This is a genomic window from Mixta sp. BE291 (assembly GCF_031457955.1).
Taxonomy (GTDB): Bacteria; Pseudomonadota; Gammaproteobacteria; order Enterobacterales; family Enterobacteriaceae; genus Mixta.
In genome coordinates this window covers 227,905-285,072 of sequence record NZ_JAVDXN010000006.1, presented here as the reverse complement: position 1 = coordinate 285,072, position 57,168 = coordinate 227,905, and the positions used below count along the sequence as shown (strand labels likewise).

The 57,168-nt window shown below is 55.0% G+C and carries 53 protein-coding genes and 1 tRNA gene (2 of these 54 cut by a window edge); 27 read left to right on the top strand and 27 right to left on the bottom strand.

Annotated features, from left to right (window positions below; all coding sequences use genetic code 11):
- From J2X14_RS15860 to tolC, 3 genes are all read right to left on the bottom strand, one after another.
- Positions 1–303 carry the 5' portion of a glutathionylspermidine synthase family protein gene (locus J2X14_RS15860; protein ID WP_352412136.1) on the bottom strand. 858 nt of this gene lie to the left of the window's left edge, so the window shows 303 of its 1,161 coding nt (coding positions 1–303); the start codon lies at positions 301–303; its stop codon lies beyond the left edge, outside the window.
- A gap of 8 nt (positions 304–311) precedes the next feature.
- Positions 312–971 (bottom strand): DUF1190 family protein, encoded by a 660-nt coding sequence (locus J2X14_RS15855; RefSeq protein WP_352412135.1) that lies wholly within the window; start codon positions 969–971, stop codon positions 312–314.
- 195 nt (positions 972–1,166) lie between these two features.
- The gene (tolC, locus tag J2X14_RS15850; RefSeq protein ID WP_352412134.1) at positions 1,167–2,645 is read right to left on the bottom strand and encodes an outer membrane channel protein TolC; all 1,479 of its coding nucleotides are present in this window, start codon (positions 2,643–2,645) and stop codon (positions 1,167–1,169) included.
- 215 nt (positions 2,646–2,860) lie between these two features.
- Here tolC and nudF point away from each other — a divergent pair, with 215 nt between their 5' ends.
- From nudF to parE, 5 genes are read left to right on the top strand one after another with little or no spacing between them, the layout of a single operon-like run.
- The gene (gene nudF, locus J2X14_RS15845; RefSeq protein ID WP_352412133.1) at positions 2,861–3,496 is read left to right on the top strand and encodes an ADP-ribose diphosphatase; all 636 of its coding nucleotides are present in this window, start codon (positions 2,861–2,863) and stop codon (positions 3,494–3,496) included.
- Positions 3,493–3,918: a DUF1249 family protein gene (locus tag J2X14_RS15840; RefSeq protein WP_352412132.1), complete on the top strand. Its 426-nt coding sequence runs from the start codon at positions 3,493–3,495 to the stop codon at positions 3,916–3,918. The genes nudF and J2X14_RS15840 overlap by 4 nt, the downstream gene beginning before the upstream one ends.
- Before the next feature lie 42 nt (positions 3,919–3,960).
- Positions 3,961–4,788: a 3',5'-cyclic-AMP phosphodiesterase gene (gene cpdA / locus J2X14_RS15835; protein WP_352412131.1), complete on the top strand. Its 828-nt coding sequence runs from the start codon at positions 3,961–3,963 to the stop codon at positions 4,786–4,788.
- Between the two features lie 3 nt (positions 4,789–4,791).
- A complete protein-coding gene (gene yqiA, locus J2X14_RS15830) occupies positions 4,792–5,373 on the top strand; it encodes an esterase YqiA (protein WP_352412130.1) in 582 nt (193 codons plus the stop codon).
- 50 nt (positions 5,374–5,423) lie between these two features.
- Positions 5,424–7,319 (top strand): DNA topoisomerase IV subunit B, encoded by a 1,896-nt coding sequence (gene parE / locus J2X14_RS15825; protein ID WP_352412129.1) that lies wholly within the window; start codon positions 5,424–5,426, stop codon positions 7,317–7,319.
- Between the two features lie 91 nt (positions 7,320–7,410).
- Here the strand turns inward: parE and J2X14_RS15820 are convergent, their stop codons facing one another.
- From J2X14_RS15820 to J2X14_RS15805, 4 genes are all read right to left on the bottom strand, one after another.
- Complete coding sequence (locus tag J2X14_RS15820; RefSeq protein WP_352412128.1) at positions 7,411–7,746, bottom strand: putative quinol monooxygenase; 336 nt, start codon at positions 7,744–7,746, stop codon at positions 7,411–7,413.
- 34 nt (positions 7,747–7,780) lie between these two features.
- On the bottom strand, positions 7,781–8,362 hold the full coding sequence (locus tag J2X14_RS15815; protein WP_352412127.1) for an NAD(P)H-dependent oxidoreductase: 582 nt from the start codon (positions 8,360–8,362) through the stop codon (positions 7,781–7,783).
- Positions 8,363–8,618: 256 nt separating this feature from the next.
- Positions 8,619–8,897, bottom strand: coding sequence for a helix-turn-helix domain-containing protein (locus tag J2X14_RS15810; RefSeq protein ID WP_352412126.1), 279 nt, complete (start codon positions 8,895–8,897; stop codon positions 8,619–8,621).
- Positions 8,878–9,207, bottom strand: coding sequence for a type II toxin-antitoxin system RelE/ParE family toxin (locus J2X14_RS15805; protein WP_352412125.1), 330 nt, complete (start codon positions 9,205–9,207; stop codon positions 8,878–8,880). Before J2X14_RS15805 ends, J2X14_RS15810 begins: the two co-directional genes overlap by 20 nt.
- 335 nt (positions 9,208–9,542) lie before the next feature.
- On the opposite strand from J2X14_RS15805, the gene parC reads away from it, so the two are divergent.
- The 3 genes from parC (at position 9,543) to ftsP (ending at position 14,179) form a co-directional block, all read left to right on the top strand.
- Positions 9,543–11,816, top strand: a complete 2,274-nt coding sequence (gene parC, locus J2X14_RS15800; protein WP_352412124.1) for a DNA topoisomerase IV subunit A — start codon at positions 9,543–9,545, stop codon at positions 11,814–11,816.
- Positions 11,817–11,918: 102 nt separating this feature from the next.
- Positions 11,919–12,656 (top strand): 1-acylglycerol-3-phosphate O-acyltransferase, encoded by a 738-nt coding sequence (locus J2X14_RS15795; protein ID WP_352412123.1) that lies wholly within the window; start codon positions 11,919–11,921, stop codon positions 12,654–12,656.
- A 98-nt stretch (positions 12,657–12,754) separates the two neighbouring features.
- Complete coding sequence (gene ftsP, locus J2X14_RS15790) at positions 12,755–14,179, top strand: cell division protein FtsP (protein WP_352412122.1); 1,425 nt, start codon at positions 12,755–12,757, stop codon at positions 14,177–14,179.
- 199 nt (positions 14,180–14,378) lie between these two features.
- Here the strand turns inward: ftsP and J2X14_RS15785 are convergent, their stop codons facing one another.
- Positions 14,379–15,077: an ArsR/SmtB family transcription factor gene (locus J2X14_RS15785; protein WP_352412121.1), complete on the bottom strand. Its 699-nt coding sequence runs from the start codon at positions 15,075–15,077 to the stop codon at positions 14,379–14,381.
- A gap of 474 nt (positions 15,078–15,551) precedes the next feature.
- Between J2X14_RS15785 and J2X14_RS15780 the strand changes: the two genes are divergently transcribed.
- Positions 15,552–16,724 (top strand): MFS transporter, encoded by a 1,173-nt coding sequence (locus J2X14_RS15780; protein ID WP_352412120.1) that lies wholly within the window; start codon positions 15,552–15,554, stop codon positions 16,722–16,724.
- Between the two features lie 611 nt (positions 16,725–17,335).
- On the opposite strand, the gene dkgA is transcribed toward J2X14_RS15780, so the two are convergent.
- Positions 17,336–18,160 carry a 2,5-didehydrogluconate reductase DkgA gene (dkgA, locus tag J2X14_RS15775; RefSeq protein WP_352412119.1) on the bottom strand — a complete coding sequence of 275 codons (825 nt, stop codon included), beginning with the start codon at positions 18,158–18,160 and terminating at the stop codon, positions 17,336–17,338.
- Between the two features lie 198 nt (positions 18,161–18,358).
- Here dkgA and J2X14_RS15770 point away from each other — a divergent pair, with 198 nt between their 5' ends.
- A complete protein-coding gene (locus tag J2X14_RS15770; RefSeq protein ID WP_352412118.1) occupies positions 18,359–19,252 on the top strand; it encodes an AraC family transcriptional regulator in 894 nt (297 codons plus the stop codon).
- A gap of 18 nt (positions 19,253–19,270) precedes the next feature.
- Here the strand turns inward: J2X14_RS15770 and J2X14_RS15765 are convergent, their stop codons facing one another.
- The 5 genes from J2X14_RS15765 to J2X14_RS15745 all read right to left on the bottom strand — a co-directional run bounded on the left by J2X14_RS15765 (position 19,271) and on the right by J2X14_RS15745 (position 24,291).
- Positions 19,271–19,930 carry a DedA family protein gene (locus tag J2X14_RS15765; RefSeq protein ID WP_352412117.1) on the bottom strand — a complete coding sequence of 220 codons (660 nt, stop codon included), beginning with the start codon at positions 19,928–19,930 and terminating at the stop codon, positions 19,271–19,273.
- Positions 19,931–20,054: 124 nt separating this feature from the next.
- On the bottom strand, positions 20,055–21,248 hold the full coding sequence (gene metC, locus J2X14_RS15760) for a cystathionine beta-lyase (RefSeq protein ID WP_352412116.1): 1,194 nt from the start codon (positions 21,246–21,248) through the stop codon (positions 20,055–20,057).
- A gap of 208 nt (positions 21,249–21,456) precedes the next feature.
- Positions 21,457–22,743 (bottom strand): TRAP transporter large permease, encoded by a 1,287-nt coding sequence (locus J2X14_RS15755; RefSeq protein WP_352412115.1) that lies wholly within the window; start codon positions 22,741–22,743, stop codon positions 21,457–21,459.
- 13 nt (positions 22,744–22,756) lie between these two features.
- Positions 22,757–23,263, bottom strand: a complete 507-nt coding sequence (locus tag J2X14_RS15750; protein WP_352412114.1) for a TRAP transporter small permease — start codon at positions 23,261–23,263, stop codon at positions 22,757–22,759.
- A 50-nt stretch (positions 23,264–23,313) separates the two neighbouring features.
- Complete coding sequence (locus J2X14_RS15745) at positions 23,314–24,291, bottom strand: TRAP transporter substrate-binding protein (protein ID WP_352412113.1); 978 nt, start codon at positions 24,289–24,291, stop codon at positions 23,314–23,316.
- A 352-nt stretch (positions 24,292–24,643) separates the two neighbouring features.
- On the opposite strand from J2X14_RS15745, the gene exbB reads away from it, so the two are divergent.
- Positions 24,644–25,381 (top strand): tol-pal system-associated acyl-CoA thioesterase, encoded by a 738-nt coding sequence (gene exbB / locus J2X14_RS15740; RefSeq protein WP_352412189.1) that lies wholly within the window; start codon positions 24,644–24,646, stop codon positions 25,379–25,381.
- Between the two features lie 5 nt (positions 25,382–25,386).
- Positions 25,387–25,809, top strand: coding sequence for a TonB system transport protein ExbD (gene exbD / locus J2X14_RS15735; protein WP_352412112.1), 423 nt, complete (start codon positions 25,387–25,389; stop codon positions 25,807–25,809).
- A gap of 134 nt (positions 25,810–25,943) precedes the next feature.
- Here exbD and J2X14_RS15730 read toward each other — a convergent pair whose 3' ends face one another.
- From J2X14_RS15730 to J2X14_RS15705, 6 genes are all read right to left on the bottom strand, one after another.
- Positions 25,944–26,837 carry an SDR family oxidoreductase gene (locus tag J2X14_RS15730; protein WP_352412111.1) on the bottom strand — a complete coding sequence of 298 codons (894 nt, stop codon included), beginning with the start codon at positions 26,835–26,837 and terminating at the stop codon, positions 25,944–25,946.
- 247 nt (positions 26,838–27,084) lie between these two features.
- Positions 27,085–28,071 (bottom strand): Csu type fimbrial protein, encoded by a 987-nt coding sequence (locus J2X14_RS15725; RefSeq protein ID WP_352412110.1) that lies wholly within the window; start codon positions 28,069–28,071, stop codon positions 27,085–27,087.
- On the bottom strand, positions 28,068–30,518 hold the full coding sequence (locus tag J2X14_RS15720; RefSeq protein ID WP_352412109.1) for a fimbria/pilus outer membrane usher protein: 2,451 nt from the start codon (positions 30,516–30,518) through the stop codon (positions 28,068–28,070). Before J2X14_RS15720 ends, J2X14_RS15725 begins: the two co-directional genes overlap by 4 nt.
- A gap of 3 nt (positions 30,519–30,521) precedes the next feature.
- On the bottom strand, positions 30,522–31,229 hold the full coding sequence (locus J2X14_RS15715) for a fimbrial biogenesis chaperone (protein ID WP_352412108.1): 708 nt from the start codon (positions 31,227–31,229) through the stop codon (positions 30,522–30,524).
- A gap of 18 nt (positions 31,230–31,247) precedes the next feature.
- Positions 31,248–31,700 (bottom strand): Csu type fimbrial protein, encoded by a 453-nt coding sequence (locus J2X14_RS15710; RefSeq protein WP_352412188.1) that lies wholly within the window; start codon positions 31,698–31,700, stop codon positions 31,248–31,250.
- 100 nt (positions 31,701–31,800) lie between these two features.
- The gene (locus tag J2X14_RS15705; protein ID WP_352412107.1) at positions 31,801–32,370 is read right to left on the bottom strand and encodes a Csu type fimbrial protein; all 570 of its coding nucleotides are present in this window, start codon (positions 32,368–32,370) and stop codon (positions 31,801–31,803) included.
- A 721-nt stretch (positions 32,371–33,091) separates the two neighbouring features.
- Between J2X14_RS15705 and J2X14_RS15700 the strand changes: the two genes are divergently transcribed.
- From J2X14_RS15700 to J2X14_RS15690, 3 genes are all read left to right on the top strand, one after another.
- Positions 33,092–35,176 (top strand): putative bifunctional diguanylate cyclase/phosphodiesterase, encoded by a 2,085-nt coding sequence (locus tag J2X14_RS15700; RefSeq protein ID WP_352412106.1) that lies wholly within the window; start codon positions 33,092–33,094, stop codon positions 35,174–35,176.
- A gap of 100 nt (positions 35,177–35,276) precedes the next feature.
- Entirely contained in the window at positions 35,277–36,686 is a 1,410-nt protein-coding gene (locus J2X14_RS15695; protein WP_352412105.1) for an aminotransferase-like domain-containing protein, read from the top strand.
- Positions 36,687–36,843: 157 nt separating this feature from the next.
- Entirely contained in the window at positions 36,844–37,449 is a 606-nt protein-coding gene (locus J2X14_RS15690) for a hypothetical protein (RefSeq protein ID WP_352412104.1), read from the top strand.
- A gap of 109 nt (positions 37,450–37,558) precedes the next feature.
- Here the strand turns inward: J2X14_RS15690 and J2X14_RS15685 are convergent, their stop codons facing one another.
- Entirely contained in the window at positions 37,559–38,179 is a 621-nt protein-coding gene (locus tag J2X14_RS15685; protein WP_352412103.1) for a response regulator, read from the bottom strand.
- A gap of 851 nt (positions 38,180–39,030) precedes the next feature.
- On the opposite strand from J2X14_RS15685, the gene mdcA reads away from it, so the two are divergent.
- The 8 genes from mdcA to mdcH all read left to right on the top strand — a co-directional run bounded on the left by mdcA (position 39,031) and on the right by mdcH (position 46,094).
- Positions 39,031–40,686 carry a malonate decarboxylase subunit alpha gene (mdcA, locus tag J2X14_RS15680; RefSeq protein ID WP_352412102.1) on the top strand — a complete coding sequence of 552 codons (1,656 nt, stop codon included), beginning with the start codon at positions 39,031–39,033 and terminating at the stop codon, positions 40,684–40,686.
- Positions 40,686–41,546, top strand: coding sequence for a triphosphoribosyl-dephospho-CoA synthase (locus tag J2X14_RS15675; protein WP_352412101.1), 861 nt, complete (start codon positions 40,686–40,688; stop codon positions 41,544–41,546). Before mdcA ends, J2X14_RS15675 begins: the two co-directional genes overlap by 1 nt.
- A gap of 7 nt (positions 41,547–41,553) precedes the next feature.
- Positions 41,554–41,853: a malonate decarboxylase acyl carrier protein gene (mdcC, locus tag J2X14_RS15670; RefSeq protein WP_352412100.1), complete on the top strand. Its 300-nt coding sequence runs from the start codon at positions 41,554–41,556 to the stop codon at positions 41,851–41,853.
- Complete coding sequence (locus J2X14_RS15665) at positions 41,846–42,679, top strand: biotin-independent malonate decarboxylase subunit beta (protein ID WP_352412099.1); 834 nt, start codon at positions 41,846–41,848, stop codon at positions 42,677–42,679. The genes mdcC and J2X14_RS15665 overlap by 8 nt, the downstream gene beginning before the upstream one ends.
- Entirely contained in the window at positions 42,676–43,476 is an 801-nt protein-coding gene (gene mdcE / locus J2X14_RS15660) for a biotin-independent malonate decarboxylase subunit gamma (protein WP_352412098.1), read from the top strand. Before J2X14_RS15665 ends, mdcE begins: the two co-directional genes overlap by 4 nt.
- A 129-nt stretch (positions 43,477–43,605) precedes the next feature.
- Complete coding sequence (locus J2X14_RS15655; RefSeq protein ID WP_352412097.1) at positions 43,606–44,565, top strand: AEC family transporter; 960 nt, start codon at positions 43,606–43,608, stop codon at positions 44,563–44,565.
- Between the two features lie 3 nt (positions 44,566–44,568).
- A complete protein-coding gene (locus J2X14_RS15650) occupies positions 44,569–45,195 on the top strand; it encodes a malonate decarboxylase holo-ACP synthase (protein WP_352412096.1) in 627 nt (208 codons plus the stop codon).
- The gene (gene mdcH / locus J2X14_RS15645; RefSeq protein ID WP_352412095.1) at positions 45,192–46,094 is read left to right on the top strand and encodes a malonate decarboxylase subunit epsilon; all 903 of its coding nucleotides are present in this window, start codon (positions 45,192–45,194) and stop codon (positions 46,092–46,094) included. The genes J2X14_RS15650 and mdcH overlap by 4 nt, the downstream gene beginning before the upstream one ends.
- Here the strand turns inward: mdcH and J2X14_RS15640 are convergent.
- Complete coding sequence (locus J2X14_RS15640; protein WP_352412094.1) at positions 46,060–47,010, bottom strand: LysR family transcriptional regulator; 951 nt, start codon at positions 47,008–47,010, stop codon at positions 46,060–46,062. The two genes, mdcH and J2X14_RS15640, sit on opposite strands and share 35 nt — an antisense overlap.
- Positions 47,011–47,369: 359 nt before the next feature.
- Here J2X14_RS15640 and J2X14_RS15635 point away from each other — a divergent pair, with 359 nt between their 5' ends.
- Positions 47,370–50,216, top strand: coding sequence for an EAL domain-containing protein (locus J2X14_RS15635; RefSeq protein WP_352412187.1), 2,847 nt, complete (start codon positions 47,370–47,372; stop codon positions 50,214–50,216).
- A gap of 42 nt (positions 50,217–50,258) precedes the next feature.
- Here J2X14_RS15635 and ftnA read toward each other — a convergent pair whose 3' ends face one another.
- Entirely contained in the window at positions 50,259–50,771 is a 513-nt protein-coding gene (ftnA, locus tag J2X14_RS15630) for a non-heme ferritin (RefSeq protein WP_352412093.1), read from the bottom strand.
- A gap of 330 nt (positions 50,772–51,101) precedes the next feature.
- Between ftnA and mrdA2 the strand changes: the two genes are divergently transcribed.
- Complete coding sequence (gene mrdA2 / locus J2X14_RS15625; RefSeq protein WP_352412092.1) at positions 51,102–52,952, top strand: peptidoglycan DD-transpeptidase MrdA2; 1,851 nt, start codon at positions 51,102–51,104, stop codon at positions 52,950–52,952.
- Between the two features lie 9 nt (positions 52,953–52,961).
- On the opposite strand, the gene J2X14_RS15620 is transcribed toward mrdA2, so the two are convergent.
- A complete protein-coding gene (locus tag J2X14_RS15620) occupies positions 52,962–54,278 on the bottom strand; it encodes a methyl-accepting chemotaxis protein (protein WP_352412091.1) in 1,317 nt (438 codons plus the stop codon).
- A gap of 192 nt (positions 54,279–54,470) precedes the next feature.
- Here J2X14_RS15620 and J2X14_RS15615 point away from each other — a divergent pair.
- Positions 54,471–54,546, top strand: a tRNA-Phe gene (locus tag J2X14_RS15615).
- A gap of 149 nt (positions 54,547–54,695) precedes the next feature.
- Here J2X14_RS15615 and J2X14_RS15610 read toward each other — a convergent pair.
- The 3 genes from J2X14_RS15610 to J2X14_RS15600 are packed head-to-tail and all read right to left on the bottom strand — an operon-like array spanning position 54,696 to position 55,706.
- The gene (locus tag J2X14_RS15610) at positions 54,696–55,184 is read right to left on the bottom strand and encodes a GNAT family N-acetyltransferase (protein ID WP_352412090.1); all 489 of its coding nucleotides are present in this window, start codon (positions 55,182–55,184) and stop codon (positions 54,696–54,698) included.
- Positions 55,185–55,210: 26 nt separating this feature from the next.
- Positions 55,211–55,474, bottom strand: coding sequence for a type II toxin-antitoxin system TacA family antitoxin (locus J2X14_RS15605; RefSeq protein WP_352412089.1), 264 nt, complete (start codon positions 55,472–55,474; stop codon positions 55,211–55,213).
- A gap of 58 nt (positions 55,475–55,532) precedes the next feature.
- Complete coding sequence (locus J2X14_RS15600; RefSeq protein WP_352412088.1) at positions 55,533–55,706, bottom strand: hypothetical protein; 174 nt, start codon at positions 55,704–55,706, stop codon at positions 55,533–55,535.
- A 182-nt stretch (positions 55,707–55,888) separates the two neighbouring features.
- On the opposite strand from J2X14_RS15600, the gene J2X14_RS15595 reads away from it, so the two are divergent.
- Positions 55,889–57,168: the 5' portion of an aminotransferase-like domain-containing protein gene (locus tag J2X14_RS15595; protein WP_352412087.1), read on the top strand. It continues 199 nt past the right edge of the window; the window shows 1,280 of its 1,479 coding nt (coding positions 1–1,280); its start codon is at positions 55,889–55,891; its stop codon lies off the right edge, out of view.

Sequence of the window (57,168 nt, the reverse complement as noted above, 5' to 3'; positions counted from 1 at the left end):
AAGCCGTGAATAGAGCGACGGCTGTGAGGTTTTCCAGGAAGTACGCACAAAATCCCAGGTATGTTTGGGAATACGGAATTTAGCCAGCAGCTCTTCGCTGTTAACCACCTTATCCACCACTTGTAGGCACATCTGATGCAGCTCGGCGGTGGTTTCTTCCAGATAATCAATTTGCGCCAGGGTAAACTGATAATAAGCCTCTTCGCACCAGTACGGCTCGTCATACATGGTATGAAAACCAAAGCCGTACTCGGTCGCACGGGCGCGCCAGTCAGGACGTTCTGCAATAGCAATACGTTTCATAAGGCTGGTTAGCCCCCCAGCGAGCGGCTGCTGGTGCCGGTAGCGCTGCTGCGCTGCATGCTGGTTTGCTTCGCCACGCTTTCACCAAAGCCGCCGCGCGTTACGGTGCTGGTGGTTGCGGGTTTAGGTGCCAGCGCCGTTTTCGGCACCGTCATGGTTTTGCCCGGCGTTGCGGTGCCGTAGTTGCGACCGCTGGCGTCAACGAACTTACCGTTCATCGGGCTGGCCGGATTTTTCGAGCTAAACAGCGGCTGCGCGGCAAAACCTGCTCCGCCGCCCATCATGCGTCCCATCATATAGCCGGCCATCAACGGCATCCAGAAACTGCCGCTCTGATGCGCTTCCGCATTCGTACCAGCCTGGGCTGGAGCCTGCTGGCACTGCGCTTCGCCAAATTCGGCAACGCAGTCTTCACGCGACGCATATTTAGGCGCGGTTTTTTCCGCCTCTTTCAGCGCATTATTGTAAGCGGTGGTGCATTGTTGGCTCTGATCGGGATTAGCTTTGGTACAGTCATCCGCGTTTTGATAAAGCGAAACCGTTTCGTCTGTTTTTTCGCAGCCGGCCAGCATAAAAACAGCGGTAACAGCTAATGCCACCGGCGTCAGGTGACGAGCGCGCCAGCTCTTACGGAAGGCGTCGCGATTAATATTTTTTGTCCGTTTCATGGGGTCATCCTCTGCCCAAAGGTAGCCAAAGGATAGGGGAAACCGGCTCAAAAATGAAGCAACAGCGCGCGCTGTGCCTGTATCTTTACGTAGCTATACGTTCAAATGCGAGAAGGGATAGAAACAGAAATGAAATGGCGGCAAAAGAAGGGGAACGGCCACGAAATTAACCGGCTTCGTGGCCGTTATTCATGCTTAGTGGCTAAACGGATTACCGCTCTGGCGTGGTGCTGCCGGACGCGTCGCTGCCGCTGCGCCGGTATCGTTCTGGCCCGCTGCCGCCTGCAGCTGCGTACCGCGATCGGCCGCCGCATCCTGTTGTGGATTTTCTGGCGCGACCGTTTCCGGCGAGGTTGGGATTTCTTTACCCAGGCTGGCGTTCAGCGCGGTCAGGTCCTCTTCGTTCAACGTACCCAGCGCTGATTTAATGTTCAGCTGATTGATCAGGTAGTCGTAACGGGCATCGGAAAGCTGCTGCTTAGCGTTGTACAGCGTGGTAGTGGCATCCAACACGTCAACGATAGTACGTGTGCCCACCTGATAACCCGCTTCCATCGCATCCAGCGAGCTCTGCGCGGAAACCACCGCCTGCTCGTAAGCTTCGATGCTGCTGATCGAGGCGTTAACGTTGTTGAAAGAGGAACGCACGGTCTGCACCGCAGAGCGATGCGCGCTTTCCAGCTGCTCGCTGGCGCTAACAAAAGCGTACTGCGCCTGTTTCACCTGAGAGTTTACTGAACCGCCGGTATAAAGCGGCAGGTTGAAGCTCAGGCCCACCTGATTGCTGCCGGTGATGCTGTCGTTTTGTACTGCACGGCTGCCGCCATATTTATTGTTGGACAGGCCGGTAGAGGCTTTCAAATCCAGCGTCGGCATATGGCCTGACTCATAATAGCGGATCTGCTCGCGCGCTAAATCCTGTGACAGACGCGCAGATAACAGGTTAAGGTTGCGGCTCTCCGCCTCTTTCAGCAGCGCGCTAACCGGCTGCGGCTTATCGGTGCGGAAACGATCGATATTGAGCGAAGCCAGGGTTGGATAGTAGTTGCCGGTAACCTGACGCAGCGTTTCCACCGCATTGTCGAGTGCGTTGCGCGCCGACACTTCGTTTGCCAGCACGTTATCATATTGCGCACGGGCGTTTTGTACGTCAGTGATCGCCACCAGGCCTACGTTAAAGCGCTGCGTGGTTTGATCAAGCTGACGATAGATAGATTGTTTCTGCGCTTCAATAAAGGAAAGCGAATCAATGGCGCGCAGCACATTGAAGTAGGCTGTGGCGGCATTCAGCATCAGGTTCTGCTGAGCCGTCTGATAAGTGACGTCCTGAATCCCGGCGTTCTTTTCCTGCAGCGTCAGAGCACGCCATTTGCTCATATCGAAGATCGTTTGCGTCAGCTGCAAAGAGCCGCTGGTGGTATTCGAATGGGTATCACGCGCATCGCGGTAGCCGCTGTTATAGGTATAATCGGCGCCAAGGCCCAGCTGAGGCAGTAACGGACTACGCGCTTCGTTAATCTTTTCAAATGCCGCGTCACGATCCGCCGCTGAGCTGCGCAAATCAGGGTTAGTCAATCGGGCCTGTTGATAAATCTGCAGCAGGTTTTCCGCCTGACTCGCCATGCTGAAGCCGCCCAGGCTCAGGCCAATAATTAGAGGGAGCAGTTTCTTCATTTGCATTCCTTGTAGTGCAGCAACGTTGCTATGGTAGCGCTGACATAAGCTAAAAAAATATGCGCCGATTCTAGCAGAGTGTGCCAGAGTGATAAGTTGGCTGAACGTGCCATCTTCCGTTAATTTACGTAAATAATTCAGAAAGAACCACCCTTCCGGGCGGCGTCTGGTTGAAACGCTTCACCGCGCTCCCCACTGTAAAGGACACCGGCTTTATGGTTAAAAATACAGAATACCCTGTGACTTTCAGCAAAAACGATGTAGAAATTATTGCACGCGAGCCATTATATGAAGGATTTTTTTCTTTGGTTCGCTATCGTTTTCGCCATCGCCTGTTTAATGGTGAAATGAGCAAAGAAGTGGTACGCGAAGTTTTTGAGCGCGGACATGCCGCAGTCCTGCTACCCTATGATCCCCAGCGTGATGAAGTGGTGCTGATCGAACAGATCCGCATTCCCGCTTATGATACCAGCTCAACGCCCTGGCTACTGGAATTAGTGGCCGGCATTATTGAGCCTGGCGAAAACGTAGAGCAGGTGGTGCGGCGCGAGGCGATGGAAGAAGCGGGTCTGACGGTTAAACGCGTAGCGCCGGTCATTAACTACCTGGCAAGTCCGGGTGGCACCAGCGAGCGCCTGTCGGTGCTGGTGGGAGAAGTGGATGCCAGCGTGGCGCAAGGATGCCACGGCCTGGAGGAAGAGAATGAGGATATTCTTGTTCATGTGGTGAGTCGCGAACAGGCTTACCGCTGGGTGGAAGAGGGGAAAATTGACAACGCGGCCTCCGTCATCGCTTTGCAATGGCTGATGCTGCACTATGAGAAATTGCGAAAAGAGTGGAATCCAACATGATCAAGCGCTACATCCCTGATTTTCCCGAAATGATGCGGTTGAGCGAAACCAATTTCGCCCAGCTGCGTCGCCTGCTGCCGCGCAATGATGAAGCGGGGGCTTCGGTGACCTATCAGGTAAACGGCGCCAGCTACAGCATTACCATTACTGAATCTACGCGTTACACCACCCTGGTTGAAATTCGTCAGACCGCGCCTGCCGTGAGTTACTGGAGTCTGCCTTCAATGTCTGTCAGGCTATATCATGATGCGATGGTTGCTGAAGTGTGTTCAACACAGCAGATCTATCGCTTCAAAGCGCGTTATGATTACCCGAATAAAAAATTGCACCAGCGTGATGAAAAGCATCAAATCAACCAGTTTCTTGCGGACTGGCTGCGTTATTGTCTGTCGCACGGCGCCATGGCGGTCCCTGCCTGGTAAGCCGCAATAACCTTGATATGGCGTAGAGATTAAGGACATTTTTTGGATAGCCTGCTAAAACTTCCTGTGGTGAGTGGGGCCAATATCAGGATATTACAGATCACGGATACCCACCTTTTTTCAGGCAAACACGAAACGCTGCTGGGCGTAAATACCTGGGCCAGTTTTAATGCGGTACTGGAAGCTATTGAGGCTGAGCAGCAGCCGATCGACCTGATTATTGCTACCGGCGATCTGGCGCAGGATCACTCGCCTGAAGCCTATCAGCACTTTGCTGAGGGTATTGCGCGGCTGCCTGCGCCCTGCGTCTGGCTGCCGGGCAACCACGATTTTCAGCCTACCATGTACGATACGCTGGCGCATTCAGGCATTGCGGAAGCCAAACAGGTGTTATTGGGCGAACAGTGGCAGCTGGTGCTGCTCGACAGCCAGGTCGCCGGCGTGCCGCACGGCATGCTTAGTGACTATCAGCTTGAATGGCTGGATAACACGCTGGCGCAAACCGCCGATCGTCATACGCTGGTGCTGCTGCATCACCATCCGCTGCCGTCGGGCTGTACCTGGCTGGATCAGCATAGCCTGCGCAACGCCCATGCGCTTGATGCCGTACTGCAATCCTGGCCGCTGGCGAAAACGCTGATTTGCGGTCATATTCATCAGGAGATGGATGTGGAGTGGCACGGACGGCGTTTATTAGCCACCCCCTCGACCTGCGTGCAGTTCAAACCGCACTGTACCAATTTTACCATTGATGCCGTCGCGCCGGGCTGGCGTTGGCTGGAGCTGGATAGCAGCGGCGCGGTGCAAACGCAGGTTGCGCGCCTGTCAACGCGCGCTTTTACGCCCGATCTTGATTCCGAAGGTTACTAAAGTATGGCGACGCTGCTCTATCTGCACGGTTTTAACAGCTCTCCCGCTTCGGCGAAGGCGACGCAGTTCCAGCGCTGGCTGGCGGCGCAGCATCCGGAGATAACCATGCTGGTGCCGCAGCTGCCGGTATTTCCGGGCGAAGCGGCGCAGATGCTGGAAGAGATGGTGCTGGCGCGCGCCGGTGAGCCGCTGGGCATTGTCGGCTCTTCGCTTGGCGGTTATTACGCGACCTGGCTGTCGCAGTGCTTTACTTTACCGGCGGTGGTGATCAACCCGGCGGTGCGTCCTTTCGACCTGTTGCTCAATTATCTTGGCACTAACGAGAATCCATACACCGGCCAAAAATATGTGTTAGAGTCACGCCACATTTACGATCTGAAGGTCATGCAGATTGACCCGCTTGAGTCGCCGGATTTGCTTTGGCTACTGCAGCAGACGGGGGATGAGGTGCTCGATTATCGTCAGGCACTGGATTACTACCAAGCCTGTCGCCAGACGGTCGAGGAGGGCGGCAACCACGCCTTTACCGGATTCGAACGCTTTTTCCCTTTGATTCTTGACTTTATCGGTCTGAATCGCGCCTGATGCCGCAGATCGTATAACTCTTTTTTCACCTACCAATTCAGAACGATACGATGACTCAATCCAGCTATAACGCTAAAGACATTGAGGTACTCAGCGGCCTCGAACCCGTTCGTCGTCGTCCGGGAATGTACACCGATACCTCGCGCCCTAACCACCTGGGACAGGAGGTTATCGATAACAGTGTTGATGAAGCGTTGGCCGGCCATGCAAAACGCGTGGAGGTGATTCTACACGCCGATCAGTCACTGGAAGTGATCGATGACGGGCGCGGTATGCCGGTCGATATTCACCCGGAAGAGGGCGTTCCGGCGGTTGAGCTGATCTTCTGCCGCCTGCACGCCGGTGGCAAATTCTCTAATAAAAACTATCAGTTCTCCGGCGGTCTGCACGGCGTCGGCATCTCCGTGGTTAACGCCTTGTCAACGCGCGTGGAAGTCACGGTGCGCCGTAATGGCGAAGTGTACGAAATGGCGTTTGAAAACGGCGATAAAGTGCAGGATCTGGCGGTTATCGGCACGGTTGCGAAACGCAACACCGGAACGCGCGTGCGTTTCTGGCCGGACGGCAGCTTTTTCGACAGTCCGCGCTTCTCGGTTTCGCGCCTGTCGCATCTGTTGAAGGCGAAAGCGGTACTCTGTCCGGGCGTTGAAATTGTTTTCAAAGATAAGGTCAATAACACCGAGCAGAGCTGGTGTTATCAGGATGGCCTGACTGACTATCTGAGCGAGGCGGTAAACGGCCTGATTACGCTGCCGGAAACGCCGTTCGTCGGCAGTTTCGCCGGTGACGTCGAAGCGGTGGACTGGGCGCTGCTGTGGCTGCCGGAAGGCGGTGAGCTGCTGACGGAAAGCTACGTCAACCTGATCCCAACCATGCAGGGCGGCACGCACGTTAACGGTCTGCGTCAGGGGCTGCTTGATGCGATGCGCGATTTTTGCGAATACCGCAATATTCTGCCGCGCGGCGTGAAGCTGTCGGCAGAAGATATCTGGGATCGCTGTGCTTACGTGCTGTCGGTAAAAATGCAGGATCCGCAGTTTGCCGGTCAGACCAAAGAGCGCCTCTCTTCACGTCAGTGCGCGGCGTTTGTCTCCGGCGTGGTGAAAGACGCCTTTAGCCTGTGGCTTAACCAGAACGTGCAGGCGGCGGAGCAGCTGGCGGAGCTGGCGATCTCCAGCGCGCAGCGGCGTATGCGCGCCGCCAAAAAAGTGGTGCGTAAAAAACTCACCAGCGGCCCAGCGCTGCCCGGTAAGCTGGCCGACTGTACCGCGCAGGATTTAAGCAAAACCGAACTGTTTCTGGTGGAAGGGGATTCCGCAGGCGGATCCGCCAAGCAGGCGCGCGATCGTGAATATCAGGCGATCATGCCGCTGAAAGGTAAGATCCTGAATACCTGGGAAGTCTCCTCGGATGAAGTGCTCGCCTCGCAGGAAGTGCATGATATCTCTGTCGCCATCGGCATTGACCCGGACAGCGAAGATCTCAGCCAGCTGCGCTACGGCAAAATCTGTATCCTTGCGGATGCGGATTCAGACGGCCTGCATATCGCCACGCTGCTGTGCGCGCTGTTTGTTAAACACTTCCGCTCGCTGGTCAAAGAGGGGCACGTTTACGTAGCGATGCCGCCGCTGTACCGCATCGATTTAGGCAAAGAGGTGTGGTACGCGCTGGACGAGGAAGAGAAAGATGGCGTGCTGGAGCAGCTGAAGCGTAAAAAAGGCAAGCCGAACGTACAGCGCTTTAAAGGGCTGGGCGAGATGAACCCAATGCAGCTGCGTGAAACCACGCTCGATCCCAATACGCGTCGCCTGGTTCAGCTGACCATCAGTGAAGAGGACGTGGAGCAAACGCTGGCGATGATGGATATGCTGCTGGCGAAAAAGCGTTCGGAAGATCGCCGTAACTGGCTACAGGAAAAAGGCGATAAGGCGGAGATCGAAGTATAAACCGCGCTTTCGCATCGTCCGGCATGAAAAAAACCGCCCGGCCATCGTGAGATAGCCGGGCGGTTATGTTTTAGGTCAGCTATTTATCTGCTTACAGTACGGCGGAATCGGGCACCGCGCCCGCCGGGGTTTCCATCACGAAGATCTTCACATCCAGCACATCATCTTTAATGCGTTCGCGATGGGCTTCCATATGCGGCTGCTGCTGATGCTGTTCCAGATGACGCAGCGACTGCCAGTATTCCAGCATAAAAATGGAATCGGGCAGATTTTGTTTCCACGGCACCTGTGCCTGATGATCGACCAGCGCCTGATATTTATGACAGCCTTCTTCTTCTAAAACCACGGACGTTAAATCCTGGATGGCCGCCAGCACTGCCTCACGGCGACCGGGCTTGACGCAAATCTCAGCTACAACTGTCAGCATAATAGTTCCCTGGTAAAGGTATCAGAGCGTTAAGTTAAGCAAAGATTTGCGCCAGATGCTCACGGTAGCGCGCAATATCACGCGGCACATCAGGTTGTTTAATCACGTCGTTACAGATAAAGGTAGGCAGGCCTTCCATTCCCAGGAACTGGTTCGCCTTATGGAAATGCAGATAAAGCCCGTCAACGCCCACGCCTTCAAAGAACTGCTGCGGATCGGTAAAGGCTTCCAGCGGCGCATTCCAGGTCAGCGACAGCATATATTTCTTGCCCTGCAGCAAACCGCCGGAGCCATATTTTTTGCTGGCGTCAGAGCGGGTACGGCCATCGCTGGCGTACAGCGAACCGTGACCTTCGGTAAACACTTCATCGATATACTTTTTCAGGATCCACGGCTCGCCCATCCACCAGCCCGGCATCTGATAAATCACCACGTCGTTATCGAGATACTTCTGCACTTCCTGCTGAATATCGTAGCCGTCATCGATATGCGTAACCTGCACGTCGTGGCCCTGATCGCGTAAAAAGGTTTCTGCCACTTCGGTCATGGTGTGGTTCAGTTCGCCTTTCGAGTGGGCGAATTGTTTACCCGCATCCAGAATTAAAATCTTAGTCATTGTCTTTGTCGCTCCGTTGCAAACTTTGGCCTCAGTCTACGCAGGGTACAGGCAAAGAAAAATGTGCGTTTGATCATAACACTTTTGCGTATAGCGCAATAATCGATAAGGAAAAGTGAAAAAAATTGCGGAATGTCGGCGGCGCTAATGCTCAACTTTAAAAGCAATAACCAGGGCGGTTGCTGCAAAAAAACCTCCATAACGTACTGAATAAAAAGTATTTTAAGGAGGCGGAATGTTATCGCTTAACGGTTATTTAAAAGAATAAGGTGGCGGAACGAATGCCGCATGCTTTCGCATAACGCGCGATGGTTTCAATACTCGCCGACGTTATATTTTTTTCCATGCGGGAAACGGTCGGCGGCTTGATACCCATGCGTTCGGCAACCTGTGCGCTGGTTAGGCCTGCGTGTTTCCGCCATTCCAGTAAGAGCGCCTGTAAGCGCTCTTTACGTTCTTCAGCTTCATAGGCGGCGCGATATTCATCGTCGCGCATCATTTCATCATGAATCTGTTTATGTGTTTTGTATTTCACGTTTCATTTCCTCCAGCCGACGCCAGGCGGTTTCAATTTCAAATTTCGGCGTTTTCTGCGATTTCTTGATGAAGATTCTCAACATATAGATTTTTTGCCCGGCCTGATAAACCCACAGCCCCCGCGATATGTCTGTTCCCATCGTTCTGACTTCGTACATGCCGCCGCCTATAGGCTTTGCGTACGGCTCTCGTAACGTCCTCGGGTCGGCTTCCAGCTTTTCGACAAGCCTGTCGAATTTTACCCTTACCGTTAGCGGGAGACTTTTTAGCTCGGCTTCAGCCTTATCATGATAGATAACTTCAAACACAGCTTTCCTCCCTGAAAAAAAACATTAGCTTAAATGCTAACTTAGCTCAAGAGCTAAGTTAGGTAATATGTTAAGGCGCATCGGGAAACATGCCTGAATGCTGAACTGCTGTTGTTAATCAAAAAGTATGACGGAGGTTCTGCAGGCGTAGAATGCCTGCAAACGGATCAAACTTTTTTCCCTTTGCTGCCCGCCAGATTGACGTTGTACGCCGGCAATTTGATCAATGTCGTCCGTGCTTCTGCGGTTTTACCTGCGCTGCCTTTAAGGTACTATCCTCGCCAAATAGATCGCTACGCGGCGCGCTGATGCCCGCTGCAACGTGAGGAATCATAATGAGTGACTTGACGCAGGATGGTGCAGAGCGCCTTGCCCTGCATAAATTTACTGAGAACGCCTACCTGAACTATTCCATGTACGTGATCATGGACAGGGCGCTTCCCTACATTGGCGATGGCCTGAAACCGGTGCAGCGCCGTATCGTTTATGCGATGTCGGAGCTGGGCCTGAACGCCAGCGCAAAATTCAAAAAATCGGCGCGTACCGTGGGTGACGTGCTGGGTAAATATCATCCGCACGGCGACAGCGCCTGTTATGAAGCGATGGTGTTAATGGCGCAGCCGTTCTCTTACCGCTATCCACTGGTGGATGGCCAGGGGAACTGGGGGGCGCCGGACGATCCGAAATCCTTCGCCGCGATGCGTTACACCGAATCGCGCCTTTCGCGCTACGCCGAAGTTTTGCTGGGCGAGCTGGGGCAGGGCACAGTGGATTTCGTCCCTAACTTTGACGGCACCTTAAACGAGCCGAAAATGTTACCGGCGCGCCTGCCGAATATCCTGCTGAACGGCACCACCGGCATCGCGGTAGGGATGGCCACCGATATTCCGCCGCACAACCTGCGCGAAGTGACTCAGGCGACGATGGCGCTGATTGATAATCCGAAAACCAGCCTGGACGAGCTGCTGGATATCGTGCAGGGGCCTGATTTCCCGACCGAGGCGGAGATCATCACGCCGCGTGCCGAGATCCGTAAGATCTACCAGAACGGTCGCGGATCGGTGCGTCAGCGTGCGGTATGGAAAAAAGAAGAGGGCGAGGTGGTGATCACGGCGCTGCCGCATCAGGTTTCCGGTGCGCGCGTGCTGGAACAGATCGCCGCGCAGATGCGCAATAAAAAGCTGCCGATGGTGGAGGATCTGCGTGACGAGTCCGATCACGAGAACCCTACGCGTCTGGTGCTGGTGCCGCGCTCTAACCGCGTCGATCTCGATCAGGTTATGAACCATCTGTTCGCCACCACCGATCTGGAAAAAAGCTACCGCATCAACCTGAACATGATCGGGCTGGATAACCGTCCGGCGGTGAAAAACCTGCTGGAAATCCTTAGCGAGTGGCTGGTGTTCCGTCGCGATACGGTACGTCGCCGTTTGCAGCATCGTCTCGATAAAGTATTAAAGCGTCTGCATATCCTTGAAGGTTTGCTGGTTGCATTTCTTAATATTGATGACGTGATCGAAATTATCCGCAGCGAAGATCAGCCGAAGCCAGCGCTGATGTCGCGTTTCGGCATCAGTGAAACCCAGGCGGAAGCGATCCTTGAATTAAAGCTGCGCCATCTGGCGAAGCTGGAAGAGATGAAAATTCGCGGCGAGCAGAGCGAGCTGGAAAAAGAGCGCGATCAGCTGCAGGCGACGCTGGCTTCTGAGCGCCGCATGAATACGCTGCTGAAGAAAGAGCTGCAGGCGGATAGCGAAGCCTACGGCGACGAGCGTCGTTCACCGCTGCACGAGCGCGAAGAAGCGAAAGCGATCAGTGAAAACGAGCTGGTGCCTTCCGAGCCGGTAACGGTGGTGCTGTCGCAAATGGGCTGGGTACGCAGCGCGAAAGGGCACGATATCGATCCGGCCGGGTTGAGCTACAAGGCGGGCGACAGCTATCTGGCGGCCGCACGCGGCAAAAGCAATCAGCCGGTCGCCTTTATCGATTCCACCGGCCGCAGCTATACGCTGGATCCTTCCACGCTGCCTTCGGCGCGTAGCCAGGGCGAGCCGCTAACCGGCAAGCTGACGCCGCCGCCGGGTGCGCTGATGGAACAGGTACTGATGGAAGCAGATGAGCAGCGGCTGCTGATGGCCTCTGATGCGGGCTACGGTTTTGTCTGTACCTTTGCCGATCTGGTGTCACGCAACCGCGCGGGTAAAGCGCTGCTGACGCTGCCGGAGAATGCCAAAGTCATGACGCCGATGGCGATTCATAGCGATGACGACATGCTGCTGGCGATTACCGCGGCGGGCCGCATGCTGATGTTCCCGGTAGGCGATCTGCCGCAGCTGTCGAAAGGCAAAGGGAACAAGATCATCTCTATTCCGTCGGCGCAGGCCAGCAGCGGCGAAGATCGCCTCGCCTGGCTCTATCTGCTACCGCCGGGCAGCGCCATCACGCTCTACGTGGGCAAACGTAAGCTGACGCTGCGAGCGGAAGAGCTGCAGAAATTCCGTGCCGAGCGCGGACGTCGTGGCACGCTGCTGCCGCGTGGCCTGCAGCGTATCGATCGCGTTGAGGTTGATGCGCCAGCGCGCGCCGTTTCTGACGATAGCGAAGCCTGATAGCACAGGGAAACCGGCGCGCGATCGCTGCGCTCCGGTGCAATACCGGTGTGTTTTCATATAAAGCCGGTATACTTAGGCGGACGTTACCATGAGGTCTTTATGCTGCTAATTTTACGTGTCTTTTTGGTTGTAATTTATTCAATTCTGGTTTGTGTATTTGGCTGCATCTGGTGCCTGTTTTCTCCGCGTAATCCGCGCCATGTCGCTACGTTTGGCCACCTGTTTGGCTCGCTGGCGCCGCTGTTTGGCGTGAAGGTTGAGATGCGTAAGCCGGCAGGGGCGGAAAATTATGGCAATGCGATCTACATCGCCAACCATCAAAACAACTACGACATGATTACTGCGGCGAATATCGTGCAGCCGTCAACGGTCACGGTAGGCAAAAAAAGCCTGCTTTGGATCCCTTTTTTCGGCCTGCTCTACTGGCTGACGGGCAATCTGTTAATCGATCGCGATAATCGCGCCAAAGCGCATACCACCATTGGTAAAGTGGTGGATGAGTTCAAAAGAAAGCGCATCTCTTTTTGGATGTTCCCGGAAGGAACCCGCAGCCGGGGTCGTGGGCTGCTGCCGTTTAAAACCGGCGCTTTCCATGCTGCGGTTGCCGCTGGCGTACCGATTATCCCGATTGTGGTCTCAACAACGCACGATAAAATTAAGCTGAATCGCTGGAAAAACGGCCTGGTGATTATCGAAATGCTGCCGCCGGTTGACGTGGCCGAGTTTGAAAATACATCGGTACGTAAGCTGGCAACGCACTGCCGTGAACTGATGCAGGCCAAACTGAATGAACTGGATGCGGAAGTCGCCGAGCGGGAAGCCAACGGCAAGGTATAATTCATATGGGCCACAGCCGTGGCCCCACAGCAATCCCTGAACAACAATAAAAACGGACTGCGTCAGCCAGACGCCGCGCGCACCGCTATGGAGTCGTTATGTCTTTCAGTCGACGTCAATTTATACAGGCTTCGGGCATAGCCCTGGGCGCCAGCGCGCTGCCGTTTAGCGCCCGCGCCGCAGGCAATGAAACGCCATTACCGATTCCGCCGCTGCTGGAGTCGCGCCGTGGACAGCCGCTGTTCCTTACCGCACAGCGCAGCCACTGGTCTTTTTCCGGCGACAATAACAAGGTGCCGGTCTGGGGGATTAACGGTCTCTATCTGGGGCCGACGGTGCGCGTCTGGAGCGGTGATGACGTTAAGCTGATTTACAATAACCGGCTGAATGAGCCGGTGGCGATGAGCGTCGGCGGCTTGCAGGTGCCGGGCGCACTGTGCGGCGGTGCGCCACGCATGATGTCGCCGGGCGTGGACTGGGCGCCGGTGCTGCCGGTGCGCCAGCGCGCCGCAACCTGCTGGTATCACGCCAGCACGCCGAACCGTATGGCGCAGCATATCTATAACGGACTGGCGGGCATGTGGCTGATTGAGGATGAGGTAAGTAAATCGCTGCCTATTCCCAGGCACTATGGCGTTGATGACTTCCCGTTGATTATTCAGGATAAACGCCTCGATAACTTTGGCGTGCCGGTCTACAACCCGCCGGAAAACGGCGGCCTGGTAGGCGATACGTTGTTGGTGAACGGCGTGCAAAGCCCATTCGTTGAGGTCTCACGCGGCTGGGTGCGTCTGCGATTACTGAACGCCTCCAACGCCCGACGTTATGAAATGATCCTCAGCGACAATCGCCCGTTTCATGTTATCGCCAGCGATCAGGGCTTTTTACCTGCGCCGGTGGCGGTACAACAGCTTTCCCTCGCGCCCGGCGAGCGGCGCGAAGTGCTGCTGGATATGTCGCAGGGCGAAGAAGTCTCAATTAGCGCAGGCGTGGCGGCGGGCGTGATGGATCGCCTGCGCGGCCTGTTTGAACCTTCCAGTATTTTAACCTCCACGCAGATTCTGACCTTGCGGCCTACCGGCCTGCTGCCGTTAGTCACCGATAATCTGCCGATGCGTCTGCTGGCCGATCAGCTTCTCGACGGTACGCCGATCCGCACGCGTGAGCTGCGTCTGGGTGACGCGCAACCGGGGATTAACGGCGCGCTGTGGGATACCTCGCGTATTGATATTCAGGCGCAACAGGGCAGCTACGAGCGTTGGATCATTCATGCCGATACGCCGCAGGCCTTCCATATTCAGGGCGTCACCTTTTTAATAAAAAGCGTGAACGGCGCACAGCCGTTTGGCGAAGATCGTGGCTGGAAAGATACCGTTTGGGTTGATGGCGACGTGGAGCTGCTGGTGGCCTTTAATCAGCCCTCCTCAGAACATTTTCCGTTTGTTTATTACAGCCAAACGCTGGAGATGGCGGATCGCGGCACAGCGGGGCAGCTGCTGGTGCAACCAACCCAGGCAGGTTGAAAGGAATACAACCTGAGCGCAGGGATGCGCAACCTGGCCCGACATTAAACCATCATTTTATAAAGGCTCTTTCCTTAAAGCAGAATATTATTCTCCTCTGGCATGCCCTGCTGATGATGCATTTCACACTGATGGACAATATGCGCTACGCTAATCCTGTCGTTGGCAACATTATTTCAAAGAGGACAACATACATTTCTTACTCCTGGTTATTTTTCATATGGATATTAAATAGCCTGCTGATATTTTCATAACCTTCCTCGGTGATGATTACCGCCCGGCTGTTTTTTTTTCGTCTAATCCATCCTGAATTCATAAAATTAACGGCAATGATGCTGCCAAGTTTGCCACCGAGATGAGGGATGCGCTCGCTCCAGTCCATACACTGAATCGCCTGTTTAGTTTCTGATTGAAAAAGTGCACTACAATTGAAATGATTACGGCGCAACCAATTTTTACCTTCTCCTGTTACGCGCAATATTTTTGAATCATTATCCGAAGTAATAAATTTCATCTCATCCATGAATCGGTAAATGTTAATACCTAGTCTTCCAGCAAGGTGATTGAAACATAACCTGGCGTGGCACATCGCGGCATCGGGTTTACTACGTCGAATCTCTTTGGTGGCGGCAAGACAGATCACGGATTCAATAACGGAGGCGACATCGGCAGAATAAAGCGTGAAATATTTAAATTTGCCCTGGCTGAAGCTTTTAACCATTTTGCTTGCCACCAGGGTTTTCAAATGCCCTGTCGCTGCGGATGGCTGTATTCCAGCACCATAAGCCAGTTCTTTAGCCGTAAAATAACGTCCCTCCATCATCAGCACCAGCATAGCCAGCCTGTGTTGATTTCCCATGGCGATAGCAATTTGATTTAATTGAGTAATTTCACACATTGTTCATTCATCCCTGAACTGTAAAGCATTGCAAAACAAATATCACAGTTTTAGTGTGGTTTCCACATCAATGTTAATGAGGTTTTATATTAACGTTAGGTGTAGACGACTGTTTTTTTTTAACGAAAAGGATGGCTAAATATGAAATTCACTAAATTTGCTGCCTCAAATGCAACGCTGGCCGCTGTAGGTTAATCCAGTCCGTAATAAAAAGGGCCTACATGGTTGTTTATTAATGCAGATGATGAAAGCGGTCATGATTATTCCGTTGCGGCCCCGGCGCTTTCAGCTTTGGTCTCCGTTGCCGCAGGGGTAATGGTTTGCGAAGCGATAAAGATTTTAACCGACATCCAGCCTCCTGTGCTGATAAATAACCTTAAATGTTTTTCCTTTGATGATTTAATGATAACCAAAAATGAAACTTGGGAACGTTCGTTAACCTGCGACTGTTGCGGCAATAAGTAATAGAGAATTATGAACAAACTAATTATTTCATATATTAATACATCCGTTGGATTCTGGCTGGTTTCTTTTCTTGTTCCGCTTATTATTCTTGATATGAGTAATTCTGCCTTCATGGTGACTTTATCCTATGCAATGAATATTATACCTTATATATTAATTACACCTTTTGCCGGAGTATTATGTGACATCTATAACCGTAAGCATATGATTATGGCAGGGGAATTATTGTGTAGCGCAACCAGTTTCTTGCTTTATATAATGCTTTTTTATTCGCCTTCTGTACATGTGGTGCTTTTGTTAGGTGTAGTGATTTCTTCTTTATCTGCTATTCACCATCCGGTTTTTCAATCTATCATTCCTGATGTTACGGAAAAAGATAAAATAAAATATTTGAATGCGCAAGTTGGTATGGTTGATAGCCTCGTCAGCATTATCGCGCCTGCGATATTAGGCGTTTTTCTGCTTGGTTTATCAAGACAAAACATTTTACTGGTTGTGGTGTTCTGTTATTTTTTCTCGTTTATAACCATGTTAACCGTTGAGTATGTAAAAACCACGCAGACGATAGCGCTAAGCGTTAAAAACATAATGCGTTCTTTGTGGGAAGGTTTCGTTTACGTTTATAATAAAAAGCAACTTCTTAGCATTGCCTGCCTTTTCTTTTTTATTAATATCGGCATTAGAGTTATTTTCCCCAATCTGCTGTGGATTTATAGCAAAGTGTTTTACCTGACTGCCGATGAGATTGCGTTGCTTTTTGTTGTCATTGGTACTGGCTCGATAATCGGTGCCAGGATAGGTGCCAGGGTGATTGGACGGTATTCCGATCTAAAAATAATAATGGTTTCGTCTTTTATTATCGGCCTGTGCAGCCTGATGCTTATCTTTGCCACGAATGCCTTAATACACGCCAGCTTTTGGGCGATCTCATCGCTGGTACAGTCGGTTATTATCGTTACGTTTTTCACCTACCGGCAAAAGGTGACAGAATCTTTTATCATTGGACGGGTCGTTTCGGTCACACGGCTTATCGCTTATATGGCCATACCCCTTGCTTCGGTTACAAGTGGATGGATACTAAATCATTATGCCTCTGTTAATTACATTTATATTATCAGCGGTGTGTGCATTTTTATTGCGCTGACATTTTTTGCCATTGTGTCACGTCCATACAGTAAATAGGTCACGATATTGTACTGGCTCAGGCATAAAAATGGGCAACAAACGCCTCTGAAAGCAATACCAGAAGCGTAAAGCACAGGGAGAGCGGGCAGCAAACCCATCTAAAAGCAACACCAGAGGCTGAAAGCGCAGGGAGAGCATGCAGACAACGCCTCCAAAAGCGCCACCAGAGGCTGAAAGCGCAGGGAGAGCGGGCAGCAAACACGTCTGAAGCAACATCAAAAGCATAAAGCGCAGGGAGAGCGGGCAGCAAACACGTCTGAAGCAACATCAAAAGCATAAAGCGCAGGGAGAGCGAGCAGGCAACGCCTCCAAAAGCGCCACCAGAGGCTGAAAGCGCGGGGAGAGCGGGCAGAAGAGTAAAGCGTCCCGCGCCAGGGATGGCGCGGGTCGAGCTGTCAGGGATGATGCTGTTTGCGTCTTTACGATCGGCCCGCTCTCCCTGCGGAGACACCAGACCCCGCCGCGACTTGCCAGTACACCCCGCCGCGACTTGCCAGCAGATCCCGCTGCGACTTCCCTCCAGGCCCCGCCGCGGCTTACTACCGAGGTCACCGCGACTGAGGCCCGATCCCGCAGCGACTTAAGCTCTGCCGCGAAATTATCAATCTTTAATTCAGCTCATCCGGGTGCGGCCCCAAACGCGTACCGCTATCCATCTTCGCGATCTCGCTGATCTCCGTCTTCTCCAGACGAAAATCAAACACGTGGAAATTCTCCTCAATACGCGATGGCGTCACCGATTTAGGAATCACCACCAAACCGCAATCCAGATGCCAGCGAATCACCACCTGCGCAGGCGTCTTACCATACTTCTTCGCCAGCTTCTTAATGACTTCCTGATCGAAAACGCCCTTGCCGCCCTGCGCCAGCGGGCTCCAGGACTCCGTCTGGATCTGATGCATCGCATTCCAGGCATGCAGCTCGCGCTGTTGCAACATCGGATGCAGCTCAACCTGATTAACCACCGGCGTCACGCCCGTCTCATCAATCAGCCGCTTCAAATGCTTCTCCTGAAAATTACAGACGCCGATACTTTTCGTCAGCCCCTGCTGCTGTAACGCAATCATCCCTTTCCAGGCCTCAACATAATTGTCCTTTTCTGGACAAGGCCAGTGCATCAGATAAAGATCCACCGATTCCAGCTGCAATTTCTGCAGGCTACTCTCCATTGCCTGTTGCGCGTTCAGCTGATCTTCATTCCACAGCTTGGTGGTGACAAAAATGTCCTCACGCGCCACGTCCGTTTGCTGCAGCGCCTGACCGATACCTTCCTCATTTTTATAAATAGCGGCGGTATCGATAGAGCGATAACCCACTTCCAGCGCCTTCAGCGCCGCGTCGCGTGCTTCCTCAATAGTGGCCTGCCACACACCCAGCCCCAGCTGTGGCATCATATTGCCGTCACGCAGCTTAATAATCGGTTGGTCTGTCATAACTTCTCCTTACTGGTTAGTTGGACCCGATAACCCTTAAGTCTAGTCGAGATATGCAGCGGTGGCTGAAGCGTCTGCCATCAGGGAAAAAAGACCAATGCTTATTTCTGCCGATAACTTGCCTGTTTCTCCAGGCCGCTGGAGAATTTCGTCTGCTACAGGCAAACTGCCGGTGGGTTAATCAACGCGAGCAGAGAAATGGATCGTGAAGCGATCTGCGCCACGCTGGCGCAAAAAGTGATTCAGCTACGTATAGCCGGACGCGCCGCCTTGCCTGAACTGCCGGAAGTGCAGCTACTGTATGCGGATAAAACCTGGGCGCGCACGCCGGTGATGTACCGGCCCGGCATCGTTATCCTGTTTCAGGGGAAAAAAGTGGGCTATATCGGCACCACCACTTTTAACTACGATGCCAGCAAATACCTGATGCTAACCGTGCCGCTGCCGTTTGAATGCGAAACCTTCGCCACGCAGGAAAACCCGCTGGCGGGCATGATGCTGCATGTCGATATGCCCAAACTGCAGGATTTGCTGATCGAACTGAACAACGACGAAAGCTTCCAGCCGAGGCCGTTAAACCAGGGCATTCACTCCGCTTTCCTTTCTGAAGAGCTGCTCTGCGCCACCGAGCGCCTGCTGGACGTGATGCACAAAAATCGCGATGCGCGCGTGCTGGGGCCGCAAATCGTGCGGGAAATTCTCTACTATGTCCTGACCGGCCCCTGCGGCGGCGCGCTGTTATCGCTGGTCAGCCGACATACCCAGTTCAGCCAAATCGCGCGGGCGCTGCGGCGCATCGAAAGCTGCTACACCGATAGCCTGAGCGTAGAATTGCTGGCGGCAGAAGTGAACATGAGCGTCTCGGCGTTTCATCATAATTTCAAGGCGGTAACCAGCACCTCACCGCTGCAATACCTGAAAACCTACCGGCTGCATCAGGCGCGCAATATGATGTTGCAGGAAGGGTTAAAAGCCAGCACGGCGGCGATGAAAGTGGGTTATGAAAGCGCCTCGCAGTTTTCGCGCGAGTTTAAGCGTTACTTTGGCGTGACGCCGGGTGAAGAGATGACCCGAATGCGGCTGGCGGGTTAATCAGCCAGCCGCAACCGGTCAGGCGCGCTGACGGCGCTTTTTCCAGAGCAGCGCAACGCTGCCCGCCAGGCCTAAAAACAGCAGGGCGACCGGCAGAATAATCAAAATCGCCATTACCTGATCTTCGTGGCGCTTGATAAAAGGCACCTGGCTGATGCCGTAGCCAAAGGCGGTGACAATCGTTACCCACAGCAGCCCGCTCAGCCAGTTAAACAGCTGAAAACGTCCGTTTTGCAGGCCGGAAATGCCCGCCATGGTTGGCAGCAGCGTACGCACAAATGCCAGAAAACGGCCTACCAACAGCGCCATCAAACCGTGACGGTTAAACAGATGCCACGCGCGCTGATGGTACTGCGCGGGCAGATGCATCAGCCAGCTTTTCACCAGCCGGGTATTGCCCAGCCAGCGCCCCTGCAAATAGCTCAGCCAACAGCCGAGGCTGGCGGCCGTGGTCAGGATCACCAGCGTTGGGACAAAGTCCATCACCCCTTTGGCAATCATTGCGCCTGCCAGCAGCAACAGGCTATCGCCCGGCAAAAACGAGGCAGGCAGCAGGCCATTCTCCAGAAACAGCGTCAGAAACATGATGCCGTAAACGATCCAAACCACATCTGGATTGGCCAGCGCGGCAAAATCCTGATGCCATAGCGCCTGAACAATCTCATGTATCACACCCATGTGCTTCCTCGTTGACTGTGGTAATCGCTTAAGTGTAACTGCAAAGAGCCGCCCTTATCCTGTCTGAAAATCACAGAGGGCGACCCGTTAAGTGTTTGTTTAAGGTTAGCGTGCTTTTTACCGCTTATGGCTGGGCGATACGCGCAAAACCGGCGGCTAAATCCTCAAGCAGATCGTCAACATGCTCCAGGCCAATATGCAGCCGCACCAGCGTGCCGCTAAAATCCACGCCGTTAGCCGGGCGAATGGCCGCCAGCTCTTCCGGCTGATTCGCCAGAATCAACGATTCAAATCCGCCCCAGGAGTAAGCCATGCTGAAGTGGTGAAAACCATCAAGAAATTGTGCCAGCTTTTCATCGCTCAGTTTTTGCGCCAGCACAAAGGAAAACAGACCGCTGCTGCCGCTGAAATCGCGCTTCCAGGCCTGATGTCCCGGGCACTGCGGCAGCGCCGGATGATTAACGCGTGCCACTTCCGGGCGCGCCGCCAGCCAGTTAGCCACCGCCAGCGCGCTCTCCTCATGCTGACGCAGGCGCACCGCCAGCGTACGCAGGCCGCGGCTAGTGACATAAGCGGTATCCGCATCCACCATCTGTCCCATCAGATAGGAGTTCTCGCGCAGGCGATCCCAGCAGCGCGCATTGCTGACGGCGGTGCCGATCATCGCATCGGAATGGCCCACCAGATATTTGGTGCCCGCCTGAATTGAGATATCCACGCCGTGCTCCAGCGGACGAAACAGCAAACCGGCGGCCCAGGTATTATCCAGCATAATAATTGCGTCGGGCGCTTTACTGCGCACCGCCTGCACGATCGCCGGTACATCCTGCACTTCCATAGTGATCGACGCGGGGGATTCAAGAAAAACCACTTTGGTATTCGGCTGCACCAGCTCGGCGATCGCCGGGCCGATAAGGTGATCGAAATAGCGCGTGGTCACGCCGAGTTTAGCGAGGATCTTATTGCAGAAATCCTGCGTGGGTTCATAGACCGAACCGGCCATCAGCACCTCGTCGCCCGCCTCAACAAACGCCAGAATCGCATTTGAGACCGCCGCCGCGCCGCAAGGGTAGAGCGCGCAGCCCGCGCCGCCTTCCAGCTCGCACATCGCCTCCTGCAACGAAAAATGGGTCAGCGTGCCACGGCGACCATAAAACAGTTCGCCCTGCGCCCGTCCGGCGGTAGCGCGTTTTTTATCGGCCACGGTAGCGAATACCAGTGAAGAGGCGCGCTGAATAACGCTGTTAACGGCGCCCTGTGTGTAACGGGGTTGTCTGCCAGCGCTAATCAGAGTGGTTTCAATCTTTTTTTTCGACATGCTGCAAGCGGTCCTGCCTAACCTGTAGTGAAGCGTTAACTTATCACGTTTAGCGGGCTGGGGTTGAGCGTGATTTGCCACTATCAGACAGTGGCCGTTAAGGGAGAAAAAAGCGGGCGGCAGCGGAAAATGGCTCCGTTGACGCCCGCTTTGCCATGTTAGCTGTTATCACCGCAGCAGAAGGGGCGCTGCGGCAAAACATACAGGGTTACATCACGCCCATCACGTGCGGCAGCCACAGCGAAATTGCCGGGACATAGGTAATCAGCATCAGCACCACAAACAGCGCGCAGTAAAACGGCAGCATTGCCCTTACCACCTGCTCGATCTTCTGCTTACCCACCGCGCTGGCGACAAACAGCACCGTGCCGACCGGCGGGGTGATCAGGCCGATGCCGAGGTTAGTCATCATGATCATGCCGAAATGCACCGGATCGATACCCAGCGCGGTGGCCACCGGCAGCAGCACCGGCGTCAGGATCAGAATAAGCGGCGCCATATCCATCAGCGTGCCGAGTACCAGCAGCAGTAGATTAATGCACATCAGAATCACATATTTATTGTCCGACAGAGCGGTAAAAGCGTCAGTGATAAGGGTCGGCAACTGCATAAAGGTCATCACCGCGCCAAAGCCGGAGGCGAAGGCGATTAACACCATCACGATGGTGACGGTTTTAATGGTGCGAAACAGCAGGATATGCAGCTGGCTCCACTTAAAGTCGCGGTAGATAAACATGGTGACAAAAAAGGCCCACAAACAGGCGATCGCCGCCGACTCCGAGGCGGTGAAGATGCCGGAGAGAATGCCGCCGAGAATGATCACAATAGTAAACAGACCCCAGAAGGCATCCAGAAAGATTTTTAGCGCCTGGCGAAAAGGGATGCGTTCGCCTTTTGGGTAACCGCGCTTGCGCGCGAAGCCGAGGCACATCACCATCAGACACAGCCCCAGCAGCAGGCCGGGAAAGATACCGGCGACAAACAGCGAGGAGATGGTCACCACGCCGCCGGTGGCCAGCGAATAGATCACTGAGTTATGGCTGGGCGGCGTCAGCACCGCCTGCACCGATCCGCTGGCGGTCACTGCTGCGGCAAAATCGCGCGGATAGCCTTTCTCTTCCATTTGCGGAATCATCACCGAGCCGATCGACGCGGTATCCGCCACCGACGAGCCGGAAATCGCGCCAAAGAAGGTCGAGGCGACAATATTCACCAGCGACAGCCCGCCGCGGATAAAGCCGACAAAAATATAGGCGAAGTTAACCAGCCGTCGGGCGATGCCGCCTTCAGCCATAATTGCGCCCGCCAGAATAAAGAACGGAATGGTTAATAATGAGAACTTATTTACGCCATTGGTAATCTGGATAACCACCGCCTCCAGCGGCAGGTCGATCCACCAGGCGCCGATAAAAGCGCTGAGGCCGACGGCAAAAGCGACCGGAAAGCCTATCAGCAACAGGATTACCATACTGCCAATCAAGATCAGTGCGTCCATCTTAAGCTCCGAATCAGTGGGTGCCGCCAAGGCTGACCAGCGGGCGTTCGGACTGCTCGCCGCACAGCAGGCGTTCAATCACAAACAGAATGGTCAGCAGCGCGCCAACCGGAATAGGCAGATACATCACCCCAAAGGTGACGGAGGGCAACGAGGCTTGCGGCTGATACCACATCGCTTCACACAGCGCGTAGCTCGCCTGAAAAATAACCAGACAGGCAGCCAGCATCAGCAAATTGCTTAACAGCGCCGCAATTTTTTGCCCGCGCGGCGAGAGGCGATCGGTCACCATCGATACAGAGATATGGGTCCCCGCGCGGAAGCCCACCGGCGCGCCGATAAAGGTAAAAATAATCATGCAGACAATCGCGACCGGCTCCGGCCAGGAGAGCGCATCATTCATGACATAGCGGGCGAAGATGCCAACGGGGATCACCGTCACCATTAACAGCAACGCAACCGCAGCGATGAGCATGCACAGCAGATAGACCGCATCCATTAAACGTGAATAGGCAGACATAGTGTGTTACCTGATTAGCGGCGCCACGAGGCATCGTGGCGCAGGGAGGGTTATTTCACCGCAGCGATTTGCTGCATCATATCCTGATACGCTTTACCGTACTGGTCACGTACCGGCTGTGTGGCTTTCACGAAGATCTCGCGATCGATCTGTTGGAACGTCACGCCGCCTGCTTTCATCTTATCCAGCGACTGCTGGTTATATTCCGCCCACAGCTTGCGTTCATCTTCCTGCGCTTCTTTGCCCAGCTTACGCAGCAGCGCCTGATCTTCGGCTGAAAGTTTGTCCCAGGTGCGTTTAGAGAACAGGATCATTTCCGGCTGGATAAAGTGCCCGGTCAGCGTGTAATACTTCGCTACCGGCAGATAGTTGTGGGCAACAAAGGTGGGCGGATTGTTTTCCGTGCCATCTACCACGCCGGTCTGCATCGCACTGAACACTTCACTCACGCCCATCGCCACCGGATTGGCGCCCATCGCCTTTAACGTCGCCAGCGAAATGGCGCTGTTCTGGACGCGAATTTTCATTCCTTTCAGATCTTCTGGTTTGGTGACCGGATCTTTGGTGATCATGTTACGCACACCGGCGTCACTCCAGCCGAGAAACACCATGCGCGCCCTGGGATCCTGATCAAACTTGTCGGTAATCGCTTTCCCTATCTCGCCGTCCAGGACGCGATGCATATGCGCTTCATCACGAAACACATAGGGTAGCGTCAGCACGCCGGTTTCCGGTGCGATAGTGGAAACCGGTGCCAGCGAAACGCGAATCATATCCACGGCGCCAATCTGTACCTGTTGTAGCGTTTGCTCTTCATCACCGAGCGTGCCGCCTGCATAAACCCGCATTTCCAGCCGACCATCGGTCGCCTGCTTCAGCTTTTCGCCCATATGTTCAAGTGCAACGACGGTGGGATAACCGGCAGGCTGAACTTCTGCCACCTTCAGCACTTTTGCCGAAGCGGCTGAAGAGGCAAACAGCGCGGTGGATGCCAGCGATAATGCCAGCAACAGTTTTTTCATTTTCATATGATGATCTCCTGCGCTTAAAGGGAGCCCGATTTCTGGTCTGAAAGAGGGGAGGGCAAGGGTCAGATGCCAGCAGGGCTGATTCACTATAGATAAATTGCGCAGGCGGAAAATTGGCGCTGCTGAATTGAATGAATCGCATCACACAATTAAAACGATGTTTTAATAAATTTATACGCAGCGTCACAGTTTAAAAACTAACCGGTTACATTAGCGCGCACTTCCGCCCGGCAGAAGGGAAAGCAGGAGAAATCTTTGTAAATACTAATGAGAACTAGTATCAATTCGCTCTTGTTTTGGTATGATCCGGAACTGTTTGAATGACTCTTCTTAAGGTTGGAGAAAAAGCGTGGTGACCAATGAACTGATGCAGGCGGATCTCTCCGTCTGGGGCATGTATGAACATGCGGACATCGTAGTAAAAACGGTAATGATCGGGCTGCTGCTGGCGTCCGTAGTCACCTGGACCATCTTCTTCGGCAAGTTTACTGAACTGACCTCGGCGCGGCGGCGCCTGAAACAAGAGCAGCAAACCCTGACGGAAGCGCGTTCGCTGCGTCAGGCCGCCGAACTCAGCGACGCATTTCATGCGCGCAGCCAGAGCGCAGTACTGCTGCAAGAAGCGCAGAACGAACTGGAACTTTCTGCCGGTTCAGACGACAACGAAGGGATTAAAGAGCGTACCGGCTTCCGTCTGGAACGCCGCGTTGCGGCCATCAGCCGCCATGCCGGTCGCGGTAACGGCTTCCTGGCGACCATCGGTTCCGTTGCGCCCTTTATCGGCCTGTTCGGCACCGTGTGGGGCATCATGAACAGCTTCATCGGCATCGCCCAAACCCAAACTACCAACCTCGCAGTGGTTGCGCCGGGGATCGCAGAAGCGCTGCTGGCCACCGCTATCGGCCTGATTGCCGCGATTCCGGCGGTGGTCACCTACAACATTTTCGCCCGTATGATTGCCAGCTATAAAGCGGGCCTGGGCGATGTAGCGGCGCAGGTGTTGCTGCTGCAAAGTCGCGATCTTGATCTGGCGCGCAGTAAAGGCGACGCGCATCCGGTACAGAGCGCGCATAAACTGCGGGTAGGTTAAGCGTTATGGCGATGCGGTTAAATGATGATTTAGACAGTAACGGTGAAATGCATGAGATCAACGTGACGCCGTTTATCGACGTGATGTTGGTGCTGCTGATTATTTTTATGGTCGCCGCGCCGCTGGCCACGGTAGATGTCAGGGTTAACCTGCCTGCCTCAACCAGCGCGCCGCAGCCGCGCCCGGAAAAGCCGGTTTATCTTTCCATTAAAGAAGATAAGCAGATGTATATCGGCAATGAAGCGGTAAGCAAAGAGCAGCTGATCGAGGTGCTGAATGCGCAGACGGAAGGCAATAAAGATACCACTATCTTTTTCCAGGCGGATAAATCAGTAGATTATGAAACGCTGATGAGCGCCATGGATGCCCTGCGCGGTGCAGGCTATCTTAAGATTGGCCTGATGGGCATGGAAACCGTGCAGAAGTAACGGATAACCCGCTATTGAGTCGGCCTGCTTTGGATTGACCAATCTTCCGGCAAAAAAATACCGCAGCGACCGCTGCGGTATTTTTTATTGTCGGCCCGGTGAGCCGAAGCGCACGTATTTTACGCTAACCGCGTTTAGCTGAGATGCTCACCGCCGGTTACGCCATGCACTTCCGCCGTGACGTAGCTTGATTCCTGCGACGCCAGATAAACATAAACGCCTGCCAGTTCCGCTGGCTGACCCGCACGCTTCATCGGCGTTTGCTTACCGAACTCCGGCAGTTTCTCCTGCGGCTGGCCGCCTGCAATCTGCAACGCCGTCCAGATAGGGCCTGGCGCCACGCTGTTTACGCGAATGCCTTTCTCTGCCACCTGTTTTGCCAGCGCACGCGTATAGGCAAGGATTGCCGCCTTGGTAGAGGCATAATCCAGCAGATGCGGGCTGGGCTGATAGGCCTGAATCGACGACGTGGTGATGATCGATGCGCCTTCCGGCAGCAGCGGGATCGCCGCCTGCGTAATCCAGAACAGCGAGAACACGTTGGTCTCATAGGTTTTACGGAACTGCTCGGTTGTCAGCTCAGCGATCTGCTCTACCGCAACCTGCTTACCGGCCACCAGCGCCAGAATATCCAGTCCGCCCAGCTCTTCTTTTGCCTGGGTGACCAGCTGCTTACAAAAAGCTTCTTCACTGATATCGCCGGGAATCAGCACCACTTTGCGGCCCGCCTCGCGGATATAGTTAGCCACTTCTTCCGCATCACGTTGCTCAGCAGGCAGATAGTTAATTGCCACATCAGCGCCTTCACGTGCATAAGCGATAGCGGCCGCGCGGCCAATACCGGAATCAGCGCCGGTTACCAGCGCCTTGCGTCCTTCCAGACGCTGGCTGCCACGGTAGCTTTTTTCGCCGCAATCCGGCACCGGCTGCATATCCTGCTGGATGCCTGGGGCGGGCTGACGCTGTTTCGGGTATTCACCGGTGTAATACTGGGTGAGAGGATTCTGCATTTTGTATTGGTCTGCCATTTTTCCTCCTGATGTATTCAATGAAATTCACTGTTAAGGCTAGGAGAAACGGGCAGGTTGTCGAGTTCTGTAACTGTTCCTACCAGTCAAGTCACTGCTTTTACTGCAAAAAATCGCAGCGCAGAATTGCGAGTAAATATTAATAAATATGAATAACAGACAGTTTGTTTCGCAGAAGCCATCAGGCGGCACGGCATGCGGTTAAACCCGTTGGCTTTAAACGGCAATCGCGATAAGCGCGCCCGAATCAGAACGCCAAATCCACTACCACGTTGTCGGTATAATTACCTGCCGGTGGCGTGCTCTGGGTGGTTAAAACGCGCGCCGTGTACGGAAACGTACGGGTTAACCCATCGCTGCTGACGCTGGTGGCGTTGGCGCTTGACTGGCGCTCAGTACCGGCTGGTCCCCAACGGTTGCTGCCGGTGCCTTTATAGATCTCATAGCTCAGTCGGTTGGTGCCGTTCGCCATATTGCGTACGTTGCCGTTGGCGTAATTGCCATTGCTTAAGCCTACCGTATAGGTGCTGCCCTTGGTACAAATCACGCTGATTGACTGCGAGACGGCGGAAAAGCTACTCACTAACGGCGCGCTGCCAAAGCTGATATTCGGCGCGGTAATGGTGGTGCAATCGTTGGTAATGGTCAGGTTGACCGTAATTGGAATGGTGCCGGAGCCATTTTGATCCTGACCCAGCAGGCAGAGGCCCAGCGCTCCAAGACCGGTACAAATACGGTAGGTGACCGCCACGTTCAGCGTGCCGCTGTAGGTGCCAGCGGCAACCACCTGCCCAGGCACCGTGCGCAAATAGAGCGGAACCGCGAAGTTTAGTCCGCCAAGCGGGCCGACCAGACCGGCCAGCTGCGTTTCGTTATAGGTGACCGCCGCGCCGCCGATGGTCAATTCTGTGGCGCAGGTTGAGGCGGTACAGAGCTGTACCGGAATACTGTCACTGCTGGAGCCCGCAGGCCGCAGGCTGCCGCGCGTGCCGCTGGGGCCTGAGGCGCTGGCGAGGCGCAGCGTAATATTATTGCCCGACAGCAACGATAACGTGCTGCCAGCGCCGCAGTTAATGTTGGCCGAGGTGGTAACGGTGCTGGCGCTGCTGTTAGCGGCAAAAGAGGTGACGGAGCCGAAACTGGCGGTAGAGGCAGGCAGGGTACAGGCGGCGTGCAGCGTTCCGCTAAAGCCGCCCAGCAGCAGGGCTAAAAACAACGCTGACCGTATCGTCATGGCAGAATTCCTGCGGTTGAGTTAGTAGATACGCTGTCCGGCGCGCCGCGCGGCCGTTCCGGCAGCGGACAAATCACCGGGCCGTAAACTTTCAGCGCCTGCGGGCGTCCCTGCGCCAGCGAAAGATGAGTAACGCAGCGGCGTCCGTCGGGCGTTACCACCGCCATCGCGTTTTCGGCCTGCAAATTATCCAGCCAGGCCAGTCCGTCCCAGCCGACATATTCCGTAGGCTCACCGTCACGCATGACCTGGCTAGAGACCGGCAGCGGATCGCCATGCTGATCGTGCAGGATCACGCTGGCGGCACGCAGCGCCTCAACGGGGAAGCGCAGCAGGAATCCGCTCTGACGTTTTACCGCAAAGCGCTGCTCGACGCGCGGCACCGTCATATCCGGCGGTAAATCGAGCGCGTCAATATCATACTTGGCCGGGTAGTAAGAGCTGATACGCGGCACCAGCAGATAGCCGTCGCGATCGGTACGGCCCATCGCCTGATTCTCATAGCGCACCGTGACATCCGGATAACCGGTTTTTACCAGCACAAACGCATCATTGACTTCGTTAGCGGCAAACAGGCGGCTGTCCATCAGCACCAGCGAACCGGTAACATCCGCCCATTCCGTGCTGTTGTCGCTGTCGCCATAAAACCCGGCGGACGTATCGATTTTCTGGTTACGCCAGCGCAGGCTGCCCTGGCGATAATCGCCGCCGCTGTTCTGATTGGCCCAGGAGGCGTCCCAGGCGAAGCCGCCGTCGCTGGGCATCGCCCGCGACAGATAAACGCGCTGCGCATTTCCGCCCTGCTGATCGCGTTCAAAACTGAGGCTGGCGTTGCTGTGCTCGCCGAAGGGGATAATCAACGAAACCGCGCCGCTCCATGCGTCGCTGCCGACATCGCGCGTGGCGGCAACGTACAGGCTGCTGTTGCCCCACAGGTTTTTGCTCCAGGAGAGGTTCCACAGGCGCGTGCGATCGCCGCTGCCGCTGGTGATATCAATAAAGGCTGCGCCGAGGCTGCCGAAGCGGTTTAGCGACACGCTGGCGTTATACTGCGCGCTACGGCGACTCAGTGTCCAGACGATGTCGTTGGTATTGCTGCTGCGGGTGCTGTAGAGCGCTAAATCGGCAAAATCCGCGCTGCGAATAGTATGCTGGGTGCCCAGGCTGAACCAACGGTTATTATATTGATAGCCCCAGCTGTACTGGGTTCCGCTGGCGGCGTCCATACGGCTTTGCGCCAGCGCGCCGTTTACCACGCCGAAAGCGCCCAGCCTGAGCTGAGCGCCGCCGCCGCCCAGCGCCAGGCTGTCGGCACCTTCCGCATGGGTTTCCAGCGTCAGCCAGTCGGTCAGGCCGTAGCGATAAGAGCCGCTGGCCGCCGCGGTACCGTAATCAAAATTTTTGATGCCGTAATTATTGCGCAGCGCCCCGGCGGAAAAAGAGAAGTCGGAAAGGCCGGATTTGAGCAGATCGCTGGAGACATAAAAGGGCAGCGAAGTGCTGACCTGACGTCCTACCGCGTCAGTGGTCACCACTACCGCATCACCGGCGCCGTTAACGAACGGCATATTGTTCATGGTCCACGGGCCGGGCTGAACCTGATTACTGCTGGTGCGATAGCCATTGACGAACAGGTCAACGGTGGAAGGCACCGCCGCCTGTCCGGCAAAGCTTGGCAGCGGCCAGGTCACCATATCGGGGCGTACGCTGAAATCGCGCGCCAGCTGGATCCCGCCCAGCCTTACGCTGCTGCTCCAGCCTAATGCATCGGTGATCAGATCGCCGACGCGCCAGCTCAGCACACGGTTTTCATCTTCATAGCTCCACCAGGTGTCATAACGCAGGTAGCCATCGTTAAGATTGCCGTTGCCGCTAAGCTGCTCTTGCCAGACGCCGTTTGACGTAAACTGACCGGCAGCGCCGAACAGGCGAAACTCATTCCATGCCGATACCCGGCTGCCCGCCTGGCTGTTATGGCTGGTATAAAAATCGTAATTAAGCAGTGCGCCGGTGCTGCTCTGCGCAGGGTAACGTGGGGCGTTGTCGCGTCCGTTAAACGTCTGCTCAGGCAGCCAGTCGGTGGGAACGGTCAGCAACAGGCGTTGCCGCTGGCTGTCATACTCCACCTGCACTTCCGGCATGGCGGAAACATCCACCTCTGCGCCGTTGAGCTTTCCCGCAGGCAATCCGGCCCGCTGTAAATCCCCGGCGCGCAGCCAATAGTGACCGTCGCGGAAGATCACCGGCACGATCTGTTCGCTCTCCTGCTGGTTAACCACCAGCCCCAGCATATATTGCGGGCTGGCATCCTGCGCCGCGGTTGCCGCTGGCGGCGGCGGCAGAGAAGAATAGGTTTCCGCGCTGCTGCTCAAAGGCGAAAGGCAGCCGTACAGGCCAGCGATAGCCAGCGAACCGCAGCGTAGCGCAGGCCAGCGAAGAGCGTTCATAAATTAACGGGCGCTGCTGGCGCTGCGCCAGGCTTTGTTATTCACCTCGGCAGAGAGCTGGGCGCCGGAAGAGGCAGCAAAAGAGAGCGGCCAGCGATGGCGGCTATTGGCCAGCACATAACCGAATAACCCGTCGCCCAGCGTGCGGCCGTTTAAGGAAGCGTTGCTGAGCCGGGCATGAACCGCGCCGCGGTTATTGACCTCCAGCCAGCGCTGGCCGCCTTCCATCACCGTGCGCCAGCTAAGCTGCGGCAACGCGCTATCCGGCGACAGACCGCTGCCATACACAAACAGCGGCACCGAATAGCGCATCTGGAAACGCAGCCCGGCCTGATTTTCGCCCGGCTGCTGCGGCGTAGGGATCTCATCCAGTACCACGCGATAGGCGGTTTCCTGACCCGCCGCTGCGGGCGTCATTTTAATCAGACGCACCAGCTGTTTTTGTCCCGGCTCGATTCTGACCACCGGCGGGCTGGCCAACACCTGCTGCTGCGTTTGATACTGTTCCCGGCCTTCCACCTGCTGCCATGCGAAGATGCGCACCTGCATCAGCGTCGTGGCCTGACCGCGATTCTCCAGCCACAGCTCGCTGGCTTTATCTTCGCTGATGATTTTGGGATCGATAGGCCAGATCATGACCGAGTTGGCCGCATTAGCCAGCGAGGGAAGTAGCGTAAAGATCGCTACCATCAGGGCGCGAAGAAGCGTCATACCTGGATCCTTATTTCATCACCAGCTCAGCGTCACCGTTAGCGTATCGCTGTAACTACCGGCGCGTTGAACGCCGCTGAGCTGTAAAAGGCCGTAAATCGGCAAAATAATGTTATTGGCATTGCTGTAGCTCAGCGCCACGTTCTGATTAACCGGAATTTCGCTGGCGGCGCTGTAGTTGGCGTTGCTATAGAGGCGATAGGCTACCGTATTGCTGAAGTTCGCCAGCTTCAGATTGCGCGTAGTGGTGTAGTTGCTGCCGCCGTTGATGCTCATCGATAACGACGTGCCAGGCGTACAGGCGATATTGATATTGCTGCTTTGCACATAGTTGGCTCTGACGCTGGCGGTGCCGACACCGGATTGCGTTCCGAAATTAAGCGCGCCGAAAACGCTGGTATTGCTACCAGAAATGGTGCAGCCCGAGGTAATCGCCGCGCTCACCTGAAAGGTTTGCGTCGGCAATGCCATCGCGTTCTCACTCCATAACAGCGCCAACAGCGCGGGCGAACCGTAACGGCCCGCCGCGCACAGCCTCCTCCAAAACACGTTGCTTTCCCTGGCCGTGGCCTCAGTAGTTCACAGCAACGCTGATGGTATCGGTATAGGTGCCAGCCGGAATGGTAGCGTTAAAGCCACCGCCGACGATGCGGCCAAAAATCTGGTAGTTTTCACCCAGGTTAGGATCGGCAGTACCGCTGGCAGGCAGGTTAGTGCTGTTGGCTATGGCGTTGGCAAAGCCCGCATCGCTGTAGAGGGTGTAGGTGACGCCCTGGGTATTATCGGAACCCAACAGCAGATAACGCGGCTGGCCGGTAACCTCACCATAAACGGTGGCCGGTGCGGCATTGCTGCTGGTGACCTGCACGTTATAGGTTTGACCGGTTGTGCAGCGCACATAAATACCGGTGCCCGCCGTCCCCACCAGCGTCGCGTTTAAGGTATCAAACGTGGCGGCGCTGCTACCGAAGTCCAACGTACCAAAGTTAACGCCGGTGGTGCCGGGCTGGCCGTTAACCAGGCAGCCGGTGGTCAGCGTTAATGTCGCATTAATGGTGCCGGTGGTGGTGGCAGCAAAAGAGGATGTAGCGATAAGCGGAAGCGTGCAACCGGCTACAGCCAATAATGACTTCAGTTTCATAAACTTTCCTTACTGATAGCGATGGCGTAATGACGTTATCACCTGGTGTTCAGTAAAGAGCTTTACCCAAAAGCAGTAAAAACAAGGAAAAAACAAACAAAAAGTGGCTTAACATCCAGAAACTGCGCTGGATTTGATTTTATACCCTTTATATTAGCTGCTTTTACTATATAACAAGCCTCAGCAAAGCGGTAATCAGAAAGTTAAAATTTTACTGCGATAGATTGGCCTGTTTCCTGCAGGCCACGCCACAGGCCCCTTCATGCTTCTGCCAGACTCTCTTTCTACGATCTCTTTCTTTAACATCTATCCGAAAAGGTTTATCGATGTTATTTTCTTTTCATGATTGAGAAAAATCTGCTTTTATACAACGTGCTGGCGTCGTTAACCCTATAAAACAGATTGTTATATAGCCGCTTTTTTTACAGGGAAATCCCTGGAAAGGGCCTGACCGTATAAAATAAAAGTGATAATTACTCAGCGGAAACAAAAATAAGGCTTATGGGTTTCGTGCTTAATGGCGACACGCATCCGTGTTGCCGTAAGGGCTGCTCAGGCTGAGAACAGTTTTATTGTTCCAGGCAATCTCTTTTATTTATCAAGATGGCGATAAGTATTAGGCCGGGAAGGCCGATAGTTTATTTATTGAAAACCGTGTAACGCTTGCTGTTGCTTATTTCATTTCCGCGCCTGCTGCAGGCGTTAACTGGCGGGTAGGTCTATGTTAGTAACTTCTTACGATACGGTGATGGTTATCGTTTCGATAATCGTGGCTTTTCTGGCCTCATATACTGCGCTGGATATGGCGGGGCGCGTGGTGAACAGCACCGGCAAAGCGGCGGTGGTTTGGCTGCTTGGCGGTGGATTTGCCATGGGCATTGGCATCTGGGCGATGCACTTTATCGGCATGCTGGCGATGAATATGCCGATGATGATGAGCTATAACGGCCCGCTCACGCTGCTGTCGATGGTGATTGCGATTGCCGCTTCGGTATTTGCCCTGTGGATTGTTTGCTACGGCGAGCTGCGCTGGCCGCGTTTAAGCTATGGCGCGCTGGTATTAGGCAGCGGGGTGGTGGCAATGCACTACACCGGTATGGCCGCGCTGATGTTTGAGCCAGGGATTGTCTGGGACTGGCGCTGGGTCGCGCTGTCGGTGCTTATCGCTTTGCTGGCCTCCGGCACTGCGCTCTGGCTGGCGTTCCGGCTGCGCAGCGGCGGCGGACGTCTGGCGCTGCTGCGTGCCGGGGCGGCGGTGGTGATGGGATTTGCGATTGCCGGGATGCACTATACCGGCATGGTGGCCGCCAACTTCCCCGCGCATGGTCATATGATGCACCACGGCGTCGACAGCGACTGGCTGGCGATCCTGGTGGCGGTGGTTTCGCTCTCTATTTTGGGTATTACGCTGTTGGTTTCGATGCTGGATGCGCGACTGCAGGCACGCACCTCAATGCTCGCCTCTTCGCTGGCGGAAGCCAACCGCGAGCTGGCGCAGCTGGCATTGCAGGATAACCTGACGCGCTTGCCGAACCGGATTTTGCTGGAAGATCGGCTTGATCAGGCCATCAATAAAGCCACGCGGGAAAATACCCGTTTCGCCCTGATGTTTATGGATCTTGACGGCTTTAAAGCGGTCAACGACGCCTTCGGTCACCATATCGGCGACAGTTTGCTGGTGGCGGTAACCGAACGTATGACCAGCAATATCAGCGGGCACTACACGCTGGCGCGCCTGGGTGGCGATGAGTTTGTGCTGCTGATAGAAATCGATGACCCGAACGAGGCCGCAGTGACCGCCGATGCGCTGGTTAAGCTGATAGCGAAACCCTTTGCTATTTCCCGTTATGAACTGAACGTATCGCTCAGCATTGGCATCGCGGTTTATCCAGGAGATGGCGTTGATGAACGTGAACTGATGTTTAACGCCGATGCCGCCATGTATCACACCAAAAACAACGGACGCAACGGCTATTACTTCTTCCAGCCCTCCATGAATACCATCGCGCAAACCCAGCTACAGCTGATTAACGATTTATGGCTGGCGCTGGATAACGATGAGCTGCGTCTGTTCTATCAGCCAAAATATACCGCGCCAAGCGGGCCGATTGTCGGGTTTGAAGCGCTGCTGCGCTGGCAGCATCCGCGCCGGGGCATGCTGTCGCCGGATACTTTCCTGCCGCTGGCGGAAAAGAGCGGTTTGATTATCAGCGTCGGTAATTGGGTCATTAACGAAGCCTGTCGCCAGCTGCATCAATGGCATGAGCAAGGCCATAAAAACTGGTCGGTGGCGGTTAACCTGTCGGCGCTGCAGTTTGAACAGAACAGCCTGGTGGATACGGTGGTCACGGCGCTGGAAAAACATCAGATACCGCCGCATCTGCTGACGCTGGAAGTGACGGAAACCACCGCCATGCTCAATCCTGATGAGAGCGTGCGTATTCTGACGGCGCTAACCGACCTCGGCGTAAATGCCTCTATTGATGACTTCGGCACCGGCTACTCCAGCCTGCTTTACCTGAAGCGTCTGCCCGCCAGCGAGCTGAAAATCGATCGCGCGTTTGTCAACGAACTGAGTGAAAACAGTGGCGATGCGACTATCGTTTCGGCGATCGTGGCGCTGGCGCAGTCGCTTAACCTCAAGGTGGTAGCGGAAGGGGTGGAGACGCCGGAGCAGCAGGCTTTTTTAACCAACCTTGGCTGTAACAGCCTGCAGGGATATCTGTTGGGGAAACCGATTCCGCCCGAACGCATCCATGAATTGAAAGAATATATCGAAACCAAAGATTCAACGCCTGTGGCCTGATACCGCCCGGAGCCGAAGAGAAAGGCGTGCTGGCGTAGCCGCCACGCGCCGGAAAAACTATAATAGTTGCCCTTTACGCTTCCGGGACCTGTAACAGTTTATGGCTAAGTACCTCCAGCTGGTGGAGCAAATTCAGGCGCAAATTGATGCCGAGGTGTGGCAGCCGGGCGAAAAGCTTCCTTCGCTGCGCGATCAGGTGAACCTGAGCGGCATGAGCCTGATGACGGTAATGCACGCTTATCAGGTGCTGGAAAGTCAGGGCGTCATCGTTTCACGACCGCAGTCCGGCTATTATGTCGCGCCGCGTGCGGAGTTCCTCAGTCAGCCGGTCAATCATCAAAAGGTGCAGCTGGCGGAAGCGGTTGATATAAATTCTTTTATTTTTGATGTACTACAGGCCTGCCGCGATCCGCTGATCATCCCGTTCGGCTGCGCTTTTCCCGATCCAGAGCTTTTTCCGCAGCGGCAGCTGATGCGCGCGCTGAATAACGTTTCTCATAGCATGACGCCGGGCGACGCCATCAATAATCTGCCGCCGGGCAATGAAGTGCTGCGTAAAACGCTGGCGCGTCGCTATGCTCAGCAGGGCATTACCGTTTCGCCGGATGAGATTGTGATCACTAACGGCGCAATGGAGGCGCTTAACCTGAGTTTGCAGGCGGTCACCGAGCCGGGCGACTGGGTGGTGGTGGAAAATCCAACCTTCTACGGCGCGTTACAGATCATTGAACGCTTAAAACTGAAAGCGGTGGCGATTGCGACCGATCCCCAACACGGCATGGATTTAAACGAGCTGGAGCAGGCGTTAACGTGCTGGCCAATTAAAGCCTGCTGGCTGATGACCAACCAGCAGAGTCCGGTGGGTTTTACCCTGAGCCGTGAGAAGAAAAAGGCGCTGGTTACGCTGCTGGCGGCACATCAGGTCGCGCTCATTGAGGATGACGTTTACAGCGAACTGGGGTTCGGCGCCGATAAACCTTTACCGGCAAAGGCGTTTGATCGCCACGGCAGCGTGCTGCATTGCTCATCTTTTTCCAAGAGTTTAGTGGCGGGTTTTCGTGTGGGCTGGGTAGCGGCGGGCAAACAGGCGCAGCGCATTCAGCGGTTACAGCTAATGAGTACGCTTGCCACCAGCACGCCAATGCAGCTGGCGCTGGCGAACTATCTCGGCACCCAAAGCTATGACAGCCATTTGCGCAAGCTGCGTCGCGTACTGGAACAGCGTAAAAATCTTGCCCGTCAGTCGCTAAAGCGTCATCTGCCTTACGGGGCGAAAATCAATGATTCGCGCGGCGGCTATTTTCTGTGGATTGAACTACCGGGAAAGGTGGATGCGACACAGCTCTACTATCGCGCGCTGGAGCATAATATCAGTATTGCGCCGGGCAGCATGTTTTCATCGGGGCAGCAATACGCCAACTATTTCCGCTTTAATACTTCATGGCCGTGGGACAGCGCGCAGGAAGCGGCAGTCGCGATCCTGGGCGGACTCATTGCTGCCATGATGTAAACGCAGAGATAAAAGCGGCAAAGGAGCTACGTCAGCCGGTAATTTGAGTTAAGTATTGAAAATAAAAGATTTTTGTGAGGCCGCAACCATTATTGCTATTGCAAAGTTACCGGCTTTTGCCACAATCAATTAACATTGCAATTACAGGAGGCGTAGTATGGTTCCCTCATCATGCAGTCTTATGGCTATGATGTCTTTTGCCGCAGGCACTCTGTTTGCAGGGACGTCTAATAACCCGCAGCATCTTACGCTGGCTATGCCTTCAAACGGTATTCCGAACAACCCTCTGCCGTTGATCATCTATCCGCGCATTGTGCCAGATGAGGTCGAGGATATTGCGGCCTGGTTTGAACAACGCTTTGCGGAAAACCACTGGCCGCCACGCTGGCGCTCAGCCATTTTTCCTTATACGCACTATCACTCCAACAGCCATGAGCTACTGGGCGTTGGCGCAGGCTGGGCAGAAGTGCTGTTTGGCGGCGAAAGCGGACGTATGGTTACGTTGCGCATGGGCGATGCGGTGCTTATCCCGGCGGGCGTAGGGCATCAGCAGGTGGCCGCCAGCGAGGATTTCTTCACCGTTGGCGCTTATCCAGCAGGCATGGAGCCTGACACGCTGCGCGATGACAAAAATATTCTGGAACGCTCCCAGAGTGCGATTAAACGCGTACCGTTACCGCCGTTTGATCCGTTAACCGGCGGCGAAGGCGCGGTAACGGATTTTTGGCATCCTGTGGCGCAGCAATTGGCGCACCATAGTTAAACCACGAGCGGGGCGGCATAACCGGCTGCCCGCTCTCGTCACATTTACAGACATTATCCCGCATACGCTATTGTCGGAATTAAAGCGATCCCTGCCCGTTATTAACCGGCTAAACCAGGTAGTTTCTTTTTGCGACTTCATTAATATCCACCACGCTTTTAATACCCAACTTGCGCAATATTTTAATTTTATAGGTACTGATGGTTTTATTGCTAAGCGAAAGCTGTAAGGCTATTTCTTTATTGGAGTATCCGGCGGCCAGCTTTCTGAGTACCAGCAGCTCGCGGCGAGAAAGCGACATTAATTTTTCGCTTTCAGGATGCAGGGTTTTGACTTCTATATTATGCGAGCACGGATAGAACTTAATGCCTTTATCGATGCTGCGAATCGCCTGTAGCAGCTGCGTCATATCGTGACTTTTACACAGGTAACCATCAACGCCAAGCTGTAAACAGCGCTGCATATGGAACTCGCTTTCAGAGGCGGTTAACACGATAATTTTCTGCTGCGCGTTAATTCGCTTTAGACTTTCAATGACTTGCATGCCGTCCCGGCCGGGGATGTTAAGATCCATAATCACCAGGTCGGGGCGATGTAAACCCACATCGGCAATCACCGAAACGCCATCCTGCGCAACGCCTGCAATCGTGTAGTTATTCGCGCGTAAATAAGCCTTAATACCTGAGCAGATAAAAGGGTGGTCATCAACAATAAACACGGTGTTAATCATAATTAATCCTGAGTGATATTATAAAATCCGTAAATAATAATAGTAATTAGCTTTTTGTTTAGCGTAGTCAGCGAAGCATTATAGCTTTCAATATAATCTATCAATGTGAGAATTGTCTCTAATTAAGCCAGAACGCAACGGTTAATTCATTGCCATTGATCTTATTGCGGTAAAAATAGAAAATATTTATATTGTCATAAAAGCGTTTTTTTACAGGATGGCTAAATCGCCTGAGAAATCAAAAAAGGAAAAACAGGAAAGAGTCATTTCTTATTAGATATTGATTGAAGGCAAAATTAAGGAAAATAAGAAATTAATTAACGCTTGCCTGTAAAAGGTATTATTAATGATGGGTCATTAAATCAATGCGCAGGAAGCCAGGCAATATTCTGTCCGCTGTTTTTCCTTAGGCCGCCCAGGCGATTGTGAGCGCGTAACAGAAGATAAGCGCCTCAATATTTCTGAATTAAGCGTCAGGAGACCAGGCGTTACCTGTACTTAAGTATAGGTGGGTTTGCTGTATAATCATTTATATATCGCTTTTGTGAAGCGTAACCGTTTAGCGTAACGATGCTGTCCAATTTACCAAACAAACAAGCGGAACAGATTGCCTGCTGCAGAAAAAACGCTAACCTGATAAATTTATATTTATCAATGGTATATGTAATTTATCCCAACTTTTAATAAGGTTAAATGCGCGCTAACCTGATTAAGCTACACCACACACGCCAAAATACCATTACCCTCAGGCTAATGATTCGACGCCCACATTAATTGAAGCTTTCGCCTAACAGGCAGAAACTTTCCCCTGTCGATTTTACTTAAATCACTATCAAGCCAGGAGGTTAGCCATGTTGCCTGAAGCATCGGCAGGCCGCGTCTGGGATACGCGTCGCACTGAAAAACAACGACGCATCGCATCACTCTCTATCCCAGGTAAAGTTCTGCCCACCCATGATTTACCCAGCGTTCTGGAAAAACTTATTGTCCCCGGCGACCGTGTCGTGCTGGAAGGGAATAACCAGAAACAGGCCGATTTCTTATCACGTATGCTGGCGGAAGTTGATCCGCAAAAAGTACACGATCTGCATATGTTGATGCCGAGCGTCAGCCGCAGCGAACATCTGGATATTTTTGAAAAGGGCATCGCCCGCAAGCTTGATTTCGCGTTCTCCGGTACGCAGAGCCTGCGTATTTCGCAGCTGCTGGAGGATGGACAGCTGGAAATCGGCGCCATCCATACTTATATCGAACTCTACGCCCGCCTGTATGTTGATCTGGTGCCGAACGTCGCGCTGGTCGCTGGCTTCAAAGCTGACCGTCAGGGCAACCTCTATACCGGACCGAGTACCGAAGATACGCCAGCGCTGGTCGAGGCCGCCGCTTTCCGCAACGGTATCGTTATCGCTCAGGTTAATGAACTGGTGGATGACGTTAGCGATCTGCCGCGCGTCGATATTCCCGGTTCGTGGATCGATTATGTGGTGGTCGCCGATCAACCCTTCTTTATTGAGCCGCTGTTCACTCGCGATCCGCGCCTGATTAAACAGGAACATATCCTGATGGCGATGATGGCGATTAAAGGCATCTACGCCGAACATCAGGTGCAGTCGCTGAACCACGGTATCGGCTTTAACACCGCCGCCATTGAGCTGCTGCTGCCAACCTATGGCGAACAGCTGGGGCTGAAAGGCAAAATTTGTAAACACTGGACGCTGAATCCGCATCCAACCTTGATCCCGGCGATTGAAAGCGGCTGGGTGGAAAGCATTCACAGCTTCGGTAGCGAACTGGGGATGGAAAATTACATCGCCGCACGCCCTGACATCTTCTTTACCGGCGCGGACGGTTCAATGCGCTCTAACCGCGCGCTTTGTCAGCTGGCCGGTCAGTACGCGGTCGATATGTTTATCGGCTCGACGTTACAGATTGATGGCTACGCCAACTCTTCAACCGTTACCCGTGGTCGTCTCTCCGGCTTCGGCGGCGCGCCAAACATGGGTCACGATCCGCACGGCCGTCGTCATGCCACACCGGCCTGGCTATCAACCATCACCCAGCCCGATCCCATGGTGCGCGGCCGTAAGCTGGTGGTGCAGATGGTAGAAACCTTCCAGGCGGGCGGTAAACCGACCTTCGTCGAAAAACTGGATGCCGTTGATGTGGCGAAAGCCTCGTCGATGCCGCTGGCGCCGGTGATGATTTATGGCGATGACGTGACCCACGTTCTGACCGAAGAGGGCATCGCCTATCTCTATCGCGCCGAGTCGATGGAAGAACGTCGGGCGATGGTCGCGGCAGTCGCCGGGATCACCGATATCGGTCTGGGTGTTGATGCCCAGCGCGTGGCAAAACTGCGTCAGCAAGGCAAAGTCGCCTGGCCGGAAGATTTAGGCATTCGCCGCAGTGAAGCCAGCCGTTCTCTGCTGGCCGCAGGCAGCGTGGCGGATCTGGTGGAATGGTCCGGCGGCCTCTACAACCCACCGGCTAAATTCCGGAGCTGGTAATGGCAATTCAACCGCAACTCTCACCGCAGCGTGCCGAAACGTTGGCCTTACGGCTGGCAGAGCAGGCAACCGCCGCGCTGATCGCCGAAGCGCGTCTGACGCCGAAGCCGGGCCTGGTGGACGGACGCGGCAGCGGGGCGCATCAGGATTTAAACCTGGCGCTGATGGAGCGATCCGCACATGCGTTGCAGCCGACCTTTTACGCACTGGCATTACATAGCTGGCTGCGACCCGCGGATGTGGCGCTACGTCAGCAGGTCGGCGAGCTGGGGCGTAGTGGCGAAGCGCAGATGATGGCCGCCACGCAGGGCGTCAACACGCACCGTGGCGCGATCTGGGCGCTGGGGCTGCTGGTCAGCGGCGCAGCCATGCTGGACGGCAAAGCGAGCGCCGCTGCGGTGTGCCAGGCTGCCGCCGCGCTGGCGCGTCTGCCGGACGATCGCGCGCCGCGCAGCTTCAGTAAAGGGTTGCGGGCCACGCAGCGTTACCGGGTTCCCGGCGCACGCGAAGAGGCGCAGCAGGCTTTCCCGCATATCGGTCAACTGGCGCTGCCGCAGCTGTGGCGCAGCCGGGCGGGCGGCGCCACAGAAGCGCAAGCGCGCCTTGACGCCTTGATGGCGATCATGACCTCGCTGAGCGATACCTGTGTGCTGTCGCGTGCCGGCCTGGCCGGATTACAGGCGATGCAGCAGGGCGCACAGCAGGTGCTGGACGCTGGCGGCTGTGCAACCGCCGCCGGACGCCAGGCGCTGGCCCGTCTTGATGCCGGAATGCTGGCACTGAACGCTTCGCCGGGCGGAGCGGCCGATCTGCTGGCGGCCACGCTGTTTCTCGATGGTATTTGCTTACCTACAGATTGAGGATGTTATGGAACAAATCACACTTTCTTACCCCGCCACTCGCACCCTGTATGGGCAGGCGCTGGCTGGCGTTGTGGGCTCCGGTGATATGGAAGCCCTGTTTGTCGCCGATCAAGGCGAAAGGCTGGAAGTCAGCATCACGACATCGATCGTGAATTTTGAAGCGCGCTGGCGGGCGCTGTTTGACCGCCTCAGCACGCTGACCGAACTGCCGGCCGGCAAACTGACGATTCATGACTTTGGCGCGACGCCGGGCGTGGCGCGTATTCGTATCGAACAGGTATTTGAGGAGGCGGCTAATGCGTAACGACAGCAGTTTTATTGAGCTGCGGGCGCGTGAACGTGCGCGCCTGCTGCTGGATGAAGGGTCTTATCGCGAACTGCTCGATCCCTTTGACGGCATTATGTCGCCGTGGCTGCCGCTACAGGGCATCGTTCCACAGGCCGATGACGGCATGGTGGTGGCGAAAGGCACGCTGGACGGCAAACCCACGGTGGTGATCGCCATCGAAGGCACCTTCCAGGGCGGCAGCATGGGCGAAGTGTCCGGCGCAAAAATGGCGGCGGCGTTAGAGCTGGCGGCAGAAGATCATCGTCGTGGCGTGCCGACGCAGGCGGTGCTTTGTCTGGAAACCGGCGGCGTGCGTTTGCAAGAAGCGAACCTCGGCCTGGCGGCGATCGCCGATATTCACGCAGCGATTGTTGATCTGCGTCGCTATACCCCGGTGGTGGGCGTAATTACCGGCACCGTGGGCTGCTTTGGCGGCATGTCAATTGCCGCCGGCCTGTGCAGCTCGCTGATCGTGACCCGTGAAGCGCGCCTGGGGCTGAACGGCCCGCAGGTTATCGAACAGGAAGCGGGCGTTGATGAATATGACTCGCGCGACCGTCCTTTTATCTGGCGCATGACCGGCGGCGAAGCGCGCTATCGCAGCGGGCTGGCTGACGTGCTGGTGAATGATGGACAAAACGCCGTTAAAGAGGCGGTAACCGAGGCGCTGGCGCACGGCGTTCCGGCACGGCATCGCACCGATAACTATCAGGATATGCTGGCGCGGCTGAACAAGGTGGATACCACCCAGCAGCCGGAAACCGAACAGATTCAACAATTTTTTGCGGGGGATGCGCTATGAAAACCAACAGTCGTGGCGAGATTTGGCTGTCGCTGCTGAGTCAGAATGCGCCGCGTTTAGGCGGCCTCTGTCCGTCGATTCAGGTGGCAGATGCTGAGCTGAACGGTGAAAACGTACGTTATATCGCCGTAGTACCCGATGAAAATAACCATTTCCCGCGTGCGGCGGGCGGTGAAGTCGGTCTGCTTGAGGGCTGGACGCTGGCAAAAGTGGTGCAGGAAACCATCGCCGCCGATGAACCGGCGGAGCATAAACGTCCGATCGTGGCGGTGATTGATGTGCCAAGCCAGGCCTATGGCCGTCGTGAAGAAGCCTTTGGCATCCATCAGGCGCTGGCCGCTTCAGCCGCCGCCTGGGCAGAGGCGCGGCTGGCGGGTCATCCGGTTATCGGGTTGATTGTCGGCAAAGCGATGTCCGGCGCATTTCTGGCGCATGGTTATCAGGCAAACCGGCTGATCGCTTTTAACGATCCCGGCGTGATGATCCATGCAATGGGTCAGGCATCGGCGGCGCGTATCACGCTGCGTAGCGTCGAAGCGCTGATCGAGCTGGCCTCTACCGTGCCGCCGATGGCGTACGACGTCAAAAACTTCCAGACGCTGGGCATTCTTGATGAGCTGCTGGACATTGCCAAACCGGATGCGCCGGGCGAGCAGGAAAAACAGCAGGTCACCGCGTCGCTGATTCGCGCCATTAAAGATGCGCGTGAAGGCGACCGCACGCTGCAACACCGTCTGCGCGGCGACAACCGCCGTAGCTCTGCGCTGGTGCGCGAACGTATGCGCGCGCTCTGGTAATTATGTTAAGACAAACCTGCCAGGTGGATAGTGATGGGCACGTGCTGCCCATCTTATAAGAAAAGCCTGTAAAAATAATAAAACCATCGCACCTGTGCTAATCACAACTCTTTGTTATACAGGTGAAATATGACTTACATCATTCTCCATGCACTCGCCCCAATCTTCATCATTATGCTGCTGGGCTTTATGGCCGGTAAGGCAAAAATGGTGGATAACAAGAACGTTGCTTTACTGAATATCTTTGTCATGGACTTTGCACTGCCGGCCGCGCTGTTTAGCGCTACCGTACAGACGCCATGGAGCGGCATCGTTGAACAGATGCCACTGGTGGTGGTGCTGACGCTGGCGATGTGGATTACCTACGCCGCCATCTACTTTATCTGTATTAAGTGGTTCCATAAGTCGCCGCAGGATGCCGCCGTGCTAACGCTCACGGTCGCGCTGCCGAATTACGCCGCGCTGGGCTTGCCGATTTTGGGCAGCGTACTGGGCGAAACGGGCGGCACCTCGCTTTCGGTCGCGGTTTCTATTGCCTGCGGTTCGGTATTAATGACGCCGTTCTGTCTGCTGATTCTGGAACGTGAAAAAGCGCGTACCGCCGGTACTGCACAAGGCTCTTCGCTGGCGATGCTGCCGGTATTGATGTGGCGTTCAGTGAAAAAACCAATTGTCTGGGGCCCGCTGCTGGGGGTGGTGTTGTCGGCGCTGGGTATTCATATGCCCGATCTGGTGCTTACGGCGATTAAACCGCTGGGCCTGGCCGCGACCGCCGCTGCGCTGTTCCTGACTGGCCTGATCCTGTCGGCGCGTCAGCTGAAGCTGAATGGCGCGGTGGCGCTCTCCAGCGTGACGAAACTGCTGATTCAGCCGCTGATCGCCTGGGCGCTGGTGCTGATGATGGGGCTACATGGTTCGCTGGCGATTACGGCGATTCTGATGATTGCGCTCTCTGCCGGTTTCTTCGGCGTGGTGTTCGGTAACCGGTTTGGCGTACAGTCGCCTGATGCTGAAGCTGCCTTGCTGATCAGTTCAGTGCTCTGTATTGTCACGCTGCCTTTATTTATCTCTTTAACCGCAGGAATGTAATTGATGTTACCGCGTCCTCACGACCTTATCTGGCTCAACGATCCGCAGGCGCTGACAGGCGATCTGCCTGACTGGGTAGCACAGCAGTGGCGGCCTGCGTTGCCGCTGGTGGTGCGCCGGGACTGGCATCCGGATGGGCTTATTGCCGTGGGGATTCGCGGTATGGGACGCGAGCGGCGCGCTGCCGCCTGGCTGCCTGCCGCGGCGATGGTGAAGCGCGTAACGCCGGAGTCACTGGTGGATCTGCCGCAGCTGCTGCGTTCCGCTTTTGTTTCGCAGCAGCCGGTACAGGCGACGATCCTGCTGGCGCAGCAGTCATGGCCGTGGCCGTGGGGCGTGACCGGCAGCTGCGGTTACGCGCTGGCGACCGATGTGCCGGTGCTGCACAGCGCCAGCGATCTCGATCTGCTGATTCGTGCGCCGCAGCCGCTGCCGCCCGCCGCGTTTCAGCGCTGGCAACAGCAGGTGATGCGTCTGCCGTGCCGGGCCGATACGCAGGTGGAGACGCCCAACGGCGCCTTTGCGCTGAATGAGTGGCTGCGCGACGGACGGGCGCTGCTGAAAACCAACCGGGGGCCGCGTCTGGTGAGCGATCCCTGGCAGGCACCGATGGAGGATGCAGACCAATGAAAATAATGTATACGTTTCCTGGGCAAGGGCCGCAGCGCGTCGGCATGTTGCAACATTTGCCCGATGGCGATCGCCTGTTGCAGGAGGCGAGCACAGCGTTAAATCAGGATGCTTCTTTGCTGGATAGTGAACAGGCGCTGCGCCATACGCGCGCCGTCCAGCTTTGCCTGCTGATTGCGGGCGTCGCCTGGGCGCGCGAGCTGGCGCGCCAGGGGCTGGAGCCGGATATGGTCAGCGGCCTTTCTATTGGCGCTTTTCCGGCGGCGGTGGTGGCCGGGGCGCTCGATTTTTCTGATGCGCTGCGGCTGGTGGCGCTGCGCGGTGAATTGATGGAACAGGCGTATCCTTCCGGCTACGGCCTGACGGCGATTACCGGCCTGCGGCAGCGCGACATTGAGCCGCTGCTGGGCGACTGTTACCTGGCGAATATCAACGCCGCCCAACAGATGGTGATTGCGGGCAGCGAGGCGGCGATGCAGCAGGTTGGCGAGCTGGCCGTGGCGCACGGCGCGCAGAAAGTTCACCGGCTGGCGGTGAGCGTACCTTCTCACTGTGCCTTGCTGGACGAACCCGCGCGTCAGCTGGCGCAGGCTTTTGCCCGCGTGACCCTGACGCGCCCCCGCTGCGCCTGGCTCAGCGGCAGCAGCGCACGCCTGCTGTGGCAGCCGCAACAGATTGCTGACGACTTAGCGATGAATATGGCGCGCACCGTGCGCTGGCATGAGGCGATGGAAGCAGCCAACGAACGTGACGTCGGGCTGGCGCTGGAAATGCCGCCCGGCGCGGTGCTGACCGGGCTGGCTCGTGAACCGCTGTCGCGTGGCGATGCCCTGTCGCTGGAACAAGGCGGTCTGGCGCTGGCGCTCAGGCTGGCGCAACAGGCGCGCGCTCAGCGTTAGTTAACACCTCGCGGGCGTACATGCGCCCTTCGGCGACCAGCGCCAGCAGATTGGGATCGTGTTCGCGATTGCGCTCGAACACGATAGCGATCGACTGGCGCATCTGATAAGGCTCCGTCAGCGGCAGCAGCTGCACGCTGTTTTCATAGACGCGCCGCATTCTGCCCGGCACCAGCGCAAAGCCTACGCCCGCCTGCACCAGACTCAGCATGGAAAAAATATCGTTAACCCGCATCACAATATTGGCATCAAACCCTGCCACGCCAAACGCCTCCTGAAAGCCGTGAAACGTGGCGAATCCTTCCGCCAGCGAAACAAATTTTTCCTGACGGTAATCACGCAGGTCGGCATGGTGGCTTTCTCCCAGTTTGGCTTCGGCAGGCGCGGCAAGATAGATGTCATCTTCAAACAGCGGCAGCACCTCATGCCGTCGCCGATCGATCTGGCTGTCGGTGACCGACAGTAAAATCGCATCCAGTTCCCCCAGATGAAGCTTCTCCAGCAGCAGCTGGTTAGAACCCATGGTCAGATCCAGCTCCAGCTCAGGACGGCGCAGCTTCATGCCCATAATCAGGCGCGGCACCGTCTCCATGGTCAGCGAATAGAGCGTGCCGATGCGCATTCGTTTTTGTCCCAGTCCTGCTTTCTGGCGCGCGTCGAGGATCCCTTTTTCCATGGCATCGACCGCTTCCAGCGCATATTCCAACAGGGTATGCGCGGCGGAGAGCGGCTTCAGGCTGCGGCCCTGATGGATAAACAGCGGGCAACGCACATTCTCTTCCAGCGTATGCAGGGCGCGATGGACGCTGACGCTGCTTAAGTTCAGCTGTTCGGCGGTACGGGCAATATTGCCGCTGGCCATAAAGGCGATAAAAATTTCCAGTTTGCGAAAGCTAATATCTGCATCAATTTTCATGCGTGGCCTTGTCTGGTCGATGAATCAGTGAAAGCCGGGACAGCATAACGCGTTTAGCCAGGCGGCTTGTGTCTTTTCCCTGCGCATAGCTGGCAAGGGCAGGCGACGTTTGCGTCTCACCGCACAGCAATCATCCGGAAGGATAATCTGGCTTAAGTCTTTTTGTTAAGATCATTTCATCCTTAAATTCCTGAAAAATCTGCCTCCTTTGCCGATATCAATGGCAAGAGTTTACCCGAGCAACTGATATCGGGCAGATTGATAAGTTTTCCTTTAGCGTAGCGCTGACCAGCCAGACGCACTACGTTGCCGTGTCCAACCCGCCCAGATCGCTATCCGGGCAGCAACCGGGCAACATGATGAACGAGAACCCAGACATACTTTATCGGCTACTGGTGCAGAGCGTAGTCGATTACGCAATCTATATGATTCACCCCAACGGCACCGTTGCCAACTGGAATGCGGGCGCGAAGCGGATCAAAGGCTATGCGCCGGAAGAGATTATCGGCAAAAACATCGCCGTTTTTTATGATAAATCTGACCAGTTAAAAGGCGTACCGGCCAAAAACCTGGCTATTGCCGCGCATAAAGGCCGCCTGGAGTTAGAGGGGTGGCGCTTTCGTCAGGATGGCAGCGCTTTCTGGGCGCATGTGGTGATTGACGCGATTTACGCTGACGATAATGCGCTGATGGGTTTTGCGGTGATCACGCGTGATTGTACTCAGCAACAGGCGCAGCTGAGCCTACAGCGTGAGCAGCAGGAAAAATTTCGTCTGCTGGTGGAGGGCGTGACGGATTACGCTATCTATATGCTCGATCTCGACGGGCTGGTAGTGAACTGGAACGCAGGCGCCCAGCGTGCCAAAGGCTATAGCGCAGATGAGATCGTGGGGAAACATTTCTCCACGTTTTACAGCCTGCAGGAGCGCATGGCCTATATTCCTGAGAAAAATTTGCAGACTGCTTTCCGCACCGGCCGTTTTGAGGATGAGGGCTGGCGCTATCGTAAAGACGGCAGCGCCTTCTGGGCGCACGTCATCATTGATGCCATCCATGATGATAACGGCAAGCTGATTGGCTATACCAAGATCACGCGTGACTGCACCGAACAGCGCGAGCTACAGCGTGAGCGGCGCGCAGAGGAAGAGAAATTCCGGCTGCTGGTGGAAAGCGTCACCGATTATGCCATCTATATGCTCGATCCTGGCGGCCACGTCGTGAACTGGAACGCGGGCGCGCAGCGTGCCAAAGGCTATACCTCGCAGGAGATCCTCGGCCAGCACTTCTCGCTATTTTACAGCGCGCAGGAGCGCCAGAGCAAAACGCCGACGATCAACCTGAATACCGCGCGCACTACCGGGCGCTTTGAGGATCAAGGCTGGCGCTATCGCAAGGACGGCAGCGCCTTTTGGGCGCATGTAGTGATCGACGCGATTCATGATGAAAACGGCAAATTGGTTGGCTACGCCAAAATTACCCGCGATATCACCGAGCGGCGTGAATATGAGCAGCAAATCCTGCGCGCCAAAGATCTGGCGGAGGCGCAGAGCGAGCGCATGACCGCCATGTCGCGCTTCCTGGATACCATCATCAGCAGCATTCCCTCTTGCGTGCTGGTGGAGGATGCCGTTTCCCGTGAAATCCTGCTGGTTAACCGCAAGGCCGAGCAGCTGTTTGGCGTCGAGAAAAACAGTATGCAGGGCAAAAAGCCGCATGAATGTTTGCCGCCAGAGCTGAGCGACTATTTTAACGTGCTGGCGGATGCGGCTTTACGTTGCGAAGGTATTCATCAAAGCGAGCGCCAGCTGATTACCGCCGGTGGCGAGCGCATTCTGCATACGCGCGCGGCAACGATACGCGGCGGCGATGCGCGTACGCAATACCTTATGCTGATTGTCGATGACGTGACCGACCAGCGCGCCGCCGATGCGCGTATTCATCATATGGCGCATCATGATTATCTCACCAGCCTGCCCAACCGTATTTTGTTTCGCCAGCGGTTAAGCGACGCGTTGCGCCAGGCGGAGTCGCACGATCGGCATACGGCGGCGCTCTGTCTTGATTTAGATAACTTCAAAAATGTTAACGATGCGCTGGGCCATCAAACGGGCGACGAGCTGCTGCGCGTTATCGCCAAGCGCCTGCGTGGCGCGCTGCGTGAACAGGATACGCTGGCGCGCATCGGTGGCGATGAGTTTGCCATTGTGCTGCCAGGCCTGAGCCATCATCAGGAGGCGAGCATGGTCGCGCAGCGTTTAATTGAGGTGGTGCAGCCGCCGGTAAACGTTGACGGGCACAATCTATCGGTGGGGCTGAGTATCGGCATCGCCTTTGCCAGTGCCGATTTCGCCTCTCCTGAGCAGCTATTGCGCTGCGCCGATATGGCGTTGTATGAAGCCAAGCGCAACGGACGTAATCGCTATGAGTACTTTACCCAGGAGATGGATGTTCAGGCGCGTACGCGACGCGCGATGGAAAACGATCTGCGCGAGGCGATAACCGATAATCAGATGCGGCTTTATTATCAGCCGATTACTAACAGCGATCAGCAAGCCATTATCGGCTACGAAGCGCTGATGCGCTGGCATCATCCGTCAAAAGGGCTGATTATGCCGGGCGAGTTTATTCCGCTGGCGGAAGAGACCGGTTTGATTCACAGCCTGGGCGCCTGGGCGTTGTATGAAGCGTGCCGTGAGGCGAAAAACTGGAGCGGCGCGCAGGCGGTATCGGTGAACCTGTCGCCCATTCAGTTTAAAAACAGCACGCTGGTGTCGGTGGTCGAAGGCGCGCTGCGTGAGTCGGGGCTGGAGCCGTGGCGGCTGGAAGTCGAAATCACCGAGTCGGTGCTGCTGGATAATACGTTGGGTAATATCCATACGCTGCAAAACCTGAAAGCGCTTGGCGTGATGATTGCGCTGGATGATTTCGGCACCGGCTACTCTTCGCTTAGCTACCTGCGCTCTTTCCCGTTCGATAAAATCAAAATCGACCGTTCCTTTATCAACGATATGAGTGACAGCCGTGAGGCGTTGGCGATTATTCGGGCGATTACCGGTATGAGCCGCAGCCTGGATATTCAGATCACGGCGGAAGGGGTGGAGAACCGTGAGCAGTTCGATAAGCTGAAAGAAGAGGGATGTACGCTGTTTCAGGGCTACTTCTTTGGTCGACCACAGCCTTCTGAGCTGCGGTTAACCATGCTGTGATCGTTGCGCCGACGCCCTTATACGCGTCGGCGCTTGCCGCACTCAGGCCGCAGGGCCGTGGCTTTCGCCATCCATTTTCGCCAGATCCTTATCCACAAAGAACAGGCCTTTGCCGCTGTTGCCGACCAGCGCCAGTTTATCCAGCACCGATTTAAACAGTTTCTCTTCTTCATGCTGCTCGGCCACATACCATTGCAGGAAATGGAAGGTGGAGTAATCCTGGGTGGTCATCGCCATATGCGCCAGCTCATTGATTTTACGGGTGATTAGTTGCTCATGCTCGTAGGTCTGCTCAAACAGATCCGCCAGTGAGTTAAAGGCCACCGGCGGCGCAGCGATGCTGCCTAACACCGGCATGGCGCCCGTATCGCTGAGGTAATCAAACAGGCGCTGCATATGCTCCATCTCTTCGCGCGAATGGGATTTCAAAAACGCCGCCGCGCCTTCAAAGCCTTTATCGCTGCACCAGGCGCTCATTTGCAGATAGAGATTAGCGGAATAAAATTCCAGGTTTAGCTGCTCGTTTAAACGTGCGGTCATGTCATTGGTCAGCATAGCGATTCCTTGAGAGAGTAGCAGATGAAAGGTGATGGGTAATTATGCAGCAAAGGCTTTTAAAGGAATACGCTTTTTTGCGCTTTTTATCTTTTTAATTTACTGATTTTAAAGATAATTAATTCACTTATTGAATGCGGTTTATTCGCATTTTCACCCGCATTTCCCGCACCAGAAGTGGCAAATATAATGCTTTCGCAGGGTTATCTGTTACATCCTCAATAAATGTCACACTTTTATTGGCCGATATGCATCTTTTCGCTAGTTTGACCCATTCAGCTCTTTATCATGGGCAGCCAAATGAGAATGATTAAAACTGCTATTTATTAGATGAAACTTCCTGATTTTGCCGCCGAAGAGAAGCTATTTGTCCGACGCGCATGCGCCGCGTTTGGTCTGGTGGTGGTGTGCTTCGCTGCGTTGATGGTGAACCTCTGGCATTTGCAGGTGCAACAGCACGGCTACTACCAGACGCGATCCGATCAAAATGATATCAAAATGATCCCGATCGCGCCCCGACGCGGCATTATTTACGATCGTAACGGCACGGCGCTGGTTAAAAACGTTACCTGGTATGACGTAACGGTAATGCCTTACAAAATCAAAGATATGCAGGCGCTGATCCAGGCGCTGACGCCGGTTGTCGGCCTGACGCCGGAAGAGATCGATAGTTTCCGCCAGGCGCTGAAGCAGAGCAGCCGCTATCGGCCGGTGGTGTTGAAAAGCGAGCTGAGCGAAGAGGAAGTCGCGCGTTTCGCTGTCAACCAATATCGCTTTACCGGCGTTGAGATCGATAGCTATCAGGATCGGCAATATCCTTACGGCGCCGCGCTGGCGCATGTGGTGGGCTACGTCTCTAAGATCAACGATCGCGACTACCAGCGGCTGAATGAAATGGGCGTGGCGGAGAACTACGCCGCCGATCATAACATCGGTAAACAGGGAATAGAGCGCTACTACGAGCCGCTGCTGCATGGCAAAACCGGCTATCAGGAAGTGGAGGTGGATAATCACGGGCGCATTGTGCGGGTGCTGAAAGAGGTGCCGCCGGTGGCCGGAAAGAATATCCATCTGACTATCGATCTCAAGCTACAGCAATATGTGGAGAGCCTGCTAAAAGGGCAGCGGGCGGCGGTGCTGATCGAAAACCCGCGTGATGGCGCGGTGCTGGCGATGGTATCCAGCCCCAGCTACGATCCTAACCCGTTTGTGAAAGGCATCAGCTATCGAGCCTATGAAACGCTGCTAAAAAATAAAGATCTGCCGCTGATCAATCGTGTGACGCAGGGGCTTTATCCGCCCGCCTCAACGGTAAAACCCTATATGGCGATGTCGGCGCTGCTGAACGGCGTGATTACGCCGGACACCACCTACTACGGCGCGCCGACCTGGACGCTGCCAGGCACGCAGCGGCGCTACCGTGACTGGAAAAAAACCGGGCACGGCACGTTGGATGTGACCAAAGCGATTGAGGAATCCGCCGATACCTTTTTCTATCAGGTGGCGTTTGATATGGGCATCGATCGTATTCATGAGATGCTGGGCAAGTTCGGCTATGGCAAATCTACCGGTATCGATCTGAAAGAGGAGTACAACGGCCTGCTGCCGGATCGCGCCTGGAAGCAGAAAGTGCATAAGCGTGCCTGGTATCAGGGGGATACGATCGCGGTTGGCATCGGGCAGGGCTACTGGATCGCCACGCCAATCCAGATGGTGAAGGCGCTGGACGCGCTGATTAACAACGGGCGTGTGGTGACGCCGCACCTGCTGGATAGCGCCCAGCGTGGTAAAAACATTACCCACTGGCAACCGGAGAAGCCGCAGCCGCAGATCGCTGATGCGAAATCACCTTACTGGTCGTTGATACGACGCGCGATGTTTGGCATGGCTAACGCCCCCAATGGCACTGGCTACAAATATTTTCATACCGCACCTTACGGCATCGCCGCGAAAAGCGGCACATCGCAGGTATTTGGCCTGAAGCAGAATGAGGTGTATAACGCCAAAATGATCCCGGTACGGCTGCGCGATCACGTGTTCTATACCGCTTTCGCACCCTATAACGATCCCAAAGTGGCAATGGCGCTGATTCTGGAGAACGGCGGCAGCGAGGGGGTTGTGGCTGCGCCAGTAGTCAGGCAGATTCTGGACCATATTTTTCTGCCTGACCCGCCCGCTTAACAGGGACGTTTAATCTTGTTTTAGCGCCTCGGTCACGTGGCTGATGGCGCTGACCACCTCCGCTGCGCTGCTACGGATTTCGGCAATCAGTTCGCCCGCCTCTTGCGCCAGCGCCACGCCGCGATCGGCGCGCTGGAGGTTGCTTTCGATGCTGGTCAGCGCTTTACCTGCCAGCTGATTATTATCCCGTACCATGACTTCGATTTCGCTGGTGGCCTGGTTAATCGTGGCCGCCAGTGAACGCACCTCATTCGCAACCACGGCAAAGCTGCGCCCATGCGCACCGGCGCGGGCAGCTTCAATCGCGGCGTTCAGCGCCAGCAGGTTGGTTTGGCTGGCGATGCTGCGAATGGTTTCGACAATCAGGCCGATACGATCTGACTGCGTGCTCAGGCTGGAGATATCGCCGGAAACGCCGTGCAGCTCGCCCGCCAGCGCATTGATATTTTGTACGCTGCTTTCCACCACGCTGGCGCCAACGCGCGTGCTTTCATCGGTACGCAGCGCGGTTTCATAAGCCTGCTGCGCCGCATCGCGCTCCAGCTGGCTTTTTTCCACCTGTGCCGTGACGTTAGAAGCGAACTTAACGATTTTATACAGCTGGCCTTCTTCATCAAATACCGGATTATAGGTGGCGCGCAGCCAGAGCGGGCGACCCTGTTTGTCGATACGATGAAACAAACCGGAAATAAAATCGCCGTGGTTAAGCTTTTGCCAGAACTGCGCATACTCCGTGCTGCTACGCAGCTCAGGCGTACAGAACATGCGATGATGCTGTCCGATAACCTCCTGCGCGCGGTAGCCGGTGGTTTGCAGAAAATTATCGTTAACCTTCAGCACTTCGCCCTGTAGGTTAAACGCGATCACCGCCATGGAACGATCGATGGCGGCGGTCATCGCGCGCTGTTCCTGGGCATCCAGAATATGCGCGGTAATGTCTGAGGCCAGCTTGATAATTTTCGTGACTTTACGGCTGCGATCGCGCACCGGAACATAGTTAGCTTCCAGCCAGACCGGATGCCCCTGTTTGTCGATACGCAAAAATTTATTGCTGAAGCTTTCGCCGCGCTGTAGTCGCTGCCAAAAGGTCAGGTATTTTGGTGAGTTGACTAAATCTTCCGGGCAGAACATCCGATGATGTTTCCCGGCTATTTCATCAAGGCGATAGCCCATCCGCTGCAGGAAAAGATCGTTAGCGGTAAGGATGGTGCCGTCGGGCTTAAATTCAATCATCGCGATCGCTTCATTTAACGAGGCGAGGGTGGCTGAACCTCGCTGCTGTGAAGCAAAACGCGAAGCAATGCCTGCTGTAATAGCACTGAACATGGTGAACCTTTATTGTGTTATGGGTTTCACCAAGGGTTATCGACCCGGCTGGATAAAGGTTAAGCCGCTGGAGGTGCAACGGGGGGCTTTTTACGCCTGTTTTTACCGATTGCTGCAAAAGAGCGCAATCAGGCGAAATTCAGCGAAAAGCATTTGACGGCTTCGCGGCTTTACGGTTTAATGCGCCCCGTTGCCCGGATAGCTCAGTCGGTAGAGCAGGGGATTGAAAATCCCCGTGTCCTTGGTTCGATTCCGAGTCCGGGCACCACTTCTTCCAAACCCTCGCTGAAAAGCGGGGGTTTTTGCTTTTCTGGCTTTCCACCACATTTCTGTTCTGATTAAACGCAGGCGTTACCGCCTCACTCTTCCTTCTACTCTTGAAATAAATATCATCTTATTAGCGCTAAACAGGACCCGTCAGGCATACATCAGGTCATTCAACGTCACCATCAGCATCATCGAATCCATCGGCGACGGCTCAAACCCCACCCGCAGATAAAACTCCCGCGCTTCATCCGACAGGGCATGAACCAGCATCCCGCAAATGCCGATAGTTTCCGCCACCTGAATCACCCGTAACCCAGCATCGCGAACCAGCGCCCGCCCGACGCCCTGCCCGTGAAGTGATTTATCCACCGCCAGACGGCCCAGCACTACAACCGGGATCGGATCGGGCATATTGCGACGAAAGCGATCGGGGGCGGTGTTGGTCGTTACCGCGCTGGATGCCAGCGAGTAATACGCCAGTACGTTAGAATCGCTGCCGCAACACACGAAGGTGTGGGATGCGCCAGTGACCTGATTTTTCATAGCCCGCTGTTTCAGCCAGTTATCCATTGAATCCACGTCGCAGCAAAACGAGGGGAGGATATGTCCGGCATGGAGAGGTTCAGGGACGGAGATCATTTTTCCTGCTTCCACGGCGCAGCGGTCTACATGGTTTTACGCAGTGCATCGTTTGGCTCGGGAGCCTGATCCAGACGAGTCAGAAACGCCTGATAAGCCTGCGGATCGGCCATAATGATGCGTTGCTCGATCAACGCCTCTTCTGCGGCGGCGCGAGCAGCCTCCAGCACAAAGTCAGTGCGGTTTTTCCCTTTGGCTTTCGCCGCCCGATCGATAAGATCGCGCTCTGCGGGCTTGATGCGAAGATTTAATGTTTCGCGCTTAATGGACATGCTGTTTGCGGCTGGCATGATATTGTCCTTTTCTGATGTAGACATTAAGTATGCAATGTGCGTAACGCAGAGGTCATTACGATAAACGCATCACAATGCCGCCCACACAAACGGGCAGGAAAGAGGTAAATATATGAGCCAGCAGAGCTTTCAGACGTACATTGATGACTGTAAAGCGGTGCGGATCGCATCTTTCTTCTGCACCGTTTTCCGCACAGCTACCGGCATTGTTTTTATCTCCTGCCGCCATATTCCCTCAGTAGCCAATAATCAAATAAAGTTTACCCATACAATCAATCATCAGATATCTGCACTGCTGATAACAGCACCAAATTGCTTTGTTATAGTTGTATTAAATACAACGGGTTATTGTTTTCCTCTTCTGAGGATAAGAGGCGATCAATAAACATGATGTAAAAAAATATGCAATCAATGATGCAATCAAGTTACACATTGATTTTCTTTGTGCTATTACTGTGCGCGAACGTTAATCCTTTGGGCTGGAAAATGGTGACTTCACTTTTCACGCGCTGGGCATCACAGCTGCAACAACAGACTCAGCGCCCGGCGTATCTGCGAATTGCAGATTTTATTGCCGAGGGCATCACAACAGGCGAGTTACCGTCGCGCTATCGCCTGCCTCCGCTGCGTGAACTGGCAGAGATCCTTGGCCTGAACTACACAACCGTAACGCGTGGTTATGCGGAAGCACGTCGCAGAGGACTGATTGATTCTCGTCCCGGCCTGGGCAGTTTTATTCGCAATAAAGCCTCTTCTTCAGCGGCGTTAACGGCCAGCAGTTATGAAATGACCATGAACGCACCCGTTGAGCCTGCCGGGTCGGTTATTGAAGAAGCGCTACGCGCCGGGGCGATCAATCTTTTCAACCAGACGGATATGTTGAGCCTGATGCGCTATCAGGATTTTGGCGGCACCGCGGAAGATAAAGCGGCAGCCATGCTCTGGATAGGCCGTAAGCTTCAGGTAGAGAATGAATCAGAAGTGCTGGTCTGCCCGGGGATCCACAGCGCGCTTGTCGGCATTATGACGTTGTTTAAGCGCAAAAAAGGGGCCGTCTGCGTCAGTAATCTGGTTTATCCAGGGATGAAAGCCATCGCGAGCCATCTTGGCGTTAAGTTAAAGGCGGTACTGTGCGATGAGCATGGGCCTGACCCATTGGCTTTTGAAGGATTATGTCGAAGCGGGGAGGTTAGCGCGCTCTATATCAACCCGACGCTGCAAAATCCGACGACGTTAACCATCCCGGATGCACGCCGCCGCGCGCTGGCTGAAAGCTGCCGCCGCTATAATATTGCCATTATAGAAGATGACGCTTATGCGGCATTGAGCAGCCTGCAAATCCCGACGTTTGCTGAACTGGTGCCGGAACTGACCTGGTATATCACCGGCATGTCGAAATGCTTTGGGCCTGGGTTGCGCATCGCCTTTCTTAAAGGTCCGGATAAACAGGCGACCCAGCTGCTTTCCAGCGTGCTGCGGGCGTTGACCGTGATGTCCAGCCCGTTAACCAATGCGTTGGCGCGCCAGTGGATTAACGACGGCACCGCCGATCGCATGTTAAGTGGTATCAAACATGAAGCAAAGGCACGTCAGAAGATGGCCGCGCACTATCTGTCCGGCTATGAATATCGCGCTGATCAGGAGGGTTATCATTTATGGCTGCCGCTGCCTAAAATGATGAATTCAAATTC

What these genes read in the sequence shown, in the direction of transcription:
- J2X14_RS15855 (WP_352412135.1), bottom strand. Translation starts at nt 971, where the DNA reads ATGAAACGGACAAAAAATATTAATCGCGACGCCTTCCGTAAGAGCTGG.
- tolC (WP_352412134.1), bottom strand. Translation starts at nt 2,645, where the DNA reads ATGAAGAAACTGCTCCCTCTAATTATTGGCCTGAGCCTGGGCGGCTTC.
- nudF (WP_352412133.1), top strand. Translation starts at nt 2,861, where the DNA reads ATGGTTAAAAATACAGAATACCCTGTGACTTTCAGCAAAAACGATGTA.
- J2X14_RS15840 (WP_352412132.1), top strand. Translation starts at nt 3,493, where the DNA reads ATGATCAAGCGCTACATCCCTGATTTTCCCGAAATGATGCGGTTGAGC.
- yqiA (WP_352412130.1), top strand. Translation starts at nt 4,792, where the DNA reads ATGGCGACGCTGCTCTATCTGCACGGTTTTAACAGCTCTCCCGCTTCG.
- parE (WP_352412129.1), top strand. Translation starts at nt 5,424, where the DNA reads ATGACTCAATCCAGCTATAACGCTAAAGACATTGAGGTACTCAGCGGC.
- J2X14_RS15820 (WP_352412128.1), bottom strand. Translation starts at nt 7,746, where the DNA reads ATGCTGACAGTTGTAGCTGAGATTTGCGTCAAGCCCGGTCGCCGTGAG.
- J2X14_RS15815 (WP_352412127.1), bottom strand. Translation starts at nt 8,362, where the DNA reads ATGACTAAGATTTTAATTCTGGATGCGGGTAAACAATTCGCCCACTCG.
- parC (WP_352412124.1), top strand. Translation starts at nt 9,543, where the DNA reads ATGAGTGACTTGACGCAGGATGGTGCAGAGCGCCTTGCCCTGCATAAA.
- J2X14_RS15795 (WP_352412123.1), top strand. Translation starts at nt 11,919, where the DNA reads ATGCTGCTAATTTTACGTGTCTTTTTGGTTGTAATTTATTCAATTCTG.
- ftsP (WP_352412122.1), top strand. Translation starts at nt 12,755, where the DNA reads ATGTCTTTCAGTCGACGTCAATTTATACAGGCTTCGGGCATAGCCCTG.
- J2X14_RS15785 (WP_352412121.1), bottom strand. Translation starts at nt 15,077, where the DNA reads ATGTGTGAAATTACTCAATTAAATCAAATTGCTATCGCCATGGGAAAT.
- J2X14_RS15780 (WP_352412120.1), top strand. Translation starts at nt 15,552, where the DNA reads ATGAACAAACTAATTATTTCATATATTAATACATCCGTTGGATTCTGG.
- dkgA (WP_352412119.1), bottom strand. Translation starts at nt 18,160, where the DNA reads ATGACAGACCAACCGATTATTAAGCTGCGTGACGGCAATATGATGCCA.
- J2X14_RS15770 (WP_352412118.1), top strand. Translation starts at nt 18,359, where the DNA reads ATGGATCGTGAAGCGATCTGCGCCACGCTGGCGCAAAAAGTGATTCAG.
- J2X14_RS15765 (WP_352412117.1), bottom strand. Translation starts at nt 19,930, where the DNA reads ATGGGTGTGATACATGAGATTGTTCAGGCGCTATGGCATCAGGATTTT.
- metC (WP_352412116.1), bottom strand. Translation starts at nt 21,248, where the DNA reads ATGTCGAAAAAAAAGATTGAAACCACTCTGATTAGCGCTGGCAGACAA.
- J2X14_RS15755 (WP_352412115.1), bottom strand. Translation starts at nt 22,743, where the DNA reads ATGGACGCACTGATCTTGATTGGCAGTATGGTAATCCTGTTGCTGATA.
- J2X14_RS15750 (WP_352412114.1), bottom strand. Translation starts at nt 23,263, where the DNA reads ATGTCTGCCTATTCACGTTTAATGGATGCGGTCTATCTGCTGTGCATG.
- J2X14_RS15745 (WP_352412113.1), bottom strand. Translation starts at nt 24,291, where the DNA reads ATGAAAATGAAAAAACTGTTGCTGGCATTATCGCTGGCATCCACCGCG.
- exbD (WP_352412112.1), top strand. Translation starts at nt 25,387, where the DNA reads ATGGCGATGCGGTTAAATGATGATTTAGACAGTAACGGTGAAATGCAT.
- J2X14_RS15730 (WP_352412111.1), bottom strand. Translation starts at nt 26,837, where the DNA reads ATGGCAGACCAATACAAAATGCAGAATCCTCTCACCCAGTATTACACC.
- J2X14_RS15725 (WP_352412110.1), bottom strand. Translation starts at nt 28,071, where the DNA reads ATGACGATACGGTCAGCGTTGTTTTTAGCCCTGCTGCTGGGCGGCTTT.
- J2X14_RS15720 (WP_352412109.1), bottom strand. Translation starts at nt 30,518, where the DNA reads ATGAACGCTCTTCGCTGGCCTGCGCTACGCTGCGGTTCGCTGGCTATC.
- J2X14_RS15715 (WP_352412108.1), bottom strand. Translation starts at nt 31,229, where the DNA reads ATGACGCTTCTTCGCGCCCTGATGGTAGCGATCTTTACGCTACTTCCC.
- J2X14_RS15710 (WP_352412188.1), bottom strand. Translation starts at nt 31,700, where the DNA reads ATGGCATTGCCGACGCAAACCTTTCAGGTGAGCGCGGCGATTACCTCG.
- J2X14_RS15705 (WP_352412107.1), bottom strand. Translation starts at nt 32,370, where the DNA reads ATGAAACTGAAGTCATTATTGGCTGTAGCCGGTTGCACGCTTCCGCTT.
- J2X14_RS15700 (WP_352412106.1), top strand. Translation starts at nt 33,092, where the DNA reads ATGTTAGTAACTTCTTACGATACGGTGATGGTTATCGTTTCGATAATC.
- J2X14_RS15695 (WP_352412105.1), top strand. Translation starts at nt 35,277, where the DNA reads ATGGCTAAGTACCTCCAGCTGGTGGAGCAAATTCAGGCGCAAATTGAT.
- J2X14_RS15690 (WP_352412104.1), top strand. Translation starts at nt 36,844, where the DNA reads ATGGTTCCCTCATCATGCAGTCTTATGGCTATGATGTCTTTTGCCGCA.
- J2X14_RS15685 (WP_352412103.1), bottom strand. Translation starts at nt 38,179, where the DNA reads ATGATTAACACCGTGTTTATTGTTGATGACCACCCTTTTATCTGCTCA.
- mdcA (WP_352412102.1), top strand. Translation starts at nt 39,031, where the DNA reads ATGTTGCCTGAAGCATCGGCAGGCCGCGTCTGGGATACGCGTCGCACT.
- J2X14_RS15675 (WP_352412101.1), top strand. Translation starts at nt 40,686, where the DNA reads ATGGCAATTCAACCGCAACTCTCACCGCAGCGTGCCGAAACGTTGGCC.
- mdcC (WP_352412100.1), top strand. Translation starts at nt 41,554, where the DNA reads ATGGAACAAATCACACTTTCTTACCCCGCCACTCGCACCCTGTATGGG.
- J2X14_RS15665 (WP_352412099.1), top strand. Translation starts at nt 41,846, where the DNA reads ATGCGTAACGACAGCAGTTTTATTGAGCTGCGGGCGCGTGAACGTGCG.
- mdcE (WP_352412098.1), top strand. Translation starts at nt 42,676, where the DNA reads ATGAAAACCAACAGTCGTGGCGAGATTTGGCTGTCGCTGCTGAGTCAG.
- J2X14_RS15655 (WP_352412097.1), top strand. Translation starts at nt 43,606, where the DNA reads ATGACTTACATCATTCTCCATGCACTCGCCCCAATCTTCATCATTATG.
- J2X14_RS15650 (WP_352412096.1), top strand. Translation starts at nt 44,569, where the DNA reads ATGTTACCGCGTCCTCACGACCTTATCTGGCTCAACGATCCGCAGGCG.
- mdcH (WP_352412095.1), top strand. Translation starts at nt 45,192, where the DNA reads ATGAAAATAATGTATACGTTTCCTGGGCAAGGGCCGCAGCGCGTCGGC.
- J2X14_RS15640 (WP_352412094.1), bottom strand. Translation starts at nt 47,010, where the DNA reads ATGAAAATTGATGCAGATATTAGCTTTCGCAAACTGGAAATTTTTATC.
- J2X14_RS15635 (WP_352412187.1), top strand. Translation starts at nt 47,370, where the DNA reads ATGAACGAGAACCCAGACATACTTTATCGGCTACTGGTGCAGAGCGTA.
- ftnA (WP_352412093.1), bottom strand. Translation starts at nt 50,771, where the DNA reads ATGCTGACCAATGACATGACCGCACGTTTAAACGAGCAGCTAAACCTG.
- mrdA2 (WP_352412092.1), top strand. Translation starts at nt 51,102, where the DNA reads ATGAAACTTCCTGATTTTGCCGCCGAAGAGAAGCTATTTGTCCGACGC.
- J2X14_RS15620 (WP_352412091.1), bottom strand. Translation starts at nt 54,278, where the DNA reads ATGTTCAGTGCTATTACAGCAGGCATTGCTTCGCGTTTTGCTTCACAG.
- J2X14_RS15610 (WP_352412090.1), bottom strand. Translation starts at nt 55,184, where the DNA reads ATGATCTCCGTCCCTGAACCTCTCCATGCCGGACATATCCTCCCCTCG.
- J2X14_RS15605 (WP_352412089.1), bottom strand. Translation starts at nt 55,474, where the DNA reads ATGCCAGCCGCAAACAGCATGTCCATTAAGCGCGAAACATTAAATCTT.
- J2X14_RS15600 (WP_352412088.1), bottom strand. Translation starts at nt 55,706, where the DNA reads ATGGCGGCAGGAGATAAAAACAATGCCGGTAGCTGTGCGGAAAACGGT.